Genomic DNA, 57,671 nt, shown 5'->3' on the forward strand with positions numbered 1-57,671 from the left:
CCTTGCTGCCGGTGTACCCGGGCAGCAGGAGCACGGTGCCGCGTGGTGTCCCGGCCGGCCGTGCGTCGAGCACGGCGAAGTTCCCGCGACGGGTGGACAGGGCGCGGGCTCGCGCGCAGGGGGGCGGGGTGAACGTGGGCGGCCGGCTCATGCGATGAGGCTAGGGCATGGAACACGCCCTGGCTCCTGCCCGCCGTACGGCACAGACCGCGCCCGGCCGCCGCGGCCCGCGCCGCCGCGGCGGCCGGCGCGCGGTCGGCACGCGATCGCCGGGGCCGGTCTGGCGGGGCCGGGGCGGGTGGGGCCCGGCTGACGTCCTGTCGGCGCCGGGGCGCTCGAAGGGCGGTTCGGACGCGGGTGGCGCGCACCATCCGCGCGTCGGGCCGCCGGGGTCTGCTGGGGGCGGTGCCCGGTGGAGCCGTCCCGGGTATGCCGATGGCCCGGCCGCCCCCTGCGGGGTGCCGGGCCATCGGGTGGTGCGTCAGCTCTCGGGCTGGGCCGTGGTCGTACGGGTCCGGCGGCGGCGCGGCGTGGGAACCGACTCCGCCTCCGGGGCCTGCGCGCCCGCCTCCGCCGCCTCGGCGACGGGCTTGGCCACGCGGGTACGGCGACGGGGCTTGGTCTCCGCCACGGGGGCCTCGACCGGCGCCTCGGCCGTCACGGCCGCTTCGGCCTTCTCGACGGCGGGCTTGGCGACCCGGGTGCGGCGGCGCGGCTTGGTCTCGGCGACCGGGGCCTCTTCGGCCACGACCGGCTCGACCGGCGCCTCGGCCTCGACCGCGTCGGCCACGGGCTTCACGGCCCGGGTGCGGCGGCGGCGCGGCTTGGCCGCGGCCTCCGCGTCCGGGGCAACCGGCTCCACCGTCACCGGCTCGGCCGTCACGACGTCGGTGGCCGGGGTCTCCAGGACCGCCGCCCCCGCCTCGGCGACCGCGCCGACCGTGGCGCGGGTACGCCGGCGACGGCGCGGGGTGCGCGGCTCCGCCGACGGCTCGGAGCTCTCGACGGCCTCGGCCTCGGCCGGCTGGACCGCCGTGGTCCCCGTGTCCGTGGCGTCCAGCTCGCTGCCGCCGCGGGTGCGGCGGCGCTGGCGCGGCGGGCGGGTGCGGGCCGGGCGCTCCTCCCGTACCGGCGTGCTGGTGGCGGCGGACTTGCGGCCGCGACCGCCGGTCTCGCCGAGGTCCTCGACCTGCTCGGCGGAGAGTCCGGCACGCGTCCGGTCGGCGCGCGGCAGGATGCCCTTGGTCCCGGCGGGGATGTTCAGTTCCTCGAACAGGTGCGGGGAGGTGGAGTACGTCTCCGGCGGGTCCGGGAAACCGAGGTCCAGCGCCTTGTTGATCAGCTGCCAGCGCGGGATGTCGTCCCAGTCGACCAGCGTGACCGCCGTACCGGACGCGCCCGCGCGGCCCGTGCGGCCGATGCGGTGGAGGTAGGTCTTCTCCTCCTCCGGCGACTGGTAGTTGATGACGTGGGTGACGCCCTCGACGTCGATGCCGCGGGCGGCGACGTCCGTGCAGACCAGCACGTCCACCTTGCCGTTGCGGAAGGCGCGCAGCGCCTGCTCGCGGGCGCCCTGGCCCAGGTCGCCGTGGACCGCGCCGGAGGCGAAGCCGCGCTGGGCGAGCTGGTCGGCGATGTCGGCGGCCGTGCGCTTCGTACGGCAGAAGATCATCGCCAGCCCGCGGCCCTCGGCCTGGAGGATGCGCGAGACCATCTCCGGCTTGTCCATGGAGTGGGCGCGGTAGACGCGCTGTGTGGTGTTGGCCACGGTCGCGCCCGCGTCGTCCGGCGACGTCGCGCTGATGTGCGTGGGCTGCGACATGTAGCGGCGGGCGAGGCCGATGACCGCGCCCGGCATGGTGGCGGAGAACAGCATCGTCTGACGCTTGGGCGGCAGCAGCTGGATGATCTTCTCGACGTCGGGCAGGAAGCCGAGGTCGAGCATCTCGTCGGCCTCGTCCAGCACGAGCGAGCGCACGTGCGACAGGTCGAGCTTCTTCTGGCCCGCCAGGTCGATCAGCCGGCCCGGTGTGCCGACGATCACGTCGACGCCCTTCTTGAGGGCCTCGACCTGCGGCTCGTATGCCCGGCCGCCGTAGATCGCCAGCACGCGGACGTTGCGCACCTTGCCGGCGGTCTGGAGGTCGTTGGTGACCTGCGTGCACAGCTCACGGGTGGGGACGACGACGAGCGCCTGCGGGGCGTTCGTCAGCTGCTCGGGCACGGCACGGCCGGCCTCGACGTCCGCGGGGACGGTGACGCGCTCCAGCAGGGGCAGGCCGAAGCCCAGCGTCTTGCCGGTGCCGGTCTTCGCCTGGCCGATGACGTCCTTGCCGGAAAGCGCGACAGGGAGGGTCATCTCCTGGATCGGGAAGGGGGACGTGATGCCGACGGCTTCGAGTGCTTCGGCCGTCTCGGGGAGGATTCCGAGGTCTCGGAAAGTCGTAGTCAGGGTGCTGCCTCTTCTGTGAGACGCGGCGTGAGGCGAACGCTGGGGGTCGTACCGCGCCGGGGTACTCGCCGGCCGTGGATGGGCCGGATGGCGCGGGACCACTGCCGTCGCTCGAGCGCTCATGCCGCTGAGGGGGCCCCTCATCTGCAAGCCGTACGCACCTGTGCGTACGATCCGCGCGGAGGGCGGTCGGGTCGGAGCCGATCGGGCCACCGACCGGGCATCCTCATGGGGCCTGTCCGAGGGGAGCGCCCCCGGTCAAACTGCCAAACTGTAGAACTGTCGAACGAAATGCTGGAACACGGCAAACGCTGATCATCGACAAGCGCTGCCACACGCTGCCAAGCGCCGACAAGCACTGCCACACGCAGATCAGCATGTCCACATACCGCGATGCGCCGCCGGATACTCGGCAGGCGCATTACCACCATACCCCGGAATCGCGCATATGTGTTGGGCGAATTCGCCGAGATGGTGTCGCGGGTATGCCTGACCGGCCCTTACCCCGGGTGCCGAGCGGGCTATTCTGCGCAGCATGGAGACGCCCGACAACGCCACCACGTCCGCACCCGCAGCCGAGGGACCCACTGGGATCGCAGCCCAGGACTGGGCCACGGCCTCCGCCGAGCCGCAGTACCGCGCCGCGGTCGTGGACCTGCTGGGGGCCCTCGCCTACGGCGAGCTGGCGGCCTTCGAACGGCTCGCCGAGGACGCGAAGCTCGCGCCGACCCTGGCCGACAAGGCCGCGCTGGCGAAAATGGCCGCCGCGGAGTTCCACCACTTCGACCAGCTGAACGACCGGCTGCGGGCGATCGACGCCGAGCCGACCGGCGCGATGGAGCCGTTCGCGAAGGCGCTGGACGACTTCCACCGCCAGACCGCGCCGTCGGACTGGCTGGAAGGCCTGGTCAAGGCGTACGTCGGCGACTCGATCGCCAGCGACTTCTACCGCGAGGTGGCCGCCCGGCTGGACACCGACACCCGGGCCCTGGTGCTGGCCGTGCTGGACGACACGGGGCACGGCAACTTCGCCGTGGAGAAGGTCCGCGCCGCGATCGAGGCGGAGCCGCGTGTCGGCGGGCGCCTCGCGCTCTGGGCGCGGCGGCTGATGGGCGAGGCGCTCTCGCAGGCGCAGCGCGTGGTGGCCGACCGGGACGCGCTCTCCACGATGCTGGTGGGCGGGGTGGCGGACGGATTCGATCTCGCGGAGGTCGGCCGGATGTTCTCCCGGATCACCGAGGCGCACACCAAGCGGATGGCCGCGCTCGGTCTGGCCGCGTAACCCGTCCCGGGAGCGCGCGTCCCGCCCTGGGATCAGGGCGGGACGGGGGCTCAGGGCGGGACGGGGCGCTCAGGAGGGGACGGGGCGCTCAGGAGGGGACGGGCCGGTGCAGCCGGCGGCCGGTGGGGCGGAGCAGCAGCGAGAGCAGCACCGCCCCCACCGTGACGGCGCCGATGAGCGTCGTCAGGGAGTGATGGCCGGGGCCGAGTGCCATATGCGTCAGATAGGCGCCGAAGAGGGCGCCGAGCGGGCCCGCGACGTACACCCTCCGGCGGGCGGGAAGCCGGTGTGACAGCCGGTGGGCCGCGGCCCATGAGAGACCGAGTCCGAGCAGGACCGATCCGATAGCTTCCCAGACCACTACTGATCACCTCACGACATCGGGGGGCGGCCGCTTCGGGCGCTGTCCGCGCCTAGCCCGTCACTACCCGTGGCGCGAGGAACGCAACCCTTGTCCGATCTTCGTCAGGTCTTCGGCGGAGGCGTTCCGCCCCTACCCGGCGCGATGGCCCGGCACCCAGCGCAATGGCCCGGCGGGAATCCCGCCGGGCCATTCCGGATATCCGTCGGACAGTGACTACAGCGCGCCGAATCCGACCCGCCGCGTCGTCGGCTCACCGATCTCCACGTACGCGACCCGGTCGGCCGGTACGAGGACCTTGCGCCCCTTTTCGTCCGTAAGGCTGAGCAGCTGCGCCTTGCCGGCCAGCGCGTCGGCCACGGCGCGCTCGACCTCCTCGGCGGACAGCCCGCTCTCCAGAACGATCTCCCGCGGCGCGTTCTGCACGCCGATCTTGACCTCCACGGCTACGTCCCTCCGAACGGTCAGTGCGTTGCGCGGTCAGCCGCGCTGTACGCAGCACACATTAGCCCGGAGAGACCAGGCGAAAGACGTCGCGGTGCACGCCCGCAGCGAACAGCACGCCGTTCGGTCGCCCTGAGCGTGTCGCCGGACAGGGTCTAGGGGGTGTCGCGAAAGTAGCGCCGTCCGCCCGAAGGGCGGGGCTCACGGCGTCTGGTGCGTGCCATCGCAAGGCGGAGGATCGTCCTCGTACTGGACGTACTCGGACGACTCCGACAACGCGGCGAGTGTGCGTGCCAGGCGTCGCGAGCCAGGCGGGACTTTCGCAACAGTCCCTAGTGCTGCTCGCTGCCGTGCAGCGGGAAGCCCGCGATGCCCCGCCAGGCCAGCGAGGTGAGCAGCTGGACCGCCTGGTCGCGGGGGATGGCGGACTCGCTGGAGAGCCAGTAGCGGGCCACCACCTGGGAGACGCCGCCGAGGCCCACGGCCAGCAGCATGGACTCCTCCTTGGACAGCCCGGTGTCCTCGGCGATCACGTCGGAGATCGCCTCCGCGCACTGGAGTGCGACCCGGTCGACGCGCTCGCGTACCGCCGGCTCGTTGGTCAGGTCCGACTCGAAGACCAGGCGGAACGCGCCGCCTTCGTCCTCGACATAGGCGAAGTAGGCGTCCATGGTCGCCTCGACGCGGAGCTTGTTGTCCGACGTCGACGCGAGGGCCGTGCGGACCGCCAGCAGCAGCGCCTCGCAGTGCTGGTCCAGCAGGGCCAGATACAGCTCCAGCTTTCCGGGGAAGTGCTGGTAGAGAACGGGCTTGCTGACGCCGGCCCGCTCGGCGATGTCGTCCATCGCGGCGGAGTGGTAGCCCTGCGCGACGAATACTTCCTGTGCCGCGCCCAGCAGCTGGTTGCGTCGGGCGCGGCGGGGGAGCCGCGTGCCTCGCGGGCGTGCTGCCTCGGTCTGCTCTATGGCTGTCACGCCGCCTCCCAAAAATCGTTCCGTGCGCGCGGTGCGCCGCCTGGCCATCGTACTTTTGGGTAACCCGGCTGTGCGTGGCGCGGGCGGAGAATTTCACGGACCGGGACGCCCGTGGTGGCCCGGGACCTCGCGGGACAGTGCGCTATCGCGGCCACGAACCGCCTGCTCAGCGGTGGCCCGCGTCGTCTGTGCCGTGGCCGTGCTGCTTGTCGTGCTTTCGTGAATCGTCGCGCTTGCCCCTGCTCGTCACTCGTCACCGGTCACTCGTTACTCGTCGTATTCGTCGTACTCGTCCAGGTCGACCGACCGTGCCTGCTCGACCGCGTCACCCTCGCTCGCCGTATCCGTATCGATATGGGTCAGCGGCTGGTCACCGCGCCGTCGCACCTCCGCGTACTGCGCGGCGGCGGCGGCCTCGCGGGGCTCGTCGTCCCGCTCGGCGTCCTCCGGTGACGTGCTTCCGGAGATCTCGCCGTCCGCTTCGAAGGTGTCCGGATCGGTCGGGTCTACCGTCATGCAGTGCCCTTTCTCTTCGCGGGGGAAGGTGGGGCCCGGGGCGAGCGGCCCCTCATCTACGAGCGTAGGAGCCCCGGATGCGCGGCGCCATACGGCCTGTGACGGCGAACACACAAATCCACGCGTGATCGTCTCGTAACATTGCCCGCATGTCTTCGACCGAGCTGCCGGAAACCCTCTCCGCCGCGGTCCCGCGAGTGAGTCCCGTCCGGGTCGCGGAGGGGGAGGAACTCCACCCCGTGGCGCTGCCCGGCCTCACTCTGACCGTACGGTCGCGCCCCGCGACCCGCACCGGAGCGCCGCCCGCGCTGTATGTGCACGGGCTCGGCGGCTCCTCGCAGAACTGGTCGGCACTGATGCCGTCGCTGGCGGACCTGGTCGACGGTGCGGCCGTCGACCTCCCCGGCTTCGGGGACTCGCCGCCGCCCGACGACGGCGACTACTCGGTCACCGGCCACGCCCGTGCGGTGATCAGGCTGCTGGACGCGGGCGGGCGGGGCCCCGTGCATCTCTTCGGCAATTCCCTCGGCGGCGCCGTCGCCACCCGGGTCGCGGCCGTACGGCCCGATCTGGTGCGCACCCTGACGCTGGTCTCGCCGGCGCTTCCGGAGATCCGGGTGCAGCGCAGCGCGGTGCCCACGGCGCTGCTGGCGCTGCCCGGTGTGGCCGCGCTGTTCGGCCGGCTGTCCCGGGACTGGACGGCGGAACAGCGCACGCGCGGGATGATGGCGCTCTGTTACGGAGACCCCTCGTCGGTCGCCGACGAGGATGTGCGCCACGCCGTGGAGGAGATGGAGCGGCGGCTCCAACTGCCGTATTTCTGGGACGCGATGGTCGGCTCGGCGCGCGGTATCGTCAACGCGTACACGCTGGGCGGTCAACACGGACTGTGGCGGCAGGCCGAGCGGGTGCTCGCGCCGACCCTGCTTGTCTACGGTGGCCGTGACCAGCTGGTCTCGTACCGGATGGCCCGCAGAGCATCGGCGGCTTTCCGCGACTCACGGCTTCTGACGCTCCCCGACGCCGGGCATGTTGCCATGATGGAGTACCCGCGGCAGGTCGCTCAGGCGTGCCGGGACCTCATCGACGCGTACGACAACAGGAGCTGATCCGGGGCGTGGGACGACACAGCCGCAAGGACCCCGCACCCACGGGCTCGGCGAGCACCGTCGGTCGCGCGGCCGACGGGCCCGATCCGGAACCGGCGGGTCCTGGCAGCGGGCGGCGCAGGCGGTCCGGTACGGGTACCGATCCCGGCCCGGGGCCCGAGCAGTACGGGGATGCGCAGCACGGCACCCCCGCGCACGGCGTGCCCCGGGTGCGCGGCGGGCACCCCGAGCAGCGGGAGTCCGGGGGCGGTTGGGGAGCGGCGCGGCGTTCCGGCGACGTGCGGAGCGCCCCGGCCGTCGAGGGCGCGCGGGACGGGCAGGGCGCGCAGGACAGGCAGGGCACCCGGCGGTCACCGGAACCCACGACGCCGCAGGCCGGGAAGGCGCGAGCGGGTAAGCCGCAGGCCGGGAAGGCGCGGCCCGGCGGGCCGGAGGCCCAGGAGTCGCGGGCCGTGATGTCGGAGGCCCGGAAGCCGCGGGCCGGCTCGCCCGGGTCCGGTGAGTCGCCGGCCGGTTCTTCGGGGCTTCCCGGGCCTCGGCGTGAGTTCCTCGCCGCCTTCGAGACGTTCGACGCACCGCCCTCCCGGGCCATCGCGCGGGAGGCGGCCTTCGCCCGGTACCCCGGCGTTCGCGAATCCGCCGACGAAGCCGTCCGCGAACCCTCCCTCGATGACCGGGGCGGCGATGACGGGGACGGCGGCGGGACCGGCGGTGACGGGTCCGGCGGCGGAGGCGGGTCCGGTGGCGGTCCTGACGGCACGCCGGACGCGGAGCGGCAGCCGGCCAAGAACGGTAAGGGGCGTGCTCTCACCGGGATCGCGGCGGCGGCGGTCACCACCGTCCTCGCGGTCATCGTGGCCGGACAGGTCACCGACGGCGGCTCCGGGGCGGCCGGCGCGCGGGCGGCCGACGCCGCCGACCGCGGCGCCGAGGACGACATCGCCTCCCGTTCCGAGGGCAGAGCGACGCCGTACCGGGCCCCCGCGCCGGCGATCCCCACCTACGAGCAGATGATGACCCGGCAGTTCCCGCTCGACCCCGACCTGGAGGCGTCGGGCGACTTCACCGCCGTGCCCGGCTTCCAGAAAGCGCCCGGCCGGGGGGAGAAGTTCCGCTACCGGGTGGATATCGAGAGCGGTCTGAGCCTGGACGGCGCGCTCTTCGCGGACGCCGTCCAGAAGACCCTGAACGACGACCGGAGCTGGGCGCACGACGGCGACATGACCTTCGAGCGGATCTCCGACGGGGAGCCGGACTTCGTGGTCACCCTGGCCAGCCCGGGGACCACCGGGGTCTGGTGCGAGAAGTCCGGTCTGGACACGACCGTCGACAACGTGTCGTGCGACTCCGCTTCGACCGACCGCGTGATGATCAACGCGTACCGCTGGGCCCAGGGGTCGGTCACCTTCGGCTCGAAGGCGATGCTCAGCTACCGCCAGATGCTGATCAACCACGAGGTCGGGCACCGTCTCGGACACAACCATGTGAGTTGCCGCACGCCCGGCGCGCTGGCCCCGGTGATGCAGCAACAGACCAAATCACTGGACATCGACGGCATCGAATGCCGGCCCAATCCCTGGGTCTATCCCAAGGGTTGAGACGGGCGTCTCAAAAATGGCCGGACCTCGTTGACATCCGGAGGAGCGGTCGTTCATATTTCTCGGCATGCCCCCCCGTCACGCCGCCGCCTCCGGTCATGCCGCCATTGAGCTCGCGCTCATCGGCGTGACCGCGCTGTGCGTGGCTGACATCCTCTGTTGCTGACGCCTGCCCGAGCGCGCGCCGGCCGTCCTTCTCCGTGACCCTCCGCGCCCTGGGCGTACCCCGTCCGTACCCAGGCGCGCGGCATGTCGGTCCTTCCTTGTCTCCTTTGCTGCCGCCGCCTGTGCGGGTCCGGGTATTTCGCTCACATTTTTCCCGGTTCATCCCCACTTCGCTTGCACCTTGTCTGTGCAGCACACCGAGAGGCCTCTTCCGATGCGTCAACCGTCCGTCATCACCCGCCGCGTGGCCGTGACCGCCCTCACCGTGGCCGTCGCCGTGGTCGCCGCCGCCTGCGCGGGCCCTCAGGGGACCGACGCCAAGGCGGGCGCCGCCGGCACGGGCACGCCCCAGAAGGGCGGCACCCTCTCGGTCCTGAACAGCGACCCGCAGACCGACTTCGACCCGGCCCGGCTGTACACCTCCGGCGGCGGAAACGTTCCTTCGCTGGTCTTCCGTACGCTGACCACCCGCAACCGCGAGAACGGCGCGGCCGGCAACAAGGTCGTCCCCGACCTGGCCACCGACACCGGCCGGCCCAACGCGGACGCCACGGAGTGGACGTACACCCTCAAGGACGGGCTGAAGTTCGAGGACGGCACCCCGATCACCACCGCCGACATCAAGTACGGCATCGAGCGCTCGTTCGCCGCCGAGCTCTCCGGCGGCGCCCCCTACCTGCGTGACTGGCTGGTCGGCGGCGCCGGGTACCAGGGCCCGTACAAGGACAAGAAGGGGCTCGACTCGATCGTGACCCCCGACGCGAAGACCATCGTCTTCAAGCTCAACAAGCCCGAGGGCGACTTCCCCTTCCTGGCGACCGCGACCCAGTTCGCGCCCGTCCCGAAGGCCAAGGACACCGGCGCCAAGTACGAGGAGCACCCGGTCTCCTCGGGGCCGTACAAGGTCGTCAAGAACGAGGGTGACGGCGAGCACCTCGTCCTGGAGCGCAACCCGAACTGGTCCGAGAAGACCGACGACCAGCGGCACGCCTACCCCGACAAGATCGAGGTGAAGTCGGGTCTCGACCCGGCCGTCATCAACCAGCGCCTCGCCACCAGCTCCGGCGCGGACGCCGCCGCCATCACCACCGACACCAATCTCGGTCCGGCCGAACTCGCGCAGGTCGGCGGGGACAAGGCGCTCGCCGACCGTGTCGGCACCGGCCACTTCGGTTACACGAACTACCTCGCCTTCAACCCGAAGGTGAAGCCGTTCGACAACCCGAAGGTGCGCGAGGCGATCTCCTACGCCATCAACCGCACCAGCGTCATCAACGCGGCCGGCGGCTCCGCGCTCGCCGAGCCCGCCACCACCTTCCTGCCGAACCAGGCGGCCTTCGGCTACACGCCGTACGACCACTTCCCGGCGGGTAAGACAGGCGACCCGGCCAAGGCCAAGGAGCTGCTGAAGGAGGCCGGCTACCCGAACGGGCTGACGATCTCCCTCACCCACTCCACCGCCCAGAACCGCGAGACCGGCGCCGAGACCGCGACCGCCGTCCAGGAGGCGCTGAAGAAGGCCGGGATCACGGTCAAGCTGGTCGGCCTGGAGCCCAACGCGTTCAACGAGGCGCGCTGGAACGTCAAGGGCGGCGCCGGCTTCTTCATCTCCCGCTGGGGCGCCGACTGGCCGTCCGGCGGTCCGTTCCTCGCGCCGATCTTCGACGGCCGGCAGATCGTCAAGGACGGCGCCAACTTCAACCACGCGCAGCTCGACGACCCGGCGGTCAACAAGGAGATCGACGAGATCAACAAGCTGACCGACCCGAAGGCCGCCGCCGTGCGGTGGGGCGCGCTCGACAAGAAGATCGGTGAGCAGGCGCTGGACGTGCCGCTCTTCCACCCCGTCTACAAGCGGCTGGTCGGCAAGGACGTCAAGAACGTCGTCATCAGTGACTGGACCGGCGTTCTCGACATCTCGCAGGTCTCGGTCAAGTGAGTACCGCTCCTGACCTGTTGGCGCCCGAGGCGGTGGCGGCGACGCCCGCCGCCTCGGGCGTCCGCCAGGCCTGGCGACGGCTGCGGGGACGCCCCGCGGCCGTCGCCGCGGCGGTCGTCCTCGGCCTGCTGGTCGCCCTCGCCCTGGCCGCGCCGCTGCTCGCCGCGATCGAGGGCCAGAACGCCGACTCCTACCACGACGCGCTGGTGGACTCGGCGCGCGGCGGCGTCCCGCTGGGGTCCTTCGGCGGGATGAGCGGCGACCACTGGCTCGGTGTCGAACCGGGCACCGGCCGGGACCTCTTCGTACGACTGCTGTACGGGGCCCGTGTCTCGCTGCTCGTCGCTGTCGGCGCGACCGCCGTACAGGTGGCCATCGGCGTCGCGGTGGGGCTCGCCGCCGGACTCGGCAACCGGCTGCTCGACAATCTGATCAGCCGGTTCACCGATGTGATGGTCGCGCTGCCGATGCTCGTGCTCGCCATCGCCCTGACCGCCATCGTGCCCGCCGACTTCCCCCGCCCGCTGCTGCTGATCCTGGTCATCGGACTGATCGGCTGGGCCGGCACGTCACGGATCGTCCGCGCGCAGACGCTGTCCCTGAAAGAACTCGACTTCGTGGCCGCGGCCCGGCTCGGCGGCTCCGGACGCTGGCGCGTGGCGCGGCGCGAGCTGGTCCCGTCGCTCGCCGCGCCGGTCATCACGTACGCGGCGATCCTGCTGCCCTCGAACATCGTGTTCGAGGCGTCGATGTCCTTCCTCGGAGTCGGGGTCAAGCCACCCACACCGTCCTGGGGACAGATGCTGTCGAACGCGCAGACCTGGTTCCGGGCCGACCCCATGTATGTGCTGCTGCCCGCCGGGCTGCTGTTCGTGACGGTGCTCGCCTTCACGGTGCTGGGGGACGCGGTGCGCTCGGCCCTCGATCCGCGCGCGGCCAGCCGGCTGCGGATCGGGAGGCGGAAGCCCCGTGCCGCCCGGCAGGACCGTAAGACGCTCAAGGAAACGGCCTCATGACGCGCTACCTGCTCAAACGGCTCGGCGGCGCGCTGCTCGTCCTGCTGGTGCTCTCCGTCGTGGTCTACGCGCTCTTCTACGTCGTGCCCGGCGACGCGGCGCGGCTCGCCTGCGGCGAGCGCTGCTCGACGTTCCAGGTCTCGCAGGTGCGCGAGCAGCTCGGTCTGGGCGACCCGGTGTACGTGCAGTACGGGCACTTCCTCCAGGGGATCTTCGCCGGGCGCGACTACTCCACCGGTACGGCGATCCTGCACTGCGACGCGCCCTGCCTCGGCTTCTCGTACCAGACCGATCAGCAGGTCACCCAGCTGATCCTGGAGCGGCTGCCGGCGACCGCCTCCCTGGCGATCGGCGCGATGGTGTTCTGGCTGGTCATCGGCGTGGGCACCGGGCTGCTGTCCGCGCTGCGGCGCGGCGGCGTCACCGAGCGGGCGCTGACCCTGTTCACCCTCGCGGCGACGGGCATGCCCGTCTTCATCCTCGGTCTGCTGCTGATGATGGCGGTCTGCGCCTACCTGCGGTGGCTGCCGTTCCCGACGTACGTACCGCTGACCGACAATCCCGAGCAGTGGGCGTGGAACATGCTGCTGCCCTGGCTGACGCTCGGCCTCTTCGAAAGCGCCAAGTACGCGCGGCTGACCCGCAGCTCCACGCTGGAGACGTTGGCCGAGGACCACATCCGGACGTTTCGCGCGTACGGGGTCGGGGAGCGGGCGATCGTCGGGCGGCACGCGCTGCGTGGCGCCCTGCCGCCGGTCATCGCACTCAACGCGCTGGACCTCGGCACCGTGATGGGCGGCGCCGTGCTCACGGAATCCCTCTTCGGCATTCCCGGCATCGGCAAGACCCTGATCGACGGGGTGCGGCACATCGATCTTCCTGTCGTGGTGGGCGTGGTGCTGGTGACCGGCGCGGCCGTCGTCGTGGCGAACGTGATCGCGGACCTGCTGTACGCCGCGGCCGACCGAAGGGTGGCTCTCCGGTGACGGAGCAACTGGTTCAGGTGCAGGACCTCACCGTCGACTTCTCGGCGGGTGAGGAGACCGTACGGGCCGTGGACGGCCTGTCCTTCACCCTCGCGGCCGGCCGCGCGATCGGCCTGGTCGGCGAGTCGGGCAGCGGCAAGAGCACCGTCGCCGGCGCGCTGCTCGGCCTGCACCGGGGGACCGGTGCGGAGGTCGGCGGCACGGTACGGGTGGGCGGTACGGACGTCGCCACGGCCTCCGAGCGCGACCTGCGCGCGCTGCGCGGCGGCGTGGCCGCGATGGTCTTCCAGGACCCGCTGTCGGCCCTGGACCCCTACTACGCGGTCGGTGACCAGATCGCCGAGGTGTACCGGGTCCACACCGACGCGACCCGGCGCGCGGCGCGCGTCCGCGCTGTCGAGGTCCTCGACCGGGTCGGCATCCCGGACGCGGCACGGCGGGCGAAGGCCAGGCCGCACGAGTTCAGCGGCGGCATGCGCCAGCGCGCGCTCATCGCGATGGCTCTCGCCTGCGAACCGCGCCTGCTGATCGCCGACGAACCCACCACGGCGCTGGACGTCACGGTCCAGGCGCAGATCCTCGATCTCCTGCACGACCTGCGCCGCGAGACGGGCATGGGGCTGCTGCTGGTCACCCACGACGTGGGCGTGGCGGCGGAGAGCGTGGACGAGATCCTGGTCATGCGGAACGGCCGGGAGGTGGAGCGCGGCCCGGTGGGGGACGTGCTCGGCACGCCGAAGGAGACGTACACGCGGACGCTGCTGGCGGCGGTCCCCCGGGTGGACACGCCGATGGCGCCGGTGGTGCGCGGGGCGCGGAGCGTGAACGCCCCGGACGGCGCGGCCGGCGTGCTCCTGGAAGCCGTGGACCTGCGGCGCGAGTTCCGGCGCGGCCGGGAGACCGTCACCGCCGTGGACGGCGTCTCGCTCACCGTCCGCCCCGGCGAGACCCTCGGCATCGTCGGGGAGAGCGGCAGCGGCAAGACCACCCTCGGGCGCATGCTCGTACGGCTGCTGGATCCGAGCGCCGGGCGGCTGCGCTACCAGGGGGCGGAGATCGGCACCCTCTCCGAGAAGGAACTGCGGCCGCACCGGCGTGAATTGCAGATGATCTTCCAGGACCCGGTCTCCTCGCTCAACCCGCGCCGCTCCATCGGCGAGTCCGTCGCCGATCCGCTGCGGGCCGCCGGGGTGCTCGACGAGACGCGGATCGTCTCGCGCGTACGGGACCTGCTGGAACGGGTCGGGCTCGACCCGGACCGGTACGACCGGTATCCGCACGAGTTCAGCGGCGGGCAGCGCCAGCGTGTCGGGATCGCCCGGGCGCTCGCCGCCGAGCCCCGGCTCATCGTCTGCGACGAGCCCGTCTCGGCGCTCGACGTGACGACCCAGGCGCAGGTCACCGCCCTGCTCGCCGAACTCCAGCGGGAACTCGGCCTGGCGCTGGTCTTCATCGCGCACGACCTGGCCGTCGTACGGCAGGTCAGCGACCGGGTCGCGGTCATGCGGAACGGCAGGATCGTCGAACAGGGCACGGTGGAACAGGTGTACGGGGCGCCCGCAGACCCGTACACGAAGCAGCTGCTCGCGGCTGTCCCCGCGCTCGATCCGGAGCTTGCCGCCGCCCGCCGCTCGGCGCGCGGGACACTCCCCGAAACGGTGTCCGTCGCCTGACATTCCGTGACCGACGCGCTCCGTAGCGCGATAGAACGCCCCCGGCACGGGAAAGTTACGTGCATTCACCCCTTCTGGTGGCGCGACGGACAACCGTCCGTCGCGCCCCCGGCCTGTCCGCTTACGGTCGTCCCGCTGCGAGTCGCCGGATCAACGGCGGCCGCCCACAGGGGAGATCGGGGATGGGCTCGTGCGGATCGGACTGCTTACGGACGGTGGGTATCCGTATGCGACGGGTGAGTCCAGGCTCTGGTGCGACCGGCTCGTGCGCGGGCTCGCACCGCACCAGTTCGACATCTACGCACTGAGCCGCAGCGCGCGGCAGGAGGAACGCGGCTGGATCCGGCTGCCGCGTCAGGTCCGGCGGGTGCGCACCGCGCGGCTCTGGGCGGCCGCCGACGACGGCCGGGACTACGGGCGGCGGGACCGGCGGCGGTTCGCCGGGCACTTCACGCAGCTGGCGGCGGCGGTCTGCTCCGACGGGGCCCCGGGCGCGGGCGGTGCGGAAGGCGTTGGCGGCGTTCACGCTCCGGCGGGCACGGACGGCGCGGCGGCGTTCGCCGCAGGGCTGTACGGACTCGCCGACCTGGCCAGGGAGCGCGGCGGCCTGTCCACCGCCCTGCGCTCCGAAACGGCCGTACGGCTCGTCGAGTCCGCCTGCCGCGCACCCGGCGCACGCCGGAGCGTGAGCGCCGCCACCATCCCCGACTACCTCGCCTTCGTCGACCAGCTGGAACGCGCCCTGCGCCCCCTCTCGCTCGACTGGTACGGCGACGACGGCCTGGCCTCGGCCGATCTCTGCCACGCCGTGTCGGGCGGACCGGCGGCTCTGGCCGGACTCCTGGCCAAACGCTTCTTCGGCGCCCCGCTGCTGGTCACGGAGTACGGCGTACAGCTGCGCGCGCACTACCTCGCCGCCGGGGGCGCGGCCGGGAGCCCCGGCGCATCCCCGGCGGGGCCCCGGGCCGGTGCGCCGGTCCGCGCCCTGCTCGCCTCCTTCCACCGCCGGCTCGCCGCCGAGACCTACCGGCAGGCGAGCGTCATCACCCCCGGCAACACCCACGCCAGGCGCTGGCAGGAGAGGTGCGGCGCCGACCGCGCCAAGCTGCGCACGGTCTACCCGGGGATGGAGCCGGAGCGGTTCGCCGCGGTGGGGGCGCCCGGCGGCGAGGCGGGCCGCGGCCGGCCGGGCCATGGCGCGGCGGCGCGCGGCGGGACCGGGCGCGGCGAGGCGGACGGGAACGCGCACACGCTCGTCTGGGTCGGCAGGATCGAACCCGCCAAGGACGTCATCTCGCTGCTGCGGGCCTTCGCCGTGATCCGCGCGGCGGAGCCCGGCGCGCGGCTGCGCATCGTGAGCGCCCCCACGCGCGACCCCGAGGCCGCCGCGTATCCCGCCCACTGCCGGGAGCTGGCCGCCCAGCTCTTCCCCGAAGAGCCGGCCGGTGCCCCCGGCGGCCGTCCCGTCTCCTTCGAGGAGATCGGCGGCCCCGAGGCGCCCGACCTGCCCGGCGCCTACGCGGCGGGCGGGCTGGTCGTCCTCTCCAGCGCGGTGGAAGGCTTCCCGGTCAGCCTGGTCGAGGCGATGTTCTGCGGGAGCGCGACGGTCTCCACCGATGTCGGCGCGGTCGTCGAAGTCGTCGGCGGAACGGGGGTCGTGGTGCCCCCGCGCAATCCCCGGGCGCTCGCGGACGCCTGCATCGCGCTGTTGCGCGACCCGGAGCGCCGGGCGCGGCTCGGCGCGGCGGCGCGCGCCCGCGCACTCGAACTCTTCTCCGTCGAGCAGAATCTCGCGGCATTTCGTGGCATCTATCTGGAGCTCGTCTCGCACACCCCCGTACGGCGCCCGGCGGACGCCGTGGACACCGACGGTGAGCCGTTGCCCTTCGCCCACCCGGCGGAGCTGTACGTCCCGGGCCGCTGGAGCGCCGGCTTCCCGGCGGACACGGGGCGTACCCCGCGCGGGGCACCCGAATCCCCGCCGCTGCCCCAGCCCCAGCCCGTCGGCGCGCACTCCGGGGCGGGGGAACGCGATGTCTGACGCGGCCGTCCGGCGCGGGCCCGCCGATCCGGTCAGGGCCCTGATGGACCGCCACAGGTACTTGTGCGAGCGGGCCGTCGATCCGCTGGAGATCGCCGCCGGCCTGGAGGCGCACGGCATGACGGACCGGACCGCCGTCCGATTCCGGCACCGGGACGTCTTCTCGCTCGCCGAGGAGCTGTACGCACGCGTGCCACGCGGTGCGGACAGCGCGGCTCCGGGACACCCGACTGCCGGACGCCCGACTGCCGGACACCCGACTGCCGGACGCCCGGCTCCAGGACGCCCGGCTGCCGGACGCCCGGCTCCGGGACACCCGGCGCGCGTCGCCGATGCGCGCGCCGGGTGGACGGGCCGGACCGCCTGGGCCGGGCGGCCCGGCCGGGCCGGCTGGGCGGCTCTCGGGCTGCTGCCCGGCGCCTTGTGCTCGCTCACCCTCCTCGGCCTGGACCACAGCGGTGGGCAGCGGCGGCTCGCGATCGGGCTGGCGGGCGGCCTCGCCCTCTCCGGCGCGCTGTCCGCCTGTCTGCGCCGGGGACCGCTGCGGGCCGGGGACCGTGGGCCGGGCGCCGAGGACCGTACCGCCCCCGCCTCAGGCCTCCCGGTCCGCTGGCTGCTGGCCTATCTGGTCTGTGGCGACGGACTCCTGGACCAGCTCGTCGCGGGCGGCCCCCACGGACCGTGGTCCGTCACCACGGCCCCGCTCGCCGCACTGGCCTTCGCCGTGGCGCCGGCCGCCTGGTGCGCCCACCTCTTCTCCGTACAGGCGCGGCGCAGACTCGACGACAGCCACGGACTCGCCGACTTCGCCGCCGGAGCCCGGCCCCTGCTGTGCTCGGCGGCCGGGCTGTACACCTTCGTCCTGACCGGCCTGTCCCTGCTCGCGGCGGCCGTCTTCGGGGACGCCGGCGACGGCGCGCTCGCCCCTACCGTCACGCTCGGCACCCTCTTCTTCCTCGCCCGGCTGCTCACGGTCCACGGCTTCCCGGGACCCGGGGCCACCGGACTCGCCCTCGCCGCCGCCGTGGAGGCCCTGGCCTGCGCGTCCGTCCTGGCGGGCCGGATTCCCGGCTGCGCTGCCCTCGCTCTTCCCGCCCGGGCCGTCGTCCGGGCGTGGGGAGCCGGAGCCGTACCCACCCTCGCCTGCGGAGCCGCCGCACTCGGACTGCTCATCCACGCCGCCGTCGTGCTCTCCCGGGCCTCGGCGCACACCTGACGTCACGACGCGGCGACCCGTCACGACGCGGTACCCACCCCTGACGTGTGCCACGCACCACCGCGACACGCATCACCGCACCACCCTTAAGGAGACGACAGACATGACCCCACAGACCCCAGCCCCCGCCCCGGCCCTGGCCCGTCGGCACCGAGGGGCCGCGCGATGAGGGTCCTGCTGCTCGGTGCCAACGGTTTTCTCGGCCGCTTCGTGGCCGACCGGCTGCTCGCCGACCCCGCCGTGCACCTCACGGCGCTCGGCCGTGGCGACGACGCCGACGTGCGGTTCGACCTCGCGAGCGGCAGTCCGGGAGCCCTCACCCGCTTCCTGGACGCCGTGCACCCCGGAGTCGTCATCAACTGCGCCGGAGCCACCCGGGGCGGCGCCCGCGAGCTGACCCGGCACAACACGGTCGCCGTCGCCACGGTCTGCGAGGCCCTGCGGCGCAGCGGCTGCGGGGCCCGGCTCGTCCAGCTCGGCTGCGCCTCCGAGTACGGGCCCTCCCCGCAGGGCTCGTCGACCGCCGAGGACGCCGTGCCGCGCCCCGGCGGCCCGTACGGCGTGAGCAAGCTCGCCGCGTCGGAGCTGGTGCTGGGCTCCGGCCTCGACGCCATCGTCCTCCGGGTCTTCTCCCCGGTCGGCCCCGGCACCCCGGCGGGCTCCCCGCTCGGCCGGCTCGCGGAGGCGATGCGCCGGGCCATGCAGTCCGGCGACGGCGAACTGAAGCTCGGCGGCCTCGGCGTGCAGCGTGACTTCGTCGACGTACGGGATGTGGCGCGCGCCGTGCACGCCGCCTCCCTCTCCGCCGCGCAGGGCATCGTCAACATCGGCACCGGCCGTGCCGTACGGCTGAGGGACGCCGCCGCCGTCCTCGCGAGGGTCGCCGGGTACGCGGGCGCCCTGCACGAGCTGGACATGCCCCCCGGGCCGGTCCGCCCCGGCCACCCCACCATCGGAGCCCCCCGGGGCGAGCCGATGGTGGAACACCTCGGCGTCGGCCCGTTCCCGTACCCCGACGGCTGCGGCAGCTGGCAGCAGGCGGACGTACGCACCGCGCGCGACCGGCTCGGCTGGCGGCCCCGGATCAATCTGGAGGAATCCCTCGCCGACATCTGGATGGAGGCGGCGTGCCGCATCTGACCGGAGGCGGTGGGACGCGTCCGACCGCCTCCGGTGACCGGTTGCCCGTCACCGGGGCGGGCCGGGTCCGTTTCGGGGTCCCCGGCTACGCGCACCCGCTGCTCGCCCCGGTCGAATGGGCCGAACTGGCCCGCCCCGGGACGCCGCTGCACTGGGCCGTCCTCAATGTCGCGGAAGGGCCGGGCGCCCGGCCCGACCCGCACTGCGTGGAGGCGGTGCGCCGGCTCGGGGGTGCGCGGGTGCGGGTGCTCGGCCATCTCGATCTGGCCTACGGCACCCGCCCCTTCGGGGAGATCGTCTCGGACGCGGTGCGCTTCCTCGACTGGTACCGCGTCGGCGGGTTCTTCCTCGACCGGTGTCCGGCGGACCGCGCGGACCTTCCGGAGGTCCGGCGGGTGACGGCGGCGCTGCGGGCGGAACTGGCGGCGGGGCGGGACAGCGGGTTGGCGGCGGGGCAGGACGGCGGGACGGTGGCGGGGCGGGACGGCGGCCACCTCGTCCTGGGGCACGGGACCCACCCGTACCCCGGATACGCCGAGAACGCCGACCAGTTGGTGACCTTCTCCGGGCCATGGACGGACTACCGCTGGTCACAGGCGGCCGAGTGGACGGCGGACTACCCGCCGGAGCGCTTCGTCCATCTCGTCCACGGGATTCCGCGCACGCACCTCGACGAGGCCCTGCGGATCGCCCGGTGGCAGGGCGCCGGGACGGTCTTCTTCACCGACCGGACGGGCTGGAACGCTCCGTTCGAGACGCTGCCCGGCTACTGGGACGAGATCGTCTCGCGAGTCGGACCGGGTGTCTCGGAATGAGAAGGGGCGTGGCAGTGTTACACGGAGAACGTCCGTACTGACCGACCGACCAACCCCCTTGTTGAGGTCCTTGTGTCGCTGCCACCCCTGGTCGAGCCCGCTGCCGAGCTCACCGTCGACGAGGTCCGCAGGTACTCCCGTCATCTGATCATCCCGGACGTCGGGATGGACGGGCAGAAGCGGCTGAAGAACGCGAAGGTGCTGTGCGTGGGTGCCGGTGGCCTCGGCTCCCCGGCCCTGATGTACCTGGCCGCAGCCGGTGTCGGCACGCTCGGCATCGTGGAGTTCGACGAGGTCGACGAGTCGAACCTGCAGCGCCAGATCATCCACAGCCAGGCCGACATCGGCCGGCCGAAGGCGCAGTCCGCACGGGACTCCGTCCTCGGGATCAACCCCTATGTGAACGTGATCCTTCACGAAGAGCGGCTTGAGGCCGAGAACGTGATGGAGATCTTCTCGCAGTACGACCTGATCGTGGACGGCACGGACAACTTCGCCACCCGCTACCTGGTCAACGACGCGTGCGTGCTGCTGAACAAGCCGTACGTCTGGGGTTCGATCTACCGCTTCGACGGCCAGGCGAGCGTGTTCTGGTCCGAGCACGGTCCCTGCTACCGCTGCCTCTACCCGGAGCCCCCGCCGCCGGGCATGGTCCCCTCCTGCGCCGAGGGCGGCGTGCTGGGCGTGCTCTGCGCGTCCATCGGGTCCATCCAGGTCACCGAGGCGATCAAGCTGCTGACGGGCATCGGTGATCCGCTGGTCGGCCGGCTGATGATCTACGACGCCCTGGAGATGCAGTACCGCCAGGTCAAGGTCCGCAAGGACCCCGACTGCGCGGTCTGCGGCCCGAACGCCACCGTCACCGAACTCATCGACTACGAGGCCTTCTGCGGCGTCGTGTCCGAGGAGGCCCAGGAAGCGGCGGCCGGTTCCACGATCACTCCCAAGCAGCTCAAGGAGTGGATCGACGACGGCGAGAACATCGAGATCATCGATGTCCGGGAGCCGAACGAGTACGAGATCGTCTCGATCCCCGGCGCCAAGCTGATCCCGAAGAACGAGTTCCTGATGGGCACCGCCCTGGAGTCCCTGCCGCAGGACAAGAAGATCGTCCTGCACTGCAAGACGGGGGTGCGCAGCGCGGAGGTGCTCGCGGTGCTGAAGTCCGCGGGCTTCTCGGACGCGGTGCATGTGGGCGGCGGCGTGATCGGCTGGGTCCACCAGATCGAGCCGGACAAGCCGGTCTACTGACGGCGAAGCGGCCCGCCACGGGATGCACCACGCGAGGCGGGCCGCCGCGAGGCCGACCACGCGCCACGCGAAGAGGGTGAGTACGCGCAGGGGCCGGTCCCCTCGGCGGTTGCCGGGGACCGGCCCCCGCGGCGTGCTTCAGCCGCAGACGGTGCCCGCCGCGGGCACCTTGCCCCGCAGCAGATAGTCGTTCACGGCCCCCTGCACACACCGGTTGCCGCTGTCGTACGCGCCGTGCCCCTGGCCCCGGTACGTGATCTCCACACCGACCCCCTTGCCCAGCGCCTCGGCCATCGCCTTGGCACCCGCGTACGGGGTCGCCGGGTCGCCGGTGTTGCCGATGATCAGGATCGGGGCCGCGCCCGGTGCGCTCACATCGGGGTGGGTCCACTGCCCCGCCACCGGCCACTGCGAGCAGCCCATCAGCCCCCAGCCGAGGAAGTCACCGAAGACGGGCGACGCCGCCCGGAACTCCGGCAGCTTCGCCTTGGTCTGCGCCAGGGTGTAACGCTCCTTGGAGTCGGCGCAGTTGATGGCTGCGTTGGCCGCCTGGAGATTGCTGTACCGGCCCTGCTGGTCGCGCCCGTTCATCGAGTCGGACAGGGCGAGCAGCAGAGCTCCGTTGCCGGCGTCGGCCTCCTCCAGCCCCTGCTCCAGCAGGGGCCAGAACTCCTTCGAGTAGAGCGTCTGGGCGATGCCGTTGGTGGCCTGGGTCTCGGTGAGGCGGCGGCTGCCGAGGCCCGCGATCGGCTGCTCGTCGAGCCGGCCGAGCAGCCCGGTGATGAACGCCTCGATCTGCTTCGGGGTGGAGCCGGGCAGCGTGCAGGCGTCGCCCCGGGACACACAGTTCTTCTCGAAGTTGGTCAGGGCGAGCTGGAAGCCCTTCGTCTGCCCGAGCGAGCCCTGTTCGGAGTTCTGCGTCGGGTCGACGACGGCGTCGAAGACCGCCCGCCCGACGGACTTCGGATACAGGTGGGCGTAGACGCCGCCCAGTTCCGTGCCGTAGGAGATCCCGAAGTAGAAGAGCTTCCGGTCACCGAGGACCCGGCGCATCAGCTCCATGTCCCGGGCGGCGTTCGTCGTACCGACGTGGGGGAGCGCGGTGCCGGAATTCTTCTCGCAGCCCGACGCGTAGCTCGCGAGGCCCTGGACGAAGGTCTTCTCCTCGGTGGCGTCGTCCGGGGTGGCGTCCTCGGCGTAGTACGAGTCGAGCCGCTTGTCGCTCTCGCACTCCACGCCGTCGCTGCGGCCGACGCCGCGCGGGTCGAAGCTGACGAGGTCGTAACGGTCGCGGAGCTTCTCGTAGTCCTTGGCGAAGGACGGCAGCGTATCGACGCCGGATCCGCCGGGACCGCCGAAGTTGAAGATGAGGGACCCGATCCGCCGGCTCTGGTCGCGGGCCCTGGCCCGGATGAGGGCCAGCTCGATCGTGTCGCCGTCCGGCCTGGCGTAGTCGAGCGGCGCGAACAGGGAGGAGCACTCCCACCGCGCGCCGCCGGGCAGCGGGGACGGAGCCGTACCGCCGCCCTCCGACGTCGACGGGGCCTGGCACGTCTTCCAGTCCAGCCGCTGGGACGCCAGGTCCTTGGGCCGGTCCGTGCTGTTGGCGCTGCCGCCCGAGGAGCTTGTGCTGCCGGAGCAGCCGGTGGCGGCCAGCAGTGCGGCGGCGGTGACGGCGGCCAGGGCCAGGGAACGCCGGGCGGGGGAGGTCGGCATGGACCCATGGTGCGCCCCGGCGGCACGGGCCGCGCGGGGCCGCGGTCCATGCGGGTGGCGGACCGGGGCCGCGACCCGCACGGGGTGGCGACCGGCTCCGGGGCACAGCCGCGCCGGGGCCGTGACCCGCACGGGGCACAGCCTCCCCGGGCCATGACGCGGCCCCGCGCCTACAGCGCTCCCTTACGGGTGAGGTAGCTGAAGGACAGCCAGCCCGGCAGCACCGGCAGCCACAGGGTCATCAGCCGGAACAGCAGCACGGCGGGCGCGGCGACCTCCTTCGGCAGCCCGACCGCCAGCAGACCCAGCGTCAGCGCGGTCTCGACGGCGCCCACACCGCCCGGCGTCGGCGCCGCCGAGCCCAGCGCGTTGCCCGCCAGGAAGACGACCGCGATGCTCGCGTAGCTCAGCTGCTGGTGCCCGTCGTCGAACGCCCGGATCGACGCGTCCAGACACATCACGAACACGCCCGTCAGCAGCAGCATCCCGCCGATGCCGGTGAGCAGCTTCAGCGGCCGCTGGAGTACGTCGAGCATGCGCGGCACCACCCCGGCGAACAGCGAGCGCAGCCGGGTCGAGACGAACTTCCGCAGGAACGGGATCGCGGTCACGACCAGCACCAGCACGGCGACCGTCAGCAGGCCCGCGATCACCGTCCTGGACGGGGTGAGGGAGGTCGTCTTCTCCGTACCGGTGAGATAGCCGAAGGACAGCAGCAGCATGATGTGCGCGCCGAGCCCGAAGAGCTGCGACGCGCCCACGCTCGCCACGGCGAGTCCGGGCCGTACCCCCGCGCGCTGCAGGAAGCGGGTGTTCAGCGCCACCCCGCCGACCGCCGCCGGGGCGACGATCTTGACGAAGGAACCGGCGACCTGCGCGGCGACCGTGCGCCGGAACGGCACCCTCTCCGGTACGAAGCCCAGCAGGCTCATCGCCGCCGCCACATAACTGAGCGCCGAGAACGCGGCGGCGGCCGCCACCCAGCCCCAGTGCGCCTGCCCGATCACCGTGCGGAAGTCCAGCTGGGTCAGCTGCGTGAGCAGGAAGTACGCGGCGACGGCCCCGGCGATGACGGTGATGAGCGTGCGCGGCTTGATGCGCTCCAGGCGGACCGGCTCGACCGGTGCCTGCGGCCTGATCAGCAGCACCTGCTTGCGCATCTGGGAGAGCAGATCCTCCTCGCGCGCCTCGTCCAGGGCATCGTCTATGGCCCGCTTCTCCGCCTGCTTCTCCGCGCGCAGGGACTTGCGGACGGTCTTGCGGTCCCCGGCGTCGGCCGTGGCCTCCGCCGCCTTGAGGTGCTTGCTCGCCTCGGACGCGGCGAGCACCGCGTCGCGCTCGCGCTGCGACCGCTCACGGGCCAGCCGGCGCAGCGTCGCCCGGGTGGAGCGGCTCAGCGCGATCGGCTGGAGCAGCGGCAGGCAGTCGGCGACCGTGTCCGGTCCGATCACCTCCACGGCGGCGGCGACCGAGCGCTCCGCGCCCACCCGCAGGCCCATCGTGGTGAGCATCTGCGCGGTGTCCATGCGCAGCACCAGATCGCCCGCCGCGATCTCGCCGCCGCGCAGCTCCGTGAGGATCACCTCGCAGTCGGCGTTCACCAGAAGCGCGTCGCCGGTGAGTCTGCGGTGCGCGATGCGCCGCGACTGCAGCGCCTCGACCTGCCGCCAGGCGCCTCGTACCAGCTCGTCGGTGATCTCCGCGTCCGGGAGCGAGTCCAGCGAACGGGCGCCCAGGTGCTCGTACACGAGCATGACGGCGTCGGGACCGAGCTCGGAGGTGGCGATCAGCTTGGGGGCGTTGGCCCCGGCGGCGATCGCCGCGTACGCCAGCAGCGCTTCCTGTTCGAGCGCCTGGCGCAGGGAGGGGATGGATCTGCGGGTGGTGATGGAGCGCAGGGTCAGCTGCCGCCACACCCGGTAGAAGAACCCCTGGGCCTGCTGCTCGCGGTCCACGACGGTGACATCGAGCGGCGGCCCCTCCTCCAGGATGACCAGATAGCGGCGGCCCCGGTCGCCCTGCTCGGAGGAGTCGGCCACCTCCTCCGCGCGCATCGCGCTGACCGGGCGGAAACCGACCCGGCGCAGACCGGCCATCAGGGTCTGGCCGGTGGGCCGTACGTTGGGGGAGCCGACCGTGTAGAGCGTGCCGTAGGCGACGGTCCAGCCGATCAGCACGGTCAGGATGATCGAGAGCGGTGTGGTGTAACCGGCGACCAGCATCGCGAAGGCGTCGAGCAGCAGCACCACCCAGAGCACGACCCGCCAGCGGGGTCTGCGGGCCATCCCGACGGCGGTCATGTACGCGATGACCGGCGCGAGATAGCCGTGTACGGGGTCGGTCAGCCCGGCGCCGAGCTGCGGGCGGGTCAGTGCGTCCTGGATGGAACCGGGGGCGGCTCTGGCGACCCAGAGGTCGGTGGCGAGCGTGACGCCGTGGGCCAGCACGGCGGCGAGTACGCCGTCCGCGATCCGCAGTCCGTCGCGTTTGATCAGCCGCTCGATCGCGAACGCGACCGGGACGAGCAGCACGGCGATGCTGGACACCAGGCCGGCCAGTTTGACGATCAGGTCGGGAGCCTGGCCGGTGCCCTTGCTGATGTCCTGTTCCAGGCCGGTGGTGGTGCCGTGCGCGAAGGCGGACAGGCCGATGACCAGGGCGATGGCCAGCACACCGATGAGCAGACGCAGCAGGTCGGAGGGCCGGTGGACGCGGGCGGCGAGCAGTGGCTCGTCCCCGGAGACCCGGTCGGCGCGGGTGGCGCCGGTGCCGCAGGGATCATCGTCGTCGGCGTCGTCGGCGTCGTCGGCGTCGTCGCGGTCGTCATCTTCGGCGTCGGCACCGGCGTCGCGGCCGGGGTCGCCGGCCTCCGCGCGCGCGTCGCGCTCGCGGTCCGGACGGCCGCCGTCTTCGGCACCGGCGTCCGTGCCTGCTCCGTCGTCGCCGGGGACGTCGCCGCTCGCGTCGTCGCCGCCGGCACTCGCCTTGTCCTCGGGACGGCCTTCGCCGTCCGGGCGCGACTCAGCGCCGGAGGTGCTCGCCGCAGCGGGAGGCTGCACGCCCTGTTCCTCCGCCGAATGCGTCTCTTCTTGATCTCGTATCACCAGTCACCGCCCGGATGATGGTGGCACGTGCCGACGACAGACGGGGGCATCAGGGTGCATTGCGGGGGGACGGGGCGCGCGAGATACGTCCCTTTGTGTGTGTACGTACACAGGGTGACCGAGCGGACGCACTCCGATGTGACGGATTCGCGTGGCCACCGGTGCGGTCGCTCCGCTGGGCGTTGTCGGTGGGGTGCGGCAGGATGGGGCGGATGAGGGGTGAGGAGTCCGAAGAGCCGGGCACGGACCCGGCGGGTGGCCCGTCGCGGCTTCCCGAGTACGCGGACCGGGTGCTGGACGTCGCGGAGCTGATCCCGGCCGGCCGGGTGATGACGTACGGCGATGTGGCGGAGTGGCTCGGCGCGGGCGGACCGCGCCAGGTGGGCCGCGCCATGGCGCTCTACGGCGGCGCCGTGCCGTGGTGGCGCGTGGTGCGCTCCGACGGCGCGCTGCTGGCGGGGCACGAGCTGCGGGCCCTGGACCGCTACCGCGAGGAAGGCACCCCGCTGCGTGAGGCCCCGCCAGGTGCCGACGGCCACCTTCCGCGCCTGGACATGAAGCGGGCGCGGTGGGACGGGACGGACGCGGACGGCGTGGCTCATATATGACAGCTTCCGCCATGCCGCCGCGTGGCGGGAGGGGAGACGGCTCCGCCGGGGCCGGTACGGGCCGGGCGGCAGCCCGGGTGACGGGTCCGAGGGCGGCACATGTGACGGACCGCACGGAGCGGATGACGGCGTACGGGGCCGCCCGGACGCGTCGGGGCCGCGCGGCGGCGTAGCGTCGTCGGAACGCCTTCCGCGTATCCCGGCCGGCCCCATCACCCAGGCCGGCCGGGTCACCCAGGCCGTATCCGTCACCCCGACCGTCCCCGTCGTACCGAGCGCACCCGTCATACCGAGCACACCTCTCCAGGACCGGCGACCCACGTGAGTTCCTCCCCTTCCACCGGGCGTACCCCGCACCGCCGGGTACGGCAGCGGATCCCGGGCGCGTACCGACTGGTGCGTACTCCGGTGGTCCGGACGGATCCCCCTGTGCTGGACGCAGCGCAGCGCGCGGTGGTTGACCATGAGTCCGGACCCCTGCTCGTGCTCGCCGGTCCCGGCACCGGCAAGAGCACGACGCTCGTCGAGTCGGTCGCAGCGCGGGTCGCCCGGGGCGCTGATCCGGAGCGGGTCCTGGTCCTCACCTTCAGCCGCAAGGCCGCGGTGGAGCTGCGCGACCGGATGGCGGTCCGGCTGGGCGGTACGCGCGGTCCGCAGGCGACCACCTTCCATTCGTTCTGCTACGCGCTGATCCGCGCCCACCAGGAGGCGGACCTCTTCACCGAACCGCTGCGGCTGCTCTCCGGGCCCGAGCAGGATGTCGCCGTACGTGATCTCCTCGCGGGCCAGCTCGATCTGGAGCGCGAGGGGCGGGCGCGCGTCCGGTGGCCGGACGAGCTGCGGGCCTGCCTCACCACCCGCGGGTTCGCCGACGAGGTAAGGGCGGTGCTCGCGCGCAGCCGTGAGCTGGGGCTCGGCCCCGACTCGCTGGCGGCGTTCGCGCGGCGCACCGGCCGGCCGGACTGGTCGGCCGCCGCGTCCTTCCTCGCCGAGTATCTCGACGTGCTGGACCTGCAGGGGGTGCTCGACTACGCGGAGCTGGTCCACCGGGCGGTGCTGCTCGCCGGACGGCCCGAGATCGCGGAGCGGCTGACGCGACGCTACGACGCGGTGTTCGTCGACGAGTACCAGGACACCGACCCGGCGCAGGTCAGACTGCTCGGCGCGCTGGCAGGACAGGGCCGCACACTGGTCGCCTTCGGTGACCCGGACCAGTCGATCTACGCCTTCCGGGGCGCGGATGTGAACGGCATTCTCGACTTCCCGGACACCTTCCCCCGCGCGGACGGCCGCCCGGCACCGGTGGAGGTGCTCACCACCTCCCGCCGCTCCGGGGCCCAGCTGCTGGCGGCGACCCGGCTGCTGACCCGCCGTATGCCGCTGAACCGGCTCCCCGCCGAGAAGGTACGGGCCCACCGCGAGCTCAGCGCGGTGCGGGAGGGCGGCCGCGTCGAGACGTACACCTACCCGACCCCGTCGGCGGAACTCGACAACGTCGCCGACATCCTGCGCCGCGCGCACCTGGAGGACGGCGTCCCCTGGAAGGACATGGCCGTCCTCGTGCGGGCGGGGGGCCGCACCATCCCCGCGATCCGCCGCGCCCTCACCTCGGCGGGCGTGCCCCTGGAGGTGGACGGCGACGATGTGCCCCTGCGCCACGAACCGGCGGTCTCGCCGTTGCTGACGGCGCTGCGGGCCGTGGCGGAGGCGGCGATCCGCCCGCCGTCCCCGCCGCCCGTCGAGGACGGGGAGGACAGGGAGGACAGGGAGGACAAGGCGGATGAGGCGGATGAGGAGCACGGAAAGCCGGCCTCGTCCACCGGTGCCCCGGCCAGGGGGGCACGGACCCTCGCGGAGACCGGGCGTACGGCCGCCGGCCCTGCCGTACCCTCCCCCTTCGGCCGGCTCGACACCGAGACCGCGCTCACCCTTCTCACCTCGCCCCTCGGCGGGATGGACGCCGCCGATCTGCGGCGGCTCGGCCGGGCACTGCGCGACGAGGAGCGGGCCGGCGGGAACCGCGTGCCCGCCGGGTCCGACGTCCTCCTCACCCGGGCGCTCGCCGAGCCCGAGCGGCTCGTGACGCACGATCCGGCGTACGCCCGGGGCGCTCAGAAGCTCGGCGCGCTGCTCGCCGAGGCGCGCGCGCTGCTGGAGGACGGCGGCACCGCGCAGGAGGCCCTCTGGAAGCTGTGGGACGGCACCACCTGGCCGGGGCGGCTCGAACGGTCCGCCCTGCGCGGTGGCGCGGGCGGGCGCAACGCCGACCGCGATCTCGACGCCGTGTGCGCCCTCTTCGACGCGGCGGCCCGCGCCGAGGAACGCACCGGCGGCCGGGGCGCGCTGAACTTCCTCGACGAACTGGACGCCCAGGACATCGCCGCGGACACCCTCAGCCGCAGGGCCGTACGCCACGACGCCGTACACCTGATGACGGCACACCGCTCCAAGGGCCTGGAATGGCGGCTCGTCGTGGTCGCCGGGGTCCAGGAGGGCCTGTGGCCCGACCTCAGGCGCCGCGGCTCCCTGCTGGAGGCGGACAGGATCGGCCGGGACGGACTGGCCGAACCACTGACCCCCGGGGCCCTGCTCACCGAGGAGCGCAGGCTCTTCTACGTCGCCGCGACCCGCGCCCGCGACCGCCTCGTCGTCACCGCCGTCAAGGCCCCCGCCGACGACGGCGACCAGCCCTCCCGCTTCCTCCCCGAACTCGGCGTCGAGCCCCGCGACGTCACCGGCCGGCCCCGCCGCCCCCTCGCCGTCGCCCCGCTCGTCGCGGAACTGCGCGCCACCACCGTCGACCCGGAGGCGAGCCCGGCCCTGCGCGACGCCGCCGCCCGCCGGCTCGCCCGGCTCGCGGCGCTCACCGACGAGGAGGGCCAGCCGCTCGTGCCGTCCGCGCACCCCGACCGCTGGTGGGGGCTGTACGAACCGACCCGCAGCGCGGTCCCGCTACGCGACCGGGACCAGCCCGTGGTGCTCTCCGGCAGCGCGCTGGACCAGCTGGCGAACACCTGCGCACTCCAGTGGTTCCTGGGACGCGAGGTGAAGGCGGACGCGCCCGCCACCGCCGCCCAGGGATTCGGCAACGTGGTGCACGTCCTGGCCGACGAGGTGGCCTCCGGCCGTACCCCCGCCGATCTCGACGTCCTCATGGAGCGCCTGGACTCGGTCTGGGACGCGCTGGCCTTCGACGCCCCCTGGAAGTCCCGGCAGGAGAAGGAGCACGCGCGCGTCGCGCTGGAACGCTTCCTGCGCTGGCATGTGACGGACCGTGGCGGCCGGACAGCCGCCGCCACCGAGCACGGATTCGACGTCACCCTGGAGGCGGGCGCGTACGAGGTACGGATCCGGGGATCCATGGACCGCGTCGAGCGGGACGCAGGGGGCCGCGCGTACGTCGTGGACTTCAAGACCGGGAAACAGGCCCCCACCAAGGACGAGGTCGCCCACCACCCGCAGCTCGCCGTCTACCAGCTCGCGGTCCGCGAGGGCGCCCTGGACGAGGTCTTCGACGGCCGCCGCCCGGAGCCCGGCGGCGCCGAACTCGTCCAGCTCCGCCAGCCCGCCCCGAAGAAGGAGGGCGGCGAGGCGCTCCCCAGGATCCAGGCGCAGGAGCCGCTCGCCGGGGAGTGGGTCGGCGACCTCCTCGCCACCGCCGCCGGCCGCGTACTCGACGAACGCTTCACCCCCAGCACCGGCCAGCACTGCGGCCACTGCGCCTTCCGTGCCTCCTGCAGCGCGCAGCCGGAGGGCCGGCAGATCGTGGAGTGAGCGCCCGGCCGCGGTCTCCGGGAGGAAGGGGATCACCGGTCCGGCGCTCCCCACGGCCTGGCGCGGACGCCGGTCGTACGTCACCGACATCAGCGGCTCATCCGGCCCCGGCCACCCGGGGCCGGATGTAGGCGGCCGGATGTACGGGGGCCGGATGCGGGGCGCCGGGGGAGCGGGGGCCGGATGCGGGGCGCCGAGCGAGCGCGCCGCAGGGCCGGTGCGGGCGGGGCGTCCTCCTGGCCGTCGCCGCGCGTTGTCGGTGGGGGCGGTTAGCCTCTCTGAGGTGTCCGCGTTTCTCACCGATCCCGACCAGCTCAAGCAGCTCCTCGGCATTCCCTTCACTCCGGAGCAGACGGCCTGCATCACGGCGCCGCCCGCCCCGCAGGTCATCGTGGCCGGGGCCGGGTCGGGGAAGACGACGGTGATGGCCGCGCGCGTGGTGTGGCTGGTGGGCACCGGGCAGGTCGCGCCCGAGCAGGTCCTCGGGCTCACGTTCACCAACAAGGCCGCGGGCGAGTTGGCCGAGCGGGTCCGCAGGGCGCTCGTCCAGGCCGGGGTCACCGACCCCGACGTCATCGACCCGGACAACCCCCCCGGCGAGCCCCGCATCTCGACGTACCACGCCTTCGCCGGGCAGCTGCTGACCGATCACGGCCTGCGGATAGGCCTGGAGCCCACCGCGCGGCTGCTCGCCGACGCCACCCGCTTCCAGCTCGCGGCCCGGGTGCTGCGGGAGGCGCCCGGACCCTATCCGGCCCTCACCAAATCGCTCCCCGCGCTGGTCAGCGATCTGCTCGCGCTCGACGCCGAGCTGTCGGAGCACCTCGTGCGCCCGGGCCGGCTCGCCACGTACGACACCGAGCTGCTGGCCGCCCTGGACAGCGTCGTGCTCAGCAACGCCGAGCTGCGCAAGATCCCCGAGACCGCCGCCGCCCGCCGCGAACTGCTCGATCTGGTACGCCGCTACCGCGACGCCAAGAGCGCCCGCGACCTCCTCGACTTCGGCGACCAGATCGCCCTCTCCGCCGAGCTGGCCTCCACCCGGCCCGAGGTCGGCGCGATCCTGCGGGACGAGTTCCGGGTCGTCCTGCTCGACGAGTACCAGGACACCTCGGTCGCCCAGCGGCTCCTCCTCTCCGGGCTCTTCGGCGGTGGCTCCGGGCACGCGGTGACCGCCGTCGGCGACCCCTGCCAGGCGATCTACGGCTGGCGCGGCGCCTCCGTCGCCAACCTCGACGACTTCCCCGAGCACTTCCCGTACACCGACGGGACCCCCGCCACCCGCTTCTCCCTCAGCGAGAACCGCCGCAGCGGCGGCCGGCTCCTCGACCTCGCCAACGGACTCGCCACACCCCTGCGCGCCATGCACGAAGGGGTCGAGGCGCTGCGTCCGGCACCCGGCGCGGAACGGGACGGAACCGTCCGGATCGCCCTGCTCCGTACCCACGCGGAAGAGATCGACTGGCTCGCCGACTCCATCGCCCACCTCGTGCGCACGGGCAGGGAACCGGGCGAGATCGCCGTACTGTGCCGCACCGCCGGGGACTTCCCGGAGATCCAGGGCGCACTGGTGGCCCGCGACGTGCCCGTCGAGGTCGTGGGCCTGTCCGGACTGCTGCATCTGCCCGAGGTCGCCGACCTCGTCGCGGTGTGCGAGGTCCTCCAGGACCCCGGCGCCAACGCCTCTCTCGTACGGCTCCTCACCGGACCCCGCTGGAGCATCGGCCCGCGCGACCTGGCGCTGCTGGGCCGGCGGGCGCGGCTGCTGGTCCACCGGGGCTCCGGCCAGGACCCGGACGGTGACGCCGACGCGCGGCTGGCAGCCGCCGTCGAGGGCACCGACCCCGCCGAAGTCATCTCGCTCGCCGACGCGCTCGACACCTTCCTGGAGTCGGCCGGCGCCCCGGACGACGGACTGCCCTTCTCCGCCGCCGCCCGCGTCCGCTTCGCCCGGCTCGCCACCGAGCTGCGCGAGCTGCGACGCTCCCTGGCCGACCCCCTGATGGACGTCCTGCACCGGGTCCTGGCCGTCACCGGTCTCGAAGTCGAACTCGCCGCGTCCCCGCACGCGCTCGCCGCCCGCCGCCGGGAGACGCTGAACAACTTCCTCGACATAGCGGCCTCCTTCGCCGGGCTCGACGGGGAGGCGGGTCTGCTGGCCTTCCTGGCCTTCCTGCGTACGGCCGCGCAGTACGAGAAGGGCCTGGACAACGCCCTGCCGGGCGGCGAGAACACCGTGAAGGTGCTCACCGCGCACAAGTCCAAGGGCCTGGAATGGGACGTCGTCGCCGCGCCCGGCCTGGTCACCGGCCAGTTCCCGAACGGCAAGGCGCGCGAGGCCTGGACCTCCCAGCCGAAGGTCCTTCCGCACGCACTGCGCGGTGACGCACCGACGCTCCCGGAGATGGCGTCCTGGGACGCCAAGGGCCTCAAGTCCTTCAAAGAGGCGATGAAGGCGCACCAGCACACGGAAGAGCTGCGCCTCGGCTACGTCACCTTCACCCGCCCACGCTCCCTGCTCCTCGGCTCGGGCCACTGGTGGGGCCCGAGCCAGAAGCGTCCGCGCGGCCCCTCGGACTTCCTGCGGGCGCTGTACGGCCACTGCGCGGCGGGACACGGCGAGATCGAGGCGTGGGCGGACGAGCCCGAGGAGGCCGAGGAGAATCCGTCCCTGCGGGCGGAGACCACCCCGCACCCCTGGCCGCTGCCGCTGGACGCGCGGGCTCAGGCCCGCCGCAGAAAGGCGGCGGACACGGTCCTGGCGCACCTGGAGGAGCTGAGGTCGGGGGAGCTGAGGCCGGGGGGTGCGGAGCGTGAGGTTCCGCCCGGCCGCGGCTCCGGCGACGCACGCGGCTCCGGCAACGGCAGCGACGGTGACAGCGTGCCGGACGGTTCGCCCGGCTCGTACGACGACCTGCCCGACGACCCCGAGCTGTCGTACGGCCCGGATCCGCTCGACGACCCCGAGCTGTCGTACGACCCGGACCTGCCCGACGACCCCGAGCTGTCGTACGACCCGGACCTGCCCGACGACCCCGAGCTGCCGTACGACCCGGACCTGCCCGACGGGCCGTCCGATCTCTCGGGCGACCTGTCCGACTGGGACGCCTGGACGACCACACGCGACGCCGCACCTGCCCCCGGAACCGCCGCACCCCCCGGGGCGCCCTCCCGCGAGCTTCCGGCCCCCCTTCCGGCCCCCCCTCCGGCCCCCGTCCCGGCCCCCCGGGAGCCCGGGCCGGCGGAAAACTCCGGGCCCCACCCCCACCTCACCCCGGAGGAGTCCCGCACCCTCGCTTCCTGGGACCGGGACCTCGACGCCCTCGCCGGGGAGCTGCGGCGCGCTCGCGCGACCGTGCGGGACGTCCCCGTACCACCGTCCCTCTCCGCCTCCGAGCTGCTGCGCCTCGCCGCCGACCCGGACGGTTTCGCCCAGGAGCTGGCCCGGCCCATGCCGCGTCCGCCGCAGCCGGCGGCCCGCAGGGGCACACGGTTCCACGCCTGGGTGGAGTCGCGGTTCGAGGAGCTGCCGCTGCCGATGCTCGGCCCGGACGAGCTGCCCGGCGGCGACGAGGACGAGCCCGAAATCGCGGACGAACGCGATCTGGCCGCCCTCAAGGCCGCCTTCGAGCGCACCCCGTACGCCCGCCGTACGCCGTACCGCCTGGAGACGCCGTTCCATCTCACCCTGGCGGGCCGGGTGATCCGGGGGCGTATCGACGCCGTCTACCGCCATGCCCACGTCGACCCGGCGACGGGGGCGGAGACGTACTCGTACGAGATCGTCGACTGGAAGACCAGTCCTGCCGGCACGGGCGACCCGCTCCAGCTCGCCGTCTACCGGCTCGCCTGGGCGGAGCAGCACGACATCCCGCCGACCGAGGTCGCGGCCACGTTCCTCTACGTACGCACCGGAGAGGTCGTCCACCCCGGCCCGCTCCCCGGCCGCCCCGAACTGGAACGGATCCTCACGGGCGCCCCGGCCGGGCACTCCGCGCTACCGGCAGACGAGCAAGCTCCCCGAGCCCGTTAGGCTCGACATATGAGCGACACCCCGGACAGCGTCGTCCGTACGTACATTCAGACCCACCGCGCCACCTTCCTCGACGACCTCGCCGACTGGCTGCGCATCCCCTCCGTATCCGCCCAGCCCGACCACGACGCTGACGTGCGGCGCAGTGCCGACTGGCTCGCCGCGAAGCTCACGGAGACCGGCTTCCCCGTCGCCGAGATCTGGGACACACCGGGCGCCCCCGCCGTCTACGCCGAGTGGCCCTCCGACGACCCCGGCGCCCCGACCGTGCTCGTCTACGGCCACCATGACGTCCAGCCCGCCTCCCGCGAGGACGGCTGGCACACGGAGCCCTTCGAGCCCGTCGTACGGGACGGCCGGATGTACGCGCGCGGCGCCGCCGACGACAAGGGGCAGGTGTTCTTCCACACCCTCGGTGTGCGGGCGCATCTCGCCGCCACCGGCCGCACCACCCCCGCCGTCCACCTCAAGCTCCTGGTCGAGGGCGAGGAGGAGTCGGGCTCCCCGCACTTCCGCGCCCTGACCGAGCGGCACGCGGACCGCCTCGCCGCGGATGTCGTGATCGTCTCCGACACCGGCATGTGGTCCGAGGACACCCCGACCGTCTGCACCGGGATGCGCGGCCTCGCCGACTGCGAGATCGAGCTGTACGGCCCCGGCCAGGACATCCACTCCGGTTCCTTCGGCGGCGCCGTCCCGAATCCGGCCACCGTCGCCGCCCGCCTGGTCGCGGCCCTGCACGACGAGGAGGAACGCGTCACGATCCCCGGCTTCTACGACGGCGTCGCGCCCCTCACCGACACCGAGCGCGCGCTCTTCGCGGAGCTGCCGTTCGACGAGGACGAATGGCTGCGTACGGCCCGTTCCGGCGCCACCCTCGGCGAGGCCGGCTACTCCACCCTGGAGCGCGTCTGGGCCCGCCCGACCGCCGAGGTCAACGGCATCGGCGGCGGCTACCAGGGCCCCGGCGGTAAGACGATCATTCCGTCCTCCGCCCAGCTGAAGCTGTCGTTCCGCCTCGTCGCGGGCCAGGACCCGGACCGTATCGAGCGGGCCGTGCGGGACTGGATCGAGGACCGGATCCCGGCCGGTATCCGGCACAAGATCACCTTCGGCGCCGCCACCCGCCCCTGTCTGACCCCGCTGGACCACCCGGCGCTCCAGTCGGTCGTACGGGCCATGGGCCGCGCCTTCGGCCGGAAGATCCGTTTCACCCGGGAGGGCGGCTCGGGACCGGCCGCCGATCTCCAGGACGTGCTCGGCGCCCCGGTGCTCTTCCTGGGCGTTTCCGTACCGTCCGACGGCTGGCACGCGCCGAACGAGAAGGTCGAACTGGACCTGCTCCTCAAGGGAGTGGAGACCACCGCATACCTGTGGAGCGACCTTGCCGCCGCGCTCCGCTGAAAACCAACCCAATCCACCGGGGGAGTTGGAAGTACCTGTGAGCACCATCAGCAGTGACGCCACCGCACACCGACCCATCGGCCTCACGGCCCCGAGCGGTGTCGACCGCGCGGCGCACCACCGGCTCGACGAGGCATGGCTGGCGGCGGCGTGGAGCCACCCGACCACGCGGGTCTTCGTGGTGTCGGGCGGCCAGGCGCTGATCGACGACACCCCCGACGGCCGCACCGAACTGGTCATGACCCCGGCCTTCGAGGCGCCCCTCACCGAGACCCACCGCTACTTCCTCGGCATGGACGAGGCCGGCGTCCGCTACTTCGCGCTGCAGAAGGACACACTGCCCGGCCGGATGGACCAGTCGGCACGGCCCGCGGGTCTGCGCGAGGCCGGACTGCTGCTCTCCGCCCGCGACGCCGGACTGATGGTGCACGCGGTCGCGCTGGAGAACTGGCAGCGACTGCACCGCTTCTGCTCCCGCTGCGGCGAGCGCACCGTCATCGCGGCGGCCGGCCACATCCGCCGCTGCCAGGCGTGCGGCGCCGAGCACTACCCACGTACCGACCCGGCGGTGATCATGCTGGTCACCGACGAGCACGACCGCGCACTGCTCGGCCGCCAGGTGCACTGGCCCGAGGGCCGCTTCTCCACGCTCGCGGGGTTCGTGGAGCCGGGCGAGTCGATCGAGCAGTCGGTGGCACGCGAGGTCTTCGAGGAGGCGGGCATCACGGTCGGCGAGGTCGAGTACGTCGCCAGCCAGCCGTGGCCGTTCCCGTCGAGCCTGATGCTGGGCTTCATGGCCCGCGCCACCTCATCGGAGATCATGGTGGACGGCGAGGAGATCGAGGAGGCGCGCTGGTTCTCCCGGGACGATCTGCGCACCGCGATCGAGTCGGGCGAGATCCTTCCGCCGGCCGGCATCTCGATCGCCGCCCGCCTGGTGGAGCTCTGGTACGGAAAGCCGCTGCCGAGACCGGCGAGCTGATCCCGCAGGCCCCTGATCCGCAGGCCTTCGACCGGTCGGCAGCCGGCCTTCGACCAAGTCGGCCTTCGACCCGCCGGCCCCCGGTGAGCGCTCTGGAGGGGGCGGACGACTCCCGGGCCCGAACGCGAACGCCCCCACCGGCAGCCACTGCCGGAGGGGGCGTCATGCGTCGGGATCAGACGCCGAGCGCCTGCTTGACCTGGGCGAGGCTCGGGTTCGTCATCGTGACGGCCTCGCCGCCGCCGGCCGGGACCACCAGGACGGTCGGCACCGTCTGGTTGCCGCCGTTGGCCTTCTCGACGAAGGCCGCCGACTCCGGGTCCTGCTCGATGTTGATCTCGGTGTAGCCGATGCCTTCGCGGTCCATCTGGCCCTTGAGCCGACGGCAGTATCCGCACCACGTGGTGCTGTACATCGTCACAGTGCCCGGCATGGTCTCTGGCGCTCCTCTGTTGTCTCGTCCGCACCCGCCGGACGCGCCGTCCGTGCGCCTCCGTACGGGTCCGTCCGTATCCGCTGGTCTCCGCGCGCCGTCCGTGATGCTCCCGCACGCCGCCCGCGCAGAGTCAAACGCACGTGACCGGGCCGCCATTCCCACCGTGGCCGTAGTGAGACGTAGTGGTACGACTAACGCCGGTCCCTGTGGACAACCGACGTGGCCGCCCCGGGCGACCTGGCAGCATGGCGGGGTGACAGCAGCAACGCACTCCCCACTGTTCCCGCAGGAATCCGACGGTGGCCAGATCATGGCTCCGCCGCGCGACGCCGACGCGGTGCTGGACGGGCTCGACCCCGAGCAGCGCGAGGTGGCGACCGCCCTGCACGGTCCGGTATGCGTGCTGGCGGGAGCCGGCACGGGAAAGACGCGCGCGATCACGCACCGGATCGCGTACGGCGTGCGCGCCGGGATACTCCAGCCCTCCAGCGTGCTGGCCGTCACCTTCACCAACCGCGCGGCGGGCGAGATGCGCGGGCGGCTGCGTCAGCTCGGCGCCGGCGGTGTCCAGGCGCGCACCTTCCACTCGGCCGCGCTGCGCCAGCTCCAGTTCTTCTGGCCCAAGGCGGTCGGCGGTGAGCTGCCGCGGCTGCTGGAGCGCAAGGTCCAGCTCGTCGCCGAGGCCGCGGCCCGCTGCCGGATCCGTCTCGACCGCAATGAACTGCGCGATGTCACCAGCGAGATCGAATGGGCGAAGGTCACCCAGACCGTACCGGCCGACTACCCGGCCGCCGTCGCCAAGTCCGTGCGCGACGCACCACGCGATCCGGCCGAGATCGGCCAGATCTACGGAATGTACGAGCAGCTCAAGCGCGACCGCTCGGTGATCGACTTCGAGGACGTGCTGCTGCTCACGGTCGGCATCCTGCAGGACCGGCACGACATCGCCGAACAGATCCGCCGTCAGTACCAGCACTTCGTGGTGGACGAGTACCAGGACGTCAGCCCGCTCCAGCAGCGGCTGCTCGACCTCTGGCTGGGGGAGCGGGACAGCCTCTGCGTCGTCGGCGACGCCAGCCAGACCATCTACTCCTTCACCGGCGCGACCCCCGACCACCTGCTGAACTTCCGCACCCGGCATCCGAACGCCACCGTGGTGAAGCTGGTCCGCGACTACCGCTCCACCCCCCAGGTCGTCCATCTGGCCAACGGCCTGCTGAACCAGGCCCGGGGCCGGGCCGCCGAGCACCGCCTGGAGCTGATCTCGCAGCGCCCGTCAGGCCCGGAGCCGGTCCACGTGGAGTACGCGGACGAGCCCTCCGAAGCCGAGGGCACCGCCCGCCGGATCCGCGATCTGATCGCCGCCGGTGTTCCGGCCGGCGAGATCGCCGTGCTGTACCGGATCAACGCCCAGTCGGAGGTCTACGAGCAGGCTTTCGCCGACGCGGGGGTGCCGTACCAGCTGCGCGGCGCCGAGCGGTTCTTCGAGCGCCAGGAGGTACGGGAGGCGGGCGCCGCGCTGCGCGGCGCCGCCCGCTTCGGGGGCAACGACTCGCTGCTCGACGATGTCGTCGAGCTGCCCTCGCAGGTGCGTGCGGTGCTCTCCACCAAGGGCTGGACCACCGAGCCTCCGGCGGGTTCGGGAGTGGCCCGTGACCGCTGGGAGTCCCTGGCCGCGCTCGTCCGCCTCGCCGAGGACTTCGTCCGCGCCAAGCCGGAGGCCACGCTCGCCGATCTGGTGGCGGAGCTGGACGAGCGCGCGGCCGCACAGCACGCGCCCACCGTGCAGGGCGTCACCCTCGCCTCCCTCCACGCGGCGAAGGGCCTCGAATGGGACGCGGTGTTCCTGGTCGGGCTCGCCGAGGGCATGATGCCGATCACGTACGCCAAGACGGACGAGCAGGTCGAGGAGGAGCGCCGGCTGCTCTATGTCGGCGTCACCAGGGCGCGGCTCCACCTCTCCCTGTCCTGGGCGCTCGCCCGCTCGCCCGGAGGCAGGGCCTCCCGCCGTCCCACCCGCTTTCTGAACGGGCTGCGGCCCGGCTCGGTGACCCCCGGCCCCCGGGGTGCCGTCGCCGGCGAGGGCGGCTCCGTCGAACGCGGAGGCGCCGTGGGGACCGCGGGCGCCGGAGTCCGTCGCAAGCGGCGCGGCCCGGTGCTCTGCCGGGTCTGCGGGAAGTCGCTCACGGACGCGGGCGAGATGAAGCTGACGCGATGCGAGGACTGCCCCTCCGACATGGACGAGGCGCTCTACGAGCGGTTGCGCGGCTGGCGCGCGGACCAGGCGCAGCAACTCGGCCAGCCCGCTTATTGCGTGTTCACGGACAAGACTCTGATGGCGATCGCCGAGGCCGTGCCGGGCAGTGAGGGCGAGTTGGCCGGTATCTCTGGGGTCGGCAGCCGCAAGATGGGGCGGTTCGGGGCTGATGTCCTGGCGATCTGCGCAGGTGAGGAGCGTGCGCCGGCCGCAGCGGACAGCTGAGGCAAATTCGTCGAAAAAATAGTTTGCGCGCGCCCGTGGAAGCCCCATAGGTTCTTACCACGGGAACAACGGGCTTCTCCGAAGCCCTGTCCCCGTGCTGTACTTATCCGAATACGCGTGACCGGCCCCGGCCGGTCCTCAAGACGCCGAGAGGAGGCGATTCCAGTGATCAGCATCGACACCAGCTTCATCAGCACCGTCAAAATGACCGATCCCTCGGTCGCCTCCGCCTGCTCGCTCGGCTTCTTCGGTTCCGAACTCATTGCCAGTGGTCTGTCCGGCGCCTGCGCCATGCGCACCGGAAATCTGCTGGGTCTTCCCGTCCGGGAGCGCGATGAGCGACCGACCAAGGCACTGGAAGCGGAAGTAGCAGCGGCAAAGGCCAAGGCCTACGCCTACGCGGCGACCGGTGCCGAAACCAAGAAGCAGACGCAGCATCACACGATGTGGGCCTTCCGTCGGCTCGAACCCTGGAGCGATCCAGCCTGATGTGAATCAGGCCGGCGCCTTCAGGGCCGCGGAACCCCACCCGGGATCCGCGGCCCTTTTTGTTTGTCCCGAACGGGAGAGGCAGAGCGAAGGGGCTTCGGACGAGCAACACCTGGTACCAGCCGACACCCGGCCAACAGGCCGGAACCGACCAGACGAGGAACGACACCCCGTGCAACTCGAAACGCACGCCCCGTCCGTACCGCCTTCCGAAACGCTCCCCCCGCCCTGTCTCACGGAGGACTCCACCTTGACCCCGCTCACCGCGCTCACCGCGCTCGACGACGCCATCGAGAACCTCGGCGTACCCGTTCCCTGCCGTGCCTACGACCCGGAGGTCTTCTTCGCCGAGTCCCCGGCCGATGTCGAGTACGCCAAGTCGCTCTGCGGCACCTGCCCGCTCGTCGAGGCCTGCCTCGCCGGCGCCAAGGAGCGGCGGGAGCCGTGGGGCGTCTGGGGTGGCGAGCTCTTCGTCCAGGGCGTGGTCGTGGCCCGCAAGCGGCCGCGTGGCCGGCCCCGCAAGAACCCGGTCGCGGCATGACCATCGTCGGCACCATCGACCGTCCCTTTACGCACGATCCCCAGAAGCAGGCTCCGATGACCTCTTCCACGAGCGAGCCGTCCGGCTCCGCCACCCCGGCCGTCACCACCACGGGAGCGAACGACTCCCGCCAGAACAGGACTCGCGAGATGCAACTCATCCCAGAAGCCATGGCGCGTGCGCATATGGACGACCGAAGGCGGGAAGCCGACGCGGAACGCCGGGCCCTGCGCCTGGTCGCCGCCCGGCGGATGCAGCGCCGCGCCGAGCGCGTCTCGCTGCGCGCCCGCCGCGCGCTGGCCATAGCGGTCATGCAGTAGACAGCGGGCCCTGTGCCGTCCCGGCAGTGTCTGCCCGACGGGCAGACACTGCCGGTCGCGGTACCGGTCGGTCAGTTTCACCGCACGGGGGCCGGTCCTGACGGACCGGCCCCCGTGGTCGTCCCGGTGCGCCAGGTCAGGCGCCGGCCTCGTCCTCGGTGTCGCCGTCCCCGTCGTCCGTGCTGGTGTCGCTGTCGCTGTCGCCGTTGTTCCCGGTCTCCGGTTCCGCCAGGAAGCCGGGCAGCCACGCCTCCAGCTCCTCCCGGAGCCGTACCGTCGCGTTCAACTGACAGAGCACGCCGATGGTGCTGAGCGTGACGCGGTGTATGAGCAGGTACGACGGCGGCAGATTCAGCCGCTTGCCCAACTGATGGGCGGGAGACCGGGGGTCGGCGATCCGTGCCGCCTGGTTGCGCATCCAGCTCCGGGTGAAGGTGAACTCCTCCACCGCCGCCGGTTCGATGATCGGCAGCAGATAGTCCAGCACCGCGTCCGGGGCGAGATCGATGGACTCCTTGACGAACCCCTCCTCGCGCAGCAGCTCGTACACCCCCTCGGAGTCGCTCTCCAGCGTCATCCGCAGGGCTTCGCCGATCGGGGAGGGCAGGCCGCCGGGCAGTCGGTCCACCGTGCCGAAGTCCAGCACACCGAGCCGGAGTTCGCCCTCGTCGGCGCCTTCTTCCCCCTCTTCCCCGGTCGCTTCCGCCGGCAGCAGCCGGAAGTTCCCCGGATGCGGGTCCGCGTGCAGCAGCCCGGTGCGTGCCGGGCCTGAGAAGAGGAAACGGGCCAGCAGCTGACCCGCCCGGTCACGCTGCCCGGGTGTACCGTCGGCGATCACCTCCGACAGAGGTATCCCGTCCATCCACTCGGTCACCAGAACCTGCTCACCCTGGTGCACCACGTCCGGCACCACCACATCCGGATCATCCGCGAACACCGCCGCGTGCTCCCGCTGGGACGCGGCCTCCAGGGCGTAGTCCAGTTCCTCGGCGACGCGGTCCCGCAGCTCGGTGATCAGCGGCTTGATGTCCATCCCCGGGATCATCGGTCCCAGCAGCCGGGCGAAGACGCTCAGCTGCGTCAGATCGGACAGCAGCGCCTCGCCGGCGCCCGGGTACTGGACCTTGACCGCGACCTCGCGCCCGTCGTGCCACACGGCCCGGTGCACCTGACCGATCGACGCGGCAGCCGACGGCTTGTCCTCGAACTCCAGGAACAGCTCCCGCCACTCCTCGCCGAGCCGCTCCGCCAGCACCGCGTGCACGGTGCGGGTCGGCATCGGCGGCGCCGCCTCCTGCAGCTTGGTGAGCGCCGCCCGGTAGGGCCCGCCCACCCCCTCCGGCAGCGCGGACTCGAAGACGGACAGCGCCTGGCCGAGCTTCATGGCACCGCCCTTCAGCTCGCCGAGGACCCGGAAGAGCTGGTCGGCGGTGCGCTGCTGCAGCTCCTGCGCGACGATCTCCGCGGACCTCCCGCCGATCCGCTTGCCCAGACCCCAGGTGGCCCTGCCGGCGAAGCCCAGCGGCAGCGTGGCCAGCTTCGCGGTGCGGGTGACCGCCTTCCGGGGAAGATCAGACATTGCGCCCCTCCTAATCCCAGACAGCCATGCCGCGTACGGCGGTTACCCCGCCATTGTGCCGTGCCGCGCCCCCGCTCCGGCGGTGTGCTCCCCGTCTCGCCTTCCGGCGGCCCCGCAGAGACAGTCCGGGTGGGGTGCGAGCCGCTCGGAACGCCAGTCCAGCAGCGGCAGTGACACCTCCCATCGTGCACCCGTGCTGGCCGGAAGCTCACCGTCCAGGAACGACAGGGCGTGGGCCGCCGCCAGACCCGCCGCCGTACCGGCCAGGCCGACGTCGCAGGCCGGCACGGCCGAGGTCCGGCGCCCGGACCGCCACTGCGCCAGCATGCGCGGCCACCCCGGGTCGTGGTCCGCCCGCTCCCGCGCCGTACAGCCCGCACAGGCGGTGCCGCCCGGCAGCACCAGCGGACCCACCACCGCCGTGGCCTCGATCACTCCCGTGTAGAGATGAGGAGTGCCGGTGGCGACCCACGGCTCGGCCACCGCCGGATCGGGCGCATAGGCCGCCAGGCCGTCCCGAGGAGCGACGATCACCAGTGAGAGCGGTGGCTCGCCCTCGCCGGCGGACTCCGTGTACTCCGTGGCCCTCGGCGTGGGGCCGGGCGCGCTCCGCCGCACCAGCTGACGGGCCGCCGTGTCCCGGCGCTCGCCGACGGACCGGTCGGGCAGCCCACCGGGCGCCACGTCCCAGGCCTGCGTACACCCGCTGTCCAGCACGTCGAGACGCCCCACCCCGGCGGCGGCGAGCAGCGCGGCGACGGCCGCCCCCACCCGGCCGGCCCCCCGCACCTGGACCCGCATGGCACGCCGGGCCGCGAGCCGCCGCATTCCCTCCCCCGGCTCCGGGTGGACGACGGAGAGGGACGCCAGATCGGGACGCAGCCGCTCCAGCGTCCCCACCCGCTTCGCCCACGCCTCCGGCGCCCGGCCCCCGGCGCCCAGGTCGTCGACCAGCCCCGCCGCGGTCAGCCGCTCCACCAGCGAATCGGCCCGGCCGTCCGGCAGCCCCATCGCCCGGGCCTCCTCCCGGAGCAGTGGCAGCCCCCGGGTCCCGTCGAGCAGCTCCAGAAAACTGCCCGTGGCGGTATCGACCGGCCCGACCAGCACCGCGTGCGCGGAGGTGACTCCGAACTGCACCGTCTGCCGCTCCCGCCAGGCGCGCCGCAGCGCCGGCTTCACCATCGGATGCATAACGCCCTCCCGTCGTCTTCCCTGTGCTTCTCGGTGCTTCTCCTGTGCTCAGAATGCAAGGGAGCGGCCGGAGGTGCGGAAAGTTATCCACAGGGGCGGGCTGTTAGTCGTTCAAACGACGCCTGGCATGGAGTGGATCAAGATCGAATGATGGCGGAGCCGGGACGTCCGCCACGTACAGCGGGTAACGTCGTGGCGTGGCCGCCGATCCTTCCCGTACCCGCAGCTCCGTGACGAGCGCAGTCGAGGTCCGCAGGAGTGCCCGCCGCAGCAGAACGGTCTCGGCGTACCGCGAGGGCGACCGGACCATCGTGCTCATCCCGGCCCGGATGTCGGAGGCGGAGGAGCGGCGCTGGGTGACGGTGATGCTCGACAAGCTCGCCGCGCAGGAGAGCAAGCGCGTCCTCGGCGACAACGACCTGACCGAGCGGGCCGAGCGGCTCTCCACCCAGTACCTGGGCGGCGGGGCCCGGCCGGAATCAGTCCGATGGGTGACGAATCAGAACACCCGCTGGGGTTCCTGCACCCCGGCCGAGGGCAGTATCCGGCTGTCGCACCGGCTGCAGGGGATGCCGGAGTACGTCATCGACTACGTACTCGTCCACGAGCTGGCCCATCTGCTGGTCCCGGGCCACGGCCCGCGGTTCTGGCGGCTGCTGGAGGCGTATCCGCGCACCGAGCGTGCTCGTGGCTACCTCGAAGGCGTCGTCGCGGCCGCCCGGCTGCCGCAGCTGCCCGTCGACTGATGTCCGCTGATGCCCGTGATCTGTACCGAATGCGCACGATCCCGGCTTGATGTCGTACACAGCCGCTAGCCTGGCGCGACCACTGCAGATTCCGGGACGGGGGACGGTCGTCAAGCATGGCCAGGGAATTCCAGCGCGGACACAAGGCCAAGGTCAGTGACCTCACGCCGGGGACGGATCTGTACGTGGGCGTACGGATCGCGGCCCCCGGATTGACCTTCGACATCAGCTGCTTCGGCCTCGACGCCGATGAGCGGCTCTCCGACGACCGCTATTTCATCTTCTTCAACCAGCCGAAGTCGCCGGAGGAATCCGTCCAGCTGCTGGGTGCGCAGGCAGGGGACACCGAGTCCTTCCGGGTGACGCTGGACCGTGTCCCCGCGCAGATCCACAAGCTCTCGTTCACCGCGACGATCGACGGTTCTGGCCAGATGTCCCAGGTCGGCCCCGGATACATCCGCATCGTCGCGGGTGGTGAGGAAGTCGTCAGGTACGCCTTCACCGGCTCGGAGTTCACCACCGAGCGTGCCGTGATGCTCGGTGACTTCTACCGCAAGGACGTATGGCGGTTCGCCGCCGTCGGCCAGGGCTTCGACGGCGGCCTTGACGCACTCCTCCAGAACTTCGGTGGCGAGGTCGCGGAGGAGGAACCCGCTGCCCCGCAGCCGGTGGCCGGCGACCGGATCCCGTCCTTCGCCCCGCCCACGCACAGCGAGCCCCCCGCCCCGGCTCCCGCGCCCGCACCGCCGTTCGGCGCTCCGGCCGGACCTCCCGCTCCCGCCCCGGTGCCCCCACCGGCGCATACCGCACCGACCCTCGCGGCGCCCATGGCCCCGGCGGCTCCGGTGCCGCCGCCCGAGCCCGCCCCCTACGGACAGCCGCCCCAGCCCCAGCAGCCGCCATTCGGCCAGGCCCCCGGCCAGGTCCAGGTTCCGGGTCAGATCCCGGGCCAGGTTCCGGGTCAGATCCCGGGCCAGGTCCCTGGGCAGGCCCCGGGCCAGGTCGCGCCTCCCGCCGCGCCGTCCCCCTTCGGAGCGCCCCAAGGCATCCCCCAAGGCATCCCCCAAGGTCTTCCCCCGGGCGGCGCCGGCCTCCGGGCCGCCCTCCAGCCGTACAAGGAACTGCCCACGGGTCAGCGCTGGACCGCGCAGAACGGCCAGCTGATGCGCGTCGACCTCGGTGCGGGCGGCAGCCCCGTCCTCGCCCGCCAGGGCAGCATGGTGATGTACCAGGGCAAGGTCGACTTCGGCTACAAGGGCGCCGGCTTCGCGGGCCGTATCGTCGGCAACGCCACCGGCCAGGAGATGCAGCTGATGCGCTGCACCGGTCGCGGCCAGGTGTTCCTCGCCGAAGACGGCGCACACCTGCACCCCGTCGAGCTGCAGGGCGACGGGATCTGCGTTTCGGCGGAGAACGTCCTCGCCTTCGACGAGAGCCTTCAGTACGAGGTCCGGCGTATCGAGGGGCACGGCATTCCCGGCGGCGCGCTGTTCACCATGCTCTTCCACGGCACGGGCACCGTCGTCGTGAAGACCCATGGCACCCCGGTGGTGCTGCCCGTCACGCCCACCACCTTCGCCGACTGCAACGCCGTCGTCGCCTGGTCGGCCGCGTCCCAGGTGATCATCTCCAGCCAGGTCAGGCTGCGCCGCAACGCGTATCCCGGCCACAGCGGGGAGACGGTGAACCTTCAGTTCCGGGGCGCACCCGGCAATTTCATCGTCGTCCAGCCGTACGAGGTCTGAGGGAGTCCGGATCATGAACCAGCAGCTCGCGGGCTTCGCGCCCACCCCGGTCGCGGCCCGGATGGAGAAGCATGGCCGCGCCATGCTCAAGGTCGCCATGGCCACCGGTCAGGACCTCTTCGCCCGCACCGGCTCGATGGTCGCCTACGAGGGCTTCATCCAGTACGAGCCGAACCCGCCGGCCATCCGCCAGATCGCCTCCCAATGGGTTACCGGTGAGGGCACGCCCCTCATGAAATGTGCCGGCGACGGCCTGCTCTACCTCGCCGATTACGGCGCGGACGTCGTCGTCATCCCTCTCGACAACGACGCGCTCTCCGTCAACGGCAGCAATCTGCTGGCTTTCGACGCTCACCTCCAGTGGGGCGTCGAGCGGGTGAAAGGGCTGGCCAAGTTCGCCGGGCAGGGCCTGTGGAACGTCCAGATCTCCGGCACCGGATGGGTCGCCCTGACCTCCCGGGGCACCCCGATCGTCGTCGACTGCGGCCGGGGTGAGGACGAGACGTACGTCGACCCGGACGCGCTCGTCGCCTGGTCACCGGCCCTCAGGGTGAAGGGCAAGCGCAGCTTCAAGGCATCCGCCCTGATCGGACGCGGCAGCGGAGAGGCCTACCAGATGGCCTTCTCGGGCCAGGGCATCGTCGTCGTGCAGCCCAGCGAGGACAGCACCGACCGCCTGCGGATCCAGGGCTGAGGGAAGCGAGAACACACCATGCAGAGTCCGCTCTTCGCCTTGACGGAACAGCGGTCCGAGGACCGGTACGTCGTGCAGAACCCGCAGCTGCTGCGGGTCGCCCTCTCCGGCCAGGACGACATCCTCGCCCGCAAGGGCGCGATGGTCGCCTACCAGGGGCTGATCGACTTCGACGGTGAGTACCAGCCGCAGAACCGGCGCCGGGCCGGCGCACGCACCGGCGCGGGACTTGAGCTGATGCGCTGCCACGGGCAGGGCACGGTCTACTTCGCCAACCTCGCGCAGGACATCCATGTCGTGGACATCGACCACGACGGCATGACGGTGGACAGCGCCTACGTGCTGGCGCTCGACTCCGCGCTGCACACCGAAATCATCGCGGTGGACACCCAGTACGGCGTCTCGGGCTCCGGCAAGTACCAGCTGAACATCTCGGGCCGGGGCAAGGTCGCGCTGATGACGTCGGGCCAGCCGCTGATGCTGCGGGTCACACCTGACACGTACGTCAACGCCGACGCGGACGCGGTCGTCGCCTGGTCCTCCGGTCTGCGCGTGCAGATGCAGGCGCAGACGCACTCCTCGGGCATACGGAGGCGGCGGGGCAACACCGGCGAGGGCTGGGAGCTCAGCTTCCTGGGGCAGGGCTTCGCCCTCGTTCAGCCCAGTGAGGTCATGCCCCCGCAGAACGCGGCCATCGGCCAGGGCCTCGCGGCGCAGTACGGCGTCGGACAGCAGGGCGCACACGGGCAGAACCAGAACAACGTCTGGAGCAGGTGACCCCGGGCCCCGGGCGGAGAGGCGCGGGCCCTCGCGCGGGCCGCCCCTCTCCGCCCGGACTCACCGGCCCAGCGCCACGCGCGTGCGCTCCAGCAGGCTCGCGACGGAGCCGTCGGCCACATCCGCGGCCTCGTCGTAGGAGAACCAGCGGAGGTCCAGTGACTCCTCGCTGATCGCCTCGACCGCGCCGGCCGGAGCCAGCGCCGCGTACTGGACGTCGAGATGCCACCGGCAGGGCGCCGGAATAGCATGCCGGTCCAGTTGCACGGGACCGCCCGGCAGCAGGGCGAGTCCCTGAATCCCGGACTCCTCCGTGGCCTCACGCAGCGCGGCCAGCTCCAGCGTGCTGTCCCCGGGCTCGCAGTGGCCGCCCATCTGGAGCCACATGCCGAGCTTTCTGTGCAGGGTCAGCAGTACGCGGTCCCGCTCCGGATCGATCACCAGCGCGCTCGCCGTCAGATGCCCGGCCTCACACGCCTTCCACATTCCGTCCGGGTGGGCGGCCAGATGGCCGAGGTAGAGCTCGCGCAGCTCCTCCTGGTCCTCGTACCCCTTGAGTACGAGGACGGCGTCGTCGTGCAGGCTCACTTGTCGGTGTCGTCCTTGCCCTCGGCAGGGCCGTCGCCCGGGGCGTTCTCGTCCGGGCCGCTCTGCTCGTGCTTCGTCAGGTCCGGCTTGCCGCTGTCACCGGCGCCGCCTGTTCCGCCCGCCGCCTCACCGAGCATCCTGTCCAGCTCGGAGAAGTCCAGCTGCTCGCGGTGGACGAAGCCGTCCGGGTCGTCCAGGTCGGACGCCGTCGGCAGCATGTCCGGGTGCTCCCACAGATTGTCGCGCCCGTCGACGCCGCGCGCGTCCGTGAGCGAGGCCCACAGCCGGGCGGCGTCGCGCAGCCGGCGCGGACGCAGCTGGAGACCGATCAGGGTGGCGAAGGTCTGCTCGGCGGGGCCACCGGAGGCCCGGCGCCTGCGCAGCGTCTCGCGCAGCGCGTCCGCACCCGTGAGCCTGCTCCTGGCGGCTTCGTGCACCACCGCGTCCACCCAGCCCTCGACCAGCGCGAGCGCCGTTTCGAGACGGGCCAGCGCCGCCTTCTGCTCGGCGGTGTCCTCCGGCTGGAACATGCCCTGCTGGAGTGCTTCCTGGATCTCCTCGGGGTGACTGGGGTCGAACTGCCCCACCACGTCCTCCAGCTTGGAGGTGTCGACCTTGATCCCACGGGCGTAGCCCTCGACCGCGCCGAACATGTGCGACCGCAGCCACGGCACATGGGCGAAGAGCCGCTGATGGGCGGCCTCGCGCAGCGCCAGGTACAGCCGGACCTCGTCCTTCGGCACACCGAGGTCCTTGCTGAACGCCTCGATGTTCAGCGGCAGCAGAGCGGCCTTGCCGGCCGGGCCGAGCGGCAGCCCGACATCCGTCGAGCCCACCACCTCACCCGCCAGCACGCCCACGGCCTGTCCGATCTGCTGGCCGAACATGGCGCCGCCCATGGAGCGCATCATGCCGATCAGCGGACCCGCGACGGACTGCATCTCCTCGGGCAGGACATCCCCCATGGCCGTGCCCACCCGCTCCGCGACCGGGTCGACGAGCTGCTGCCACGCGGGCAGGGTCGCCTCGACCCACTCGGCGCGGCTCCAGGCCACCGCCGTGCCGGCGCCGGAGGGAAGCGAGGTCACGCCGTCCAGCCACAGATCGGCCAGCCGTACCGCCTCATTGACCGCGGACCGTTCAGCCGGGCCCACGCTCTCGTCCTTCGTGCCGTCGGACGTACCCTGCGCGACCGTCTGGCGGGCGATCTGCTTGGCCATGTCCCAGTTCACGGGACCGCCCTCGTAGCTGAGCATCTGCCCGAGCTGCTGGAAGGCCGCGCCCAGATCGTTCGGGTTCAGCGAGCCGAACATCGCGGCGAACGGATTGTCTCCGCCGCCCGCACCGCCCGGCAGACCGAAGCCGCCGAAGGGATTGCCGGGGCCCCCGCCGAAGGGGTTGCCGGGACCCCCCTGGCCACCGGCACCCTGACCACCTCCGCTGGGGTCCTTCTTCTTGCCGTCGCCGTCCTCAGGCTCCTCCGGCGGAAGGCCGAATCCGAATGGGGTGTCACTCACGGGTTTCCTCGGCTCGTAGGGCCACCGGTTCTCCGCCGGCGGCGGCTGCCCGACTACACCACCCAGCCTAAGGCGCGGCGGGCGGGTGAGGGGCGTGTCGCTGGCCGCCGGCCGGGCCCGGCTGTGGAGCGCGGACCCTGCCCTCGACCTGCTGTGTCTCCCGCCTCCGGCAGCTTCCGGGAGCCTTCGACACCCGGGCGGCTTCCGGGCTCGGTGCTCCGTCGGCCCATGGCCTGCGGCAGGATGGACGTCACCTGGTCCGTACGCGTCGTTCACGTACGTACTGAAGACAACCGCTGGAGACGCCCGGTGAGTTCCCCAGATCCGCAGGTTCGCGCAGCGCGAAACCGCTCCACCCCGACCCCGTCCCGCGGCCCTGTCGTCGCGGTCACCGGCGCCGCCTCCGGTGTCGGTGACCTGCTCACCCGGCGCCTGGCGGCGTCCGAGGAGATCAAGCAGGTCATCGCCATCGACGAGCGCCGGGGGGAGGTCTCCGAGGCGCGGTGGCACATCCTGGATGTCCGCGATCCGGCCATCGCGGAGAAGTTGCGCGGTGTGGATGTCGTGGTACATCTGGCGCTCGATCTCGACCTGGAGACGGACGCCGCCGCCCGTACGGCGTACAACGTGCGCGGCACCCAGACCGTCCTCACGGCCGCCGCGGCCGCGGGCGTGCACCGGGTGGTGCTCTGCACCTCGGCGATGGTCTACGGCGCGTTCCCCGACAACGACATCCCGCTCTCCGAGGACGCGGAACTGCGCGCGACCGCCGAGGCCACCGGTGTCGGCGACCTGCTGGAGATCGAGCGGCTCGGCCGGCGGGCGCCCCGCGCTCACCCCGGGCTCAATGTCACGGTCGTACGGCCCGCCGTCCTCGTCGGCGGTACGGACACCGCTCTCACCCGCTACTTCGAGTCGCCGCGGCTGCTCGTCGTCGCCGGTTCCCGCCCCACCTGGCAGTTCTGCCATGTCGAGGACCTGGTCAGCGCGCTGGAATACGCGGCCCTGGAGAAGGTCGACGGGGAGTTCGCGGTCGGCTGCGAGGGCTGGCTGGAGCAGGAGGAGGTCGAGGAGCTGAGTTCCATCCGCCGGATGGAACTGCCGTCCGCCGTCGCGCTCGGCGCCGCGGCCCGGCTCCACCGGATCGGCCTCACCCCCTCACCGGCGGGGGATCTCGCGTACACGATGCATCCCTGGGTCGTCAGTGTCAGCCGGCTGCACGACGCCGGCTGGCGGCCGGCGTGGACCAACGAGGAGGTCCTCGCCGCGCTGCTGGAGGAGGTGGAGGGCCGCCACACGGTCGCGGGCCGCCGGCTCGGCCGCAAGGACGCCACCGCCGCCGGGGCCGCGGGTGCCACGGTGGCGCTGCTCGGTACGGCCGCGCTGGTACGGCGTGCTCGCAAGGCACGGCGCCGGCTCTAGACCCTGTCCGGCGGCGCCGGGGGCGGCCGGACCGCGCGGTTCCGGGTTGGCGGTGGTTCCGGGTTGTCGGTGCCGTACGGCACGATGGACTCCATGGTGAGCACGCATTCCCGCCGGGGTGAGCAGGTGGCGCAGGACCCCATCCGACTGCTGGCGATCCGCGACACCCCACTGAGCGTCGACGAGGTCTTCCGCGCGGTCGGGGACGACACGGCGGGTGGCACGGCCCTCTTCGTCGGCACGGTGCGCAATCACGACGGGGGCGCCGATGTCGACCGGCTGGGCTATTCGGCCCATCCGTCGGCCGGGGCCGAGCTGAGACGCGTCGCGGAGAAGGTCGTCGCGGACCACCCCGTACGCGCGCTGGCCGCCGTCCACCGGGTGGGCGATCTGGAGGTGGGCGATCTGGCGGTTGTCGTCGCGGTCTCCTGCCCGCACCGGGCGGAGGCGTTCGAGGCGTGCCGGAAGCTGATCGACGATCTCAAGCACCAGGTCCCGATCTGGAAGCACCAGAAATTCACGGACGGCACCGAAGAATGGGTGGGCGCGTAGCGCCTCCCTCTCGGGGGTGGTGGTCGGGCGACGGGTGGGCGGGTAGCGCCCGCCTGCGGGGGCGCCCCGTTCGGCGGGTCCGAAACTCTGGAAGTACCCGGACGGCCCGATTTGCGTAACCGCACCCCGGCCAGCAGCGTTGGTTCGGCAGATGGTTAATCTGCTGATCGGTCAGTTGCAGACGCTCATAGAGGGTTGGAGGTCGGGATGGCCGCACTCGCCTGGTTGTTGATTCCGCTTTTCGCTGCCGTAGGCGCGGCGATATGGGGAGGCTGGGCCTCAAGGAACCGCACGATCGGGGACGTGGCCGAGCTCAACGGCTACGCCCGCTTCCGTGACGCGATGGAGAAGGCGCATTCCGGTTCGGACGCCGCCTGACGCCGCCTGACGTTTCCGCGGACCGTGCGCGTTCGCTGCGCCACCCGGAGGCAGCCCCGTACGGACCGGCCCCAGCGGTGCACTGACAGACCCTTCCCGTACTGTCGTTCCATGCCACGCCGCACCGCGACGATGCTCGCTTCCACCCTCGTCCTCATCGCGCTGATCTGTGCGGGCGTGTTCATCAAGGTGCCGTACGCGGAGATGAGCCCCGGGCCGACGGTGAACACGCTCGGTGACGCCGGTGGTGAACCGGTCCTGCAGATCTCCGGTCACCAGACGTACCCGACGACCGGCCATCTCAATATGACGACGGTCAGGGTCACCGGCGCGGACTACAACATGAACATCGCCGAAGCGGTCTACGGGTGGCTGGCCCACGACAACGTCGTGGTGCCGCACGACACCCTGTACCCGGACGGCAAGACCGAAGAGCAGTCCACGCAGGAGAACGCCGAGGAGTTCAGCCAGTCCCAGGAGAGCGCCAAGGTCGCCGCCCTGAAGGAACTGGGCATCCCGGTGTCCTCACGCGTCATCGTCTCCTCGGTCCTCAAGGACAGCCCCTCCGAAGGCACGCTGCACGCCGGGGACGTCATCAAGGACGTGGACGGGTCGCCGGTCAAGGACCCGCAGGACGTCGCGAAATTCGTCACCCGGCACAAGCCCGGCGAGGACGTCGTCTTCACGATCGTTCCGGCCGAGGACGCCAAGGCTGCGGAGAAGGCCGGCAAGGAGCCCACCGCCACCGAGCGGGTCAAGGTGACCACGGCGAAGTCCGGCGAGGGCGACCGGGCCATCGTCGGTATCCAGGCCGGGACCGACCACACCTTCCCGTTCACGGTCGACATCAAGCTCGCCGACGTGGGTGGACCGAGCGCCGGGCTGATGTTCTCCCTCGGCATCGTCGACAAGCTCACGCCCGGCTCCCTGACGGGCGGCTCTTTCGTGGCCGGTACGGGCACGATCGACGACAAGGGCGAGGTCGGCCCGATCGGCGGCATCGACATGAAGCTCGTCGGCGCGCGGAGCGCGGGCGCCCGGTACTTCCTCACCCCGGACGAGAACTGCGCCGCGGCCGCCTCGGACACTCCCAAGGGCCTCACCCTGGTCAAGGTGAAGAACATCAGCGACGCCAAGAAGTCGCTCGACAAGATCCGCACCGGGGACACGTCCGGTCTGCCGAGCTGTTCGGCGAACTGACCGGCCGCGCCCCCGCGCGTGGGGCCGACGTGGCGAGGGCGTGGAGCGGTTACGACTCGAAGGTGGCGAGGAGCGCTTCGGCCAGCCCCGGGACCAGACCGGAGCCGGTGAGGACCTCGTTGGGCGAGTCCTTCTCGCGCAGCCGGAGCGCCGACTCCCGGGCGCCGTCACGCAGCACGGCCACCGTCATCCGTACCTCCTGACGGTTCGGGTGGGCGGCGACCCACTGGGCGAGGGCGGCCTCGTCGAGGCCGTCCGGTACGGACGCCTCGGCGGACGGCGGCAGCATCAGCCGTTCCACCGTCATCGCGCAGCCCGCCACCGCCCCGGGCCACGCGATGGTGCCGAGAAACTCGTCCAGCGGGGTGCCGGCCGGGATCTCGTCCTGCTCGATAGGGGTGAGCGGAGCGATCGCGTCACCGTCGTCGAGGCCCAGCTGGGCCGCGAGCTCCGGTTCGTCGGTGCGCAGCCGCGCCGTGTCGACGAGTGCGAAGAGCCTGGCCGGCTGATCCCAGCCGAGCCCCGAGGCGTACTCGTCGATTTCGAGGACCGCGCGGGTCAGCGGGCTCGCGGCCATGGGTGTACCTGAGGAGGGAGAAACATTGGACATGCTCAATATCCTGCCTCCTCCGGACCCGGTGGCGGGAACTAGGTAAAGCCTCAGTAAGTTGCATCAGTGGGCCCTACGATCGCGGGGCCCACTTATACACGCTGAAACACACGACCGCGAACTTCGAGGTGCGCACGTTGGCTTTCCAGATGCCGGACCGCGGCGCAGGCCCGATGGGGCCACGGATCAGAGTGAGCCGGCCCTCCCGGCGCGCCCGTAACCTGCTCATGACGGTGGGCGCGCTGGCCGTCCTGGCCATGCTGTTCGTCATGTTCTCCGGGTTCTGGACGGACTGGCTCTGGTACCGCTCGGTCGACTACTCATCGGTTTTCACCACCACCCTGTGGACCAAGATCGGCCTGTTCGCGGTCTTCGGCCTGCTGATGGCCGTCATCGTGGGTGTGAACATCTGGCTGGCGCACCGGCTGCGGCCGCCGCTGAGCGCGATGTCGATGGAGCAGCAGAACCTCGACCGCTACCGGATGGGCATCGCCCCGTACAAGAAGTGGGTCCTCCTCGCGGTCACCGCCCTGATCGGGCTGATCGCCGGGGCCTCCGCCGCCGGCCAGTGGCGCCTGTGGCTGATGTGGGTGAACGGAGTGGCCTTCGGCCAGACCGACCCCCAGTTCAAGATGGACGTGTCGTTCTACGCGTTCGATCTGCCCTGGTACCGCTTCCTGCTCGGCTTCGGCTTCGCGGCCGCCGTGCTGTCGCTGATCGCCGCCGCGCTGACCCACTATCTGTACGGCGGGCTGCGCGTGACGAGCCCGGGTGCCCGGGCGACCGGCGCGGCCACCGGCCATCTCTCGGTGCTGCTCGGACTGTTCGTCTCGCTGAAGGCGGTGGCGTACTGGCTGGACCGGTACGGCCTGGCCGTGAAGTCCAGCGACTTCAAGGCGGCGGGCAACTGGACGGGCCTGCGGTACGTCGACGCCAACGCCTATCTCCCGGCGAAGACCATCCTCTTCTGCATCGCGGTCATCTGTGCCGTGCTGTTCTTCGCGACGCTCTGGCGCCGGACCTGGCAGCTGCCGGTGATCGGTTTCGGTCTGATGGTGCTCTCCGCGATCCTCATCGGCGGCCTCTACCCGGCGATCGTGCAGAAGTTCACGGTCGAACCGAACGAGCAGGCCAAGGAAGCGCCGTACATCAAGAAGAACATCACGGCCACGCGCGAGGCGTACGGCATCGAGGGCGCCGATGTGCAGGACTACGACGGCAAGGGCGATCCGGGCGCGAAGGCCGCGCAGCGCGAGGCGGCCAACACGGCCGCCAGCTACCGGCTGGTCGACCCCAATGTCGTCTCGCCCGCCTTCCAGCAGCTTCAGCAGGAGCGCAAGTACTACCAGTTCCCCGCCACGCTGGACGTCGACCGCTACACCGGACCCGACGGCACGCCGCAGGACACGGTCGTCGGTCTGCGTGAGCTGAACATCAGCGGTATCCCCAAGCGCAACTGGATCAACGACCACTTCACGTACACCCATGGGTACGGTGTGATCGCGGCCAGGGGCACGAACACGGTGACCGACGAGAACGAGGGCACCGCCGGCGCTCCGGACTTCACCGAGTCCAGTCTGCCGACGAGCGGTCAGCTCGGTTCGTACGAGCAGCGGGTCTACTACGGCGAGAAGACCGAGCAGTACTCGATCGTGGGCGGGCCGCAGAAGGAGCTCGACTACGAGAAGAACGGCGAGAGGACGACGAGCTACTCGGGCAAGAGCGGGGTCGACCTCTCCAGCCCGCTGAACCGCGCGGCCTACGCGATGGCTTTCAGCGAGCCCCAGATGCTCTACTCCGGCGCCATCGGTGACGGCTCGCGGATCCTCTACAACCGCACCCCCAAGGAGCGCCTCGAAGCGGTCGCACCCTGGCTGACCATCGACGGCGACGCGTATCCCGCCGTGATAGACGGCCACATCCAGTGGATCGTCGACGCGTACACGACGACGAACGGTTATCCGTACGCCTCGCGTACGACGCTGGGCGACACCACGGCCGACTCGCTGACCAACAGCCAGCGCGCGGTCGTCACGCAGCAGAACCAGGTCAACTACATCCGGAACTCGGTGAAGGCCACCGTCGACGCGTTCGACGGCACGGTCAAGCTGTACCAGTGGGACACCAAGGACCCGGTGCTCAAGACCTGGATGAAGGCCTTCCCCGGCACGGTGCAGCCGAAGAGCGAGATCAAGCCGACTCTGCTGGCCCATCTTCGCTACCCCCAGGACATGTTCAAGGTCCAGCGCGAACTGCTCACCCGCTACCACGTCACGGACCCCGCGCAGTTCTACAGCGGCAGTGACGCGTGGCAGGTGCCGGACGACCCGACCAACCGGAACAAGAACGCCGTCCCGCCGTACTACCTGAGCCTCAAGATGCCCGGGCAGGCGTCGCAGAAGTTCTCGCTGACCACCACCTTCACGCCCAACGGGCGGCCCAACCTGGGCGCGTTCATGGCCGTGGACGCGGACGCCACCAGCACGGACTACGGCAAGATCAGAGTCCTGAGAGTGACCTCGACCGTCCAGGGCCCGCAGCAGGTGCAGAGCGAGCTCAACGGGGTCGACAAGGTCGCCGAGTTCGTCAGGAACCTGCGCGGCACGGATTCGGACATCGAGTACGGCAATCTGCTCACGGTGCCTCTCAACGGAGGCTTCCTCTACATCGAGCCGGTGTACGCGCGCGGTGGTACCGCGAACTACCCGCTGCTGAAGATGGTGGCCGCTTCCTACGGCGGCAAGCCCGTCTTCGAGAAGAGCCTGGGCGAGGCGCTCAACGCGGTGTTCCGGACGGACGGTTCCGAGCCGCCGTCGACGACCCCGCCCTCGACGACCCCGCCGCCGACGGGCGACACCACGAAGCCGCCCGCGACCGGGGAGGCGGCGCTGGAGCAGGCCATCGCGGACGCCCAGAAGGCGTACGACGCCGGTGAGGCGGCGCTCAAGAAGCAGGACTGGACGGCGTACGGCAAGGCCCAGCAGGAACTCCAGGAGGCCCTGCAGCGGGCGGCCGAGGCGGGTTCCGGGTCCGGCTCCGACAGTGGGAACGGCGGTAGCGACAGCAGCTGAGCGAGTGACCACTCCGCCCCGTGGTACGGTTGGGACACAACGACGCGGGGTGGAGCAGCTCGGTAGCTCGCTGGGCTCATAACCCAGAGGTCGCAGGTTCAAATCCTGTCCCCGCTACGCGAAGTCAAGGGCCCGGATCCTTCGAGGATTCGGGCCCTTGCCATGTTCCCGCGCGAACGGTGCCTCAGGACGGGTGAGTTGGCCCCGGAAGCGTTTGGTGTGTCTCTCTGTGGGCATGTCGACAAAACGCCGAATGCACCTCACGGTCGCGGTATGCCAGCTGTACGCGGGTGGCAGGTGGTGCGACCATGGAATATATGGGGGATAGGACAACTCTGTTGGAGACAGGGCGGTTTGTGCAAGGACACTCCGAAAGCGCTGAGGGCGCCGCGAGCGCCGTCGGCGCCGCGGGTTCCGTGAGCGGGACGGCCGCCCCGCGCTCCGTCGGTACGGAAGAGGCCGCGGAGGCCGAGGCCCGCCACCGGCGCGCGGCCGAGGCGGGCGACACCGCGTCGATGAGCGTCCTCGGTGCCCTGCTGCTCCGCCGCGGCGACCTCGACGGAGCCGAGCCCTACCTGCGCGCCGCGACCTCCGAAGGGGAGCGTGCCGCCGCCAACAACCTGGGCGTCCTGCTCCACCAGCGCGGCTATCCGGACGAGGCGGCCGGCTGGTGGCGTATCGCCGCCGTCGCCGGGTCCGCCGCCGCGGCCCACGCGCTGGGCCGGCACTACCGC

The 57,671-nt window shown here is 72.1% G+C and carries 46 protein-coding genes and 1 tRNA gene (2 of these 47 running past the window's edge); 33 read left to right on the top strand and 14 right to left on the bottom strand.

Annotated features, from left to right (window positions below; all coding sequences use genetic code 11):
• On the bottom strand, window positions 1-151 hold the 5' end (the start) of the coding sequence (locus ACIBAE_RS00560) for an alpha/beta fold hydrolase (protein WP_399281531.1). It extends 695 nt beyond the left edge of the window; the window shows 151 of its 846 coding nt (coding positions 1-151); it begins with the start codon at window positions 149-151; its stop codon lies beyond the left edge, outside the window.
• A gap of 330 nt (window positions 152-481) precedes the next feature.
• The gene (locus tag ACIBAE_RS00565) at window positions 482-2,359 is read right to left on the bottom strand and encodes a DEAD/DEAH box helicase (RefSeq protein WP_399281532.1); all 1,878 of its coding nucleotides are present in this window, start codon (window positions 2,357-2,359) and stop codon (window positions 482-484) included.
• Window positions 2,360-2,987: 628 nt separating this feature from the next.
• Here ACIBAE_RS00565 and ACIBAE_RS00570 point away from each other — a divergent pair.
• Window positions 2,988-3,734 carry a ferritin-like fold-containing protein gene (locus ACIBAE_RS00570; protein WP_399281533.1) on the top strand — a complete coding sequence of 249 codons (747 nt, stop codon included), beginning with the start codon at window positions 2,988-2,990 and terminating at the stop codon, window positions 3,732-3,734.
• Window positions 3,735-3,822: 88 nt separating this feature from the next.
• On the opposite strand, the gene ACIBAE_RS00575 is transcribed toward ACIBAE_RS00570, so the two are convergent.
• From ACIBAE_RS00575 to ACIBAE_RS00590, 4 genes are all read right to left on the bottom strand, one after another.
• The gene (locus tag ACIBAE_RS00575) at window positions 3,823-4,095 is read right to left on the bottom strand and encodes a hypothetical protein (protein WP_399281534.1); all 273 of its coding nucleotides are present in this window, start codon (window positions 4,093-4,095) and stop codon (window positions 3,823-3,825) included.
• Between the two features lie 216 nt (window positions 4,096-4,311).
• The gene (locus tag ACIBAE_RS00580) at window positions 4,312-4,539 is read right to left on the bottom strand and encodes a DUF3107 domain-containing protein (RefSeq protein WP_399281535.1); all 228 of its coding nucleotides are present in this window, start codon (window positions 4,537-4,539) and stop codon (window positions 4,312-4,314) included.
• 332 nt (window positions 4,540-4,871) lie between these two features.
• The gene (locus ACIBAE_RS00585; RefSeq protein ID WP_399281536.1) at window positions 4,872-5,513 is read right to left on the bottom strand and encodes a TetR/AcrR family transcriptional regulator; all 642 of its coding nucleotides are present in this window, start codon (window positions 5,511-5,513) and stop codon (window positions 4,872-4,874) included.
• Between the two features lie 267 nt (window positions 5,514-5,780).
• On the bottom strand, window positions 5,781-6,029 hold the full coding sequence (locus ACIBAE_RS00590) for a hypothetical protein (RefSeq protein WP_399281537.1): 249 nt from the start codon (window positions 6,027-6,029) through the stop codon (window positions 5,781-5,783).
• Window positions 6,030-6,178: 149 nt separating this feature from the next.
• Here ACIBAE_RS00590 and ACIBAE_RS00595 point away from each other — a divergent pair, with 149 nt between their 5' ends.
• The 12 genes from ACIBAE_RS00595 to moeZ all read left to right on the top strand — a co-directional run bounded on the left by ACIBAE_RS00595 (window position 6,179) and on the right by moeZ (window position 20,978).
• The gene (locus ACIBAE_RS00595; protein WP_399281538.1) at window positions 6,179-7,138 is read left to right on the top strand and encodes an alpha/beta fold hydrolase; all 960 of its coding nucleotides are present in this window, start codon (window positions 6,179-6,181) and stop codon (window positions 7,136-7,138) included.
• A gap of 8 nt (window positions 7,139-7,146) precedes the next feature.
• A complete protein-coding gene (locus ACIBAE_RS00600) occupies window positions 7,147-8,736 on the top strand; it encodes a DUF3152 domain-containing protein (RefSeq protein ID WP_399281539.1) in 1,590 nt (529 codons plus the stop codon).
• A gap of 67 nt (window positions 8,737-8,803) precedes the next feature.
• Entirely contained in the window at window positions 8,804-8,902 is a 99-nt protein-coding gene (locus ACIBAE_RS00605; protein ID WP_399281540.1) for an Ms4533A family Cys-rich leader peptide, read from the top strand.
• Window positions 8,903-9,115: 213 nt separating this feature from the next.
• Entirely contained in the window at window positions 9,116-10,840 is a 1,725-nt protein-coding gene (locus ACIBAE_RS00610; protein WP_399281542.1) for an ABC transporter substrate-binding protein, read from the top strand.
• Window positions 10,837-11,856, top strand: coding sequence for an ABC transporter permease (locus ACIBAE_RS00615; RefSeq protein ID WP_399281543.1), 1,020 nt, complete (start codon window positions 10,837-10,839; stop codon window positions 11,854-11,856). The genes ACIBAE_RS00610 and ACIBAE_RS00615 overlap by 4 nt, the downstream gene beginning before the upstream one ends.
• On the top strand, window positions 11,853-12,842 hold the full coding sequence (locus tag ACIBAE_RS00620; RefSeq protein ID WP_399281545.1) for an ABC transporter permease: 990 nt from the start codon (window positions 11,853-11,855) through the stop codon (window positions 12,840-12,842). The genes ACIBAE_RS00615 and ACIBAE_RS00620 overlap by 4 nt, the downstream gene beginning before the upstream one ends.
• Window positions 12,839-14,515: a dipeptide ABC transporter ATP-binding protein gene (locus tag ACIBAE_RS00625; RefSeq protein ID WP_399281546.1), complete on the top strand. Its 1,677-nt coding sequence runs from the start codon at window positions 12,839-12,841 to the stop codon at window positions 14,513-14,515. The genes ACIBAE_RS00620 and ACIBAE_RS00625 overlap by 4 nt, the downstream gene beginning before the upstream one ends.
• Window positions 14,516-14,705: 190 nt before the next feature.
• On the top strand, window positions 14,706-16,556 hold the full coding sequence (locus ACIBAE_RS00630) for a DUF3492 domain-containing protein (protein ID WP_399281547.1): 1,851 nt from the start codon (window positions 14,706-14,708) through the stop codon (window positions 16,554-16,556).
• Window positions 16,549-17,772: a hypothetical protein gene (locus tag ACIBAE_RS00635; protein WP_399281548.1), complete on the top strand. Its 1,224-nt coding sequence runs from the start codon at window positions 16,549-16,551 to the stop codon at window positions 17,770-17,772. The genes ACIBAE_RS00630 and ACIBAE_RS00635 overlap by 8 nt, the downstream gene beginning before the upstream one ends.
• Before the next feature lie 165 nt (window positions 17,773-17,937).
• Entirely contained in the window at window positions 17,938-18,912 is a 975-nt protein-coding gene (locus ACIBAE_RS00640; protein WP_399281549.1) for an NAD-dependent epimerase/dehydratase family protein, read from the top strand.
• Window positions 18,900-19,727 (top strand): spherulation-specific family 4 protein, encoded by an 828-nt coding sequence (locus tag ACIBAE_RS00645; RefSeq protein WP_399281550.1) that lies wholly within the window; start codon window positions 18,900-18,902, stop codon window positions 19,725-19,727. The genes ACIBAE_RS00640 and ACIBAE_RS00645 overlap by 13 nt, the downstream gene beginning before the upstream one ends.
• Before the next feature lie 72 nt (window positions 19,728-19,799).
• Window positions 19,800-20,978 (top strand): adenylyltransferase/sulfurtransferase MoeZ, encoded by a 1,179-nt coding sequence (gene moeZ, locus ACIBAE_RS00650; protein WP_399281551.1) that lies wholly within the window; start codon window positions 19,800-19,802, stop codon window positions 20,976-20,978.
• A 138-nt stretch (window positions 20,979-21,116) separates the two neighbouring features.
• Here moeZ and ACIBAE_RS00655 read toward each other — a convergent pair whose 3' ends face one another.
• Both ACIBAE_RS00655 and ACIBAE_RS00660 read right to left on the bottom strand, forming a co-directional pair.
• A complete protein-coding gene (locus ACIBAE_RS00655; protein WP_399281552.1) occupies window positions 21,117-22,694 on the bottom strand; it encodes an alpha/beta hydrolase in 1,578 nt (525 codons plus the stop codon).
• 170 nt (window positions 22,695-22,864) lie between these two features.
• Window positions 22,865-25,798 (bottom strand): YbhN family protein, encoded by a 2,934-nt coding sequence (locus ACIBAE_RS00660; RefSeq protein ID WP_399281553.1) that lies wholly within the window; start codon window positions 25,796-25,798, stop codon window positions 22,865-22,867.
• Between the two features lie 212 nt (window positions 25,799-26,010).
• Between ACIBAE_RS00660 and ACIBAE_RS00665 the strand changes: the two genes are divergently transcribed.
• From ACIBAE_RS00665 to nudC, 5 genes are all read left to right on the top strand, one after another.
• Complete coding sequence (locus ACIBAE_RS00665) at window positions 26,011-26,406, top strand: MGMT family protein (RefSeq protein WP_399281554.1); 396 nt, start codon at window positions 26,011-26,013, stop codon at window positions 26,404-26,406.
• A 321-nt stretch (window positions 26,407-26,727) separates the two neighbouring features.
• Complete coding sequence (locus tag ACIBAE_RS00670) at window positions 26,728-30,180, top strand: ATP-dependent helicase (protein ID WP_399281555.1); 3,453 nt, start codon at window positions 26,728-26,730, stop codon at window positions 30,178-30,180.
• A gap of 283 nt (window positions 30,181-30,463) precedes the next feature.
• Window positions 30,464-34,213, top strand: coding sequence for a UvrD-helicase domain-containing protein (locus ACIBAE_RS00675; RefSeq protein WP_399281556.1), 3,750 nt, complete (start codon window positions 30,464-30,466; stop codon window positions 34,211-34,213).
• Window positions 34,214-34,222: 9 nt separating this feature from the next.
• Window positions 34,223-35,617, top strand: a complete 1,395-nt coding sequence (locus ACIBAE_RS00680; protein WP_399281557.1) for a dipeptidase — start codon at window positions 34,223-34,225, stop codon at window positions 35,615-35,617.
• A 37-nt stretch (window positions 35,618-35,654) separates the two neighbouring features.
• Entirely contained in the window at window positions 35,655-36,599 is a 945-nt protein-coding gene (gene nudC, locus ACIBAE_RS00685) for an NAD(+) diphosphatase (RefSeq protein ID WP_399281558.1), read from the top strand.
• A gap of 175 nt (window positions 36,600-36,774) precedes the next feature.
• Here nudC and ACIBAE_RS00690 read toward each other — a convergent pair whose 3' ends face one another.
• Window positions 36,775-37,032: a glutaredoxin domain-containing protein gene (locus ACIBAE_RS00690; RefSeq protein ID WP_399281559.1), complete on the bottom strand. Its 258-nt coding sequence runs from the start codon at window positions 37,030-37,032 to the stop codon at window positions 36,775-36,777.
• A 256-nt stretch (window positions 37,033-37,288) separates the two neighbouring features.
• Between ACIBAE_RS00690 and ACIBAE_RS00695 the strand changes: the two genes are divergently transcribed.
• The 4 genes from ACIBAE_RS00695 (at window position 37,289) to ACIBAE_RS00710 (ending at window position 40,867) form a co-directional block, all read left to right on the top strand.
• Window positions 37,289-39,517, top strand: a complete 2,229-nt coding sequence (locus ACIBAE_RS00695) for an ATP-dependent DNA helicase UvrD2 (protein ID WP_399281560.1) — start codon at window positions 37,289-37,291, stop codon at window positions 39,515-39,517.
• A gap of 165 nt (window positions 39,518-39,682) precedes the next feature.
• Window positions 39,683-40,006: a hypothetical protein gene (locus tag ACIBAE_RS00700; RefSeq protein ID WP_399281561.1), complete on the top strand. Its 324-nt coding sequence runs from the start codon at window positions 39,683-39,685 to the stop codon at window positions 40,004-40,006.
• A 172-nt stretch (window positions 40,007-40,178) separates the two neighbouring features.
• Window positions 40,179-40,547, top strand: coding sequence for a WhiB family transcriptional regulator (locus ACIBAE_RS00705; protein ID WP_399281562.1), 369 nt, complete (start codon window positions 40,179-40,181; stop codon window positions 40,545-40,547).
• Window positions 40,544-40,867, top strand: a complete 324-nt coding sequence (locus ACIBAE_RS00710; protein ID WP_399281563.1) for a hypothetical protein — start codon at window positions 40,544-40,546, stop codon at window positions 40,865-40,867. Before ACIBAE_RS00705 ends, ACIBAE_RS00710 begins: the two co-directional genes overlap by 4 nt.
• Before the next feature lie 136 nt (window positions 40,868-41,003).
• On the opposite strand, the gene ACIBAE_RS00715 is transcribed toward ACIBAE_RS00710, so the two are convergent.
• Both ACIBAE_RS00715 and ACIBAE_RS00720 read right to left on the bottom strand, forming a co-directional pair.
• A complete protein-coding gene (locus tag ACIBAE_RS00715; protein ID WP_399281564.1) occupies window positions 41,004-42,446 on the bottom strand; it encodes an ABC1 kinase family protein in 1,443 nt (480 codons plus the stop codon).
• Window positions 42,447-42,488: 42 nt separating this feature from the next.
• Window positions 42,489-43,637, bottom strand: coding sequence for a TOMM precursor leader peptide-binding protein (locus ACIBAE_RS00720; protein WP_399281565.1), 1,149 nt, complete (start codon window positions 43,635-43,637; stop codon window positions 42,489-42,491).
• A 197-nt stretch (window positions 43,638-43,834) separates the two neighbouring features.
• On the opposite strand from ACIBAE_RS00720, the gene ACIBAE_RS00725 reads away from it, so the two are divergent.
• From ACIBAE_RS00725 to ACIBAE_RS00740, 4 genes are all read left to right on the top strand, one after another.
• The gene (locus ACIBAE_RS00725; RefSeq protein WP_399281566.1) at window positions 43,835-44,383 is read left to right on the top strand and encodes a M48 family metallopeptidase; all 549 of its coding nucleotides are present in this window, start codon (window positions 43,835-43,837) and stop codon (window positions 44,381-44,383) included.
• A gap of 116 nt (window positions 44,384-44,499) precedes the next feature.
• Window positions 44,500-46,128, top strand: coding sequence for a TerD family protein (locus ACIBAE_RS00730; protein WP_399281567.1), 1,629 nt, complete (start codon window positions 44,500-44,502; stop codon window positions 46,126-46,128).
• Window positions 46,129-46,141: 13 nt separating this feature from the next.
• Window positions 46,142-46,822 carry an AIM24 family protein gene (locus tag ACIBAE_RS00735; protein WP_399281568.1) on the top strand — a complete coding sequence of 227 codons (681 nt, stop codon included), beginning with the start codon at window positions 46,142-46,144 and terminating at the stop codon, window positions 46,820-46,822.
• 18 nt (window positions 46,823-46,840) lie between these two features.
• Window positions 46,841-47,599, top strand: a complete 759-nt coding sequence (locus ACIBAE_RS00740; RefSeq protein ID WP_399281569.1) for an AIM24 family protein — start codon at window positions 46,841-46,843, stop codon at window positions 47,597-47,599.
• 60 nt (window positions 47,600-47,659) lie between these two features.
• Here the strand turns inward: ACIBAE_RS00740 and ACIBAE_RS00745 are convergent, their stop codons facing one another.
• Window positions 47,660-48,187 (bottom strand): NUDIX hydrolase, encoded by a 528-nt coding sequence (locus ACIBAE_RS00745; protein WP_399281570.1) that lies wholly within the window; start codon window positions 48,185-48,187, stop codon window positions 47,660-47,662.
• Window positions 48,184-49,704, bottom strand: a complete 1,521-nt coding sequence (locus ACIBAE_RS00750) for a zinc-dependent metalloprotease (protein WP_399281571.1) — start codon at window positions 49,702-49,704, stop codon at window positions 48,184-48,186. Before ACIBAE_RS00750 ends, ACIBAE_RS00745 begins: the two co-directional genes overlap by 4 nt.
• A 309-nt stretch (window positions 49,705-50,013) precedes the next feature.
• Here ACIBAE_RS00750 and ACIBAE_RS00755 point away from each other — a divergent pair, with 309 nt between their 5' ends.
• The 4 genes from ACIBAE_RS00755 (at window position 50,014) to ACIBAE_RS00770 (ending at window position 53,256) form a co-directional block, all read left to right on the top strand.
• The gene (locus ACIBAE_RS00755) at window positions 50,014-51,126 is read left to right on the top strand and encodes an SDR family oxidoreductase (RefSeq protein WP_399281572.1); all 1,113 of its coding nucleotides are present in this window, start codon (window positions 50,014-50,016) and stop codon (window positions 51,124-51,126) included.
• Between the two features lie 93 nt (window positions 51,127-51,219).
• On the top strand, window positions 51,220-51,678 hold the full coding sequence (locus ACIBAE_RS00760) for a molybdenum cofactor biosynthesis protein MoaE (RefSeq protein WP_399281573.1): 459 nt from the start codon (window positions 51,220-51,222) through the stop codon (window positions 51,676-51,678).
• Window positions 51,679-51,885: 207 nt separating this feature from the next.
• Window positions 51,886-52,056, top strand: a complete 171-nt coding sequence (locus tag ACIBAE_RS00765) for a hypothetical protein (RefSeq protein WP_399281574.1) — start codon at window positions 51,886-51,888, stop codon at window positions 52,054-52,056.
• A gap of 111 nt (window positions 52,057-52,167) precedes the next feature.
• On the top strand, window positions 52,168-53,256 hold the full coding sequence (locus ACIBAE_RS00770; RefSeq protein WP_399281575.1) for a PDZ domain-containing protein: 1,089 nt from the start codon (window positions 52,168-52,170) through the stop codon (window positions 53,254-53,256).
• A 49-nt stretch (window positions 53,257-53,305) separates the two neighbouring features.
• On the opposite strand, the gene ACIBAE_RS00775 is transcribed toward ACIBAE_RS00770, so the two are convergent.
• Window positions 53,306-53,866, bottom strand: a complete 561-nt coding sequence (locus tag ACIBAE_RS00775; protein ID WP_399281576.1) for a PPA1309 family protein — start codon at window positions 53,864-53,866, stop codon at window positions 53,306-53,308.
• 149 nt (window positions 53,867-54,015) lie between these two features.
• Between ACIBAE_RS00775 and ACIBAE_RS00780 the strand changes: the two genes are divergently transcribed.
• From ACIBAE_RS00780 to ACIBAE_RS00790, 3 genes are all read left to right on the top strand, one after another.
• Window positions 54,016-56,937, top strand: coding sequence for a UPF0182 family protein (locus ACIBAE_RS00780; RefSeq protein ID WP_399281976.1), 2,922 nt, complete (start codon window positions 54,016-54,018; stop codon window positions 56,935-56,937).
• Between the two features lie 43 nt (window positions 56,938-56,980).
• Window positions 56,981-57,054 (top strand) — tRNA-Met (locus ACIBAE_RS00785).
• Between the two features lie 191 nt (window positions 57,055-57,245).
• On the top strand, window positions 57,246-57,671 hold the start of the coding sequence (locus ACIBAE_RS00790) for a tetratricopeptide repeat protein (protein WP_399281577.1). Its footprint extends 1,554 nt past the window's final position; only the first 426 of its 1,980 coding nucleotides appear in the window; it begins with the start codon at window positions 57,246-57,248; its stop codon lies off the right edge, out of view.

It is taken from the genome of Streptomyces sp. NPDC051569 (assembly GCF_044454085.1).
Classification (GTDB): Bacteria; Actinomycetota; Actinomycetes; order Streptomycetales; family Streptomycetaceae; genus Streptomyces.

Excerpts from the sequence above, each read along its gene's own strand:
- ACIBAE_RS00565 (WP_399281532.1), bottom strand. The coding sequence starts at position 2,359 with ATGACCCTCCCTGTCGCGCTTTCCGGCAAGGACGTCATCGGCCAGGCG.
- ACIBAE_RS00570 (WP_399281533.1), top strand. The coding sequence starts at position 2,988 with ATGGAGACGCCCGACAACGCCACCACGTCCGCACCCGCAGCCGAGGGA.
- ACIBAE_RS00590 (WP_399281537.1), bottom strand. The coding sequence starts at position 6,029 with ATGACGGTAGACCCGACCGATCCGGACACCTTCGAAGCGGACGGCGAG.
- ACIBAE_RS00595 (WP_399281538.1), top strand. The coding sequence starts at position 6,179 with ATGTCTTCGACCGAGCTGCCGGAAACCCTCTCCGCCGCGGTCCCGCGA.
- ACIBAE_RS00605 (WP_399281540.1), top strand. The coding sequence starts at position 8,804 with ATGCCCCCCCGTCACGCCGCCGCCTCCGGTCATGCCGCCATTGAGCTC.
- ACIBAE_RS00610 (WP_399281542.1), top strand. The coding sequence starts at position 9,116 with ATGCGTCAACCGTCCGTCATCACCCGCCGCGTGGCCGTGACCGCCCTC.
- ACIBAE_RS00620 (WP_399281545.1), top strand. The coding sequence starts at position 11,853 with ATGACGCGCTACCTGCTCAAACGGCTCGGCGGCGCGCTGCTCGTCCTG.
- ACIBAE_RS00635 (WP_399281548.1), top strand. The coding sequence starts at position 16,549 with ATGTCTGACGCGGCCGTCCGGCGCGGGCCCGCCGATCCGGTCAGGGCC.
- ACIBAE_RS00640 (WP_399281549.1), top strand. The coding sequence starts at position 17,938 with ATGAGGGTCCTGCTGCTCGGTGCCAACGGTTTTCTCGGCCGCTTCGTG.
- ACIBAE_RS00655 (WP_399281552.1), bottom strand. The coding sequence starts at position 22,694 with ATGCCGACCTCCCCCGCCCGGCGTTCCCTGGCCCTGGCCGCCGTCACC.
- ACIBAE_RS00665 (WP_399281554.1), top strand. The coding sequence starts at position 26,011 with ATGAGGGGTGAGGAGTCCGAAGAGCCGGGCACGGACCCGGCGGGTGGC.
- ACIBAE_RS00680 (WP_399281557.1), top strand. The coding sequence starts at position 34,223 with ATGAGCGACACCCCGGACAGCGTCGTCCGTACGTACATTCAGACCCAC.
- ACIBAE_RS00690 (WP_399281559.1), bottom strand. The coding sequence starts at position 37,032 with ATGCCGGGCACTGTGACGATGTACAGCACCACGTGGTGCGGATACTGC.
- ACIBAE_RS00710 (WP_399281563.1), top strand. The coding sequence starts at position 40,544 with ATGACCATCGTCGGCACCATCGACCGTCCCTTTACGCACGATCCCCAG.
- ACIBAE_RS00715 (WP_399281564.1), bottom strand. The coding sequence starts at position 42,446 with ATGTCTGATCTTCCCCGGAAGGCGGTCACCCGCACCGCGAAGCTGGCC.
- ACIBAE_RS00720 (WP_399281565.1), bottom strand. The coding sequence starts at position 43,637 with ATGCATCCGATGGTGAAGCCGGCGCTGCGGCGCGCCTGGCGGGAGCGG.
- ACIBAE_RS00730 (WP_399281567.1), top strand. The coding sequence starts at position 44,500 with ATGGCCAGGGAATTCCAGCGCGGACACAAGGCCAAGGTCAGTGACCTC.
- ACIBAE_RS00735 (WP_399281568.1), top strand. The coding sequence starts at position 46,142 with ATGAACCAGCAGCTCGCGGGCTTCGCGCCCACCCCGGTCGCGGCCCGG.
- ACIBAE_RS00740 (WP_399281569.1), top strand. The coding sequence starts at position 46,841 with ATGCAGAGTCCGCTCTTCGCCTTGACGGAACAGCGGTCCGAGGACCGG.
- ACIBAE_RS00760 (WP_399281573.1), top strand. The coding sequence starts at position 51,220 with ATGGTGAGCACGCATTCCCGCCGGGGTGAGCAGGTGGCGCAGGACCCC.
- ACIBAE_RS00765 (WP_399281574.1), top strand. The coding sequence starts at position 51,886 with ATGGCCGCACTCGCCTGGTTGTTGATTCCGCTTTTCGCTGCCGTAGGC.
- ACIBAE_RS00770 (WP_399281575.1), top strand. The coding sequence starts at position 52,168 with ATGCCACGCCGCACCGCGACGATGCTCGCTTCCACCCTCGTCCTCATC.
- ACIBAE_RS00775 (WP_399281576.1), bottom strand. The coding sequence starts at position 53,866 with ATGTCCAATGTTTCTCCCTCCTCAGGTACACCCATGGCCGCGAGCCCG.
- ACIBAE_RS00780 (WP_399281976.1), top strand. The coding sequence starts at position 54,016 with ATGCCGGACCGCGGCGCAGGCCCGATGGGGCCACGGATCAGAGTGAGC.